Below are 41,668 nucleotides of genomic sequence, written 5' to 3' on the forward strand. Positions count from 1 at the left end.
CCTCAACATCCCGACCGGCATGCCGCTGGTCTACCGCCTCGACGAGTCGCTCAAGCCCACCGTCCCCGGCGGCGAGTACCTCGACCCCGAGGCCGCCAAGGCCGCCGCGGAGGCCGTCGCCAACCAGGGCAAGTGACCTACCTCAGGTAGTCACACCCGCCCGGGTTGGCACGCCAGGCGGGTGTGACCAACCCCGGCCGGTGTGACCAACCCAGGCTGATCTGCTCAGGCCGTATGCCGAGAAGGCCCGACCCCACGCGGGGTCGGGCCTTCTCGCCGTACAGGCGGCAATCAGTCGTCGTCGCCGGCGTCGATGCCCGGGAGCTCGACGCCGTCCTGCGCCCACTCGCCGGTGACGAGGTAGACGACGCGGCGGGAGACCGACACCGCGTGGTCGGCGAAGCGCTCGTAGTAGCGCCCGACGAGGGTCACGTCGACGGCGGCCTGGATGCCGGCGTCCCAGTGCCCGCCGAGGAGGTGCTCGAACACCTGGCGGTGCAGGGCGTCCATCTCGTCGTCCTGCGTCTCGAGGGCGACGGCGGCCGCGACGTCCTTGCCGGCGATGATCGAGCCGGCCTGCGCCACGATCTTGTCTGCGGCGTGGCCCATCTCGGTGATGGTTCCGCGCAGGGTGGCCGGGATCGCCGACTCGGGGTAGCGGAGCCGGGCGACCTTGGCGATGTGCCGGGCGAGGTCGCCCATGCGCTCGAGGTCGGCGCTCATGCGCATCGCCGTCACGACCATGCGCAGGTCGGTGGCGACGGGCTGCTGGCGGGCGAGCAGGTCGACCGCGGTGTCGTCCAGCTCACGACGCATCTGGTCGATGGCCTGGTCCGCCTCGATGACGGACTCGGCGAGCTCGAGGTCGGCGTCGAGGAGGGCGATGGTCGCCCGGCCCATCGCCGAGCCGGTGAGGCGGGACATCTCGACGAGCTTGTCCGAGATCTGGTCGAGCTCCTCGTGGAACGCGTCGCGCATGGATTCCTCTCACTGCGGTGCAGGGGCGTCGGCGCAGTCGCGGTCGGCTGCCCAACTAGATCGTAGGTGCAGGCGCGCACGGGTGTCCCAGGATCGCGCCTCGGCGAGCGTCCCAGGGCTGCGTTAACGAGCTGAGGACCACGGATGAACACTTGGCGATCACACCGTGTGATCACCGCGCCGGCGTGCGTGTCGGGGGTCGTCACGGCCATGCTGACCTGCGAGGCGTGCGTCGGCCGGTTCCGCTGCTGCGTATCCTCGTCGCGTGGATCCCGTGGTGACGTTCGGCGCTGTCGCGCTGGTCGGTGCCCTGACGGGGTCCGCCATGACCACAGGTTGGTCGGACCGTTTCCGCCGTCGTCACCGAGAGGGACAGGCTCCCGTGAGCACGAGCCCGGACACCGCCGAGCTGCAGCCGGGGGTCGAGGACGTCCTCGCGGTCCTGCGCTCGATCGGCATCGTCCTCGACGCCTCCGACGCGGTGGTCCGGTCGACGCAGGCCGCGGTGCAGCACGGGCTGGTCCGCGAGGGCGAGCTGGTCCATCGTGAGCTGGTCGCGCTCGCTCGTGAGGTGCGGCGCTCCGGGGACATCCATGAGACCGAGCTGGACCTCCCGCGGGGCCCGCTGGGCCGGGGCCGGATGGTCGCCCACGTCCGCGCCGCACGGCTCTCGAGCGGGCACGTCCTGCTGCTCGTCGACGACCGCACGCGCGCCAACCGGGTCGACGAGGTCCGCCGCGACTTCGTCGCCAACGTCTCGCACGAGCTCAAGACACCGGTGGGCGGCCTCGTGCTGCTGGCCGAGGCCGTGCAAGGTGCCGCGGACGACCCGGAGGCGGTGCACCGCTTCGCCGGCCGGATGAAGGTCGAGTCGGAGCGGCTGACCCGCCTCGTCAAGGAGATCGTCGACCTGTCCCGCCTGCAGGTGGCCGACACCCTGACCGAGCCGGCGCCCGTGGACGTGGCGGGGGCGGCCGCGGACGCCGCGGACCGGTGCCGCCTCGTGGCCGAGGGCAAGGGCATCGAGATCAGCGTGACCACGGGGGACCGGGCCATCGTCTACGGCGACCGCGAGCTGCTGACGACCGCGATCCGCAACCTCGTCGACAACGCCGTGGCCTACTCCGACGACGGTGCACCCGTGCGGGTCATCGTGGAGCGCCAGGGCGACGTGGTCGAGGTGGTGGTCAGCGACCTAGGGGCGGGCATCCCCCCGGACGAGCAGGACCGCGTCTTCGAGCGCTTCTACCGCGTGGACCCCGCGCGGTCACGATCGACCGGCGGCACGGGCCTCGGCCTGTCCATCGTCAAGCACGTCGTCGCCAACCATGGCGGCGAGGTGCGGCTGTGGAGCCAGACGGGGCAGGGGTCGACGTTCACCCTGTCCTTCCCCGCCGCCGCGCTGACCGACCTGGGCGAGCAGCAGCCGCGCCCCTAGCATCGAGCACGACCGGAGGTCTCCGGACGAGGAAAGGTAGTGAGCATGACCCGCATCCTGGTGGTCGAGGACGAGGAGTCCATCTCCGACCCGCTGTCCTACCTGCTGCGCAAGGAGGGCTACGACGTGGCGATCGCCGCGACCGGCCCCGAGGCGCTGGCGGAGTTCGAGCGGTCGAGCACCGACCTGGTGCTCCTCGACCTGATGCTGCCAGGCCTGTCCGGCGTCGACGTCTGCCGTTCGATCCGCCAGCGGTCGTCGGTCCCGATCATCATGCTCACCGCCAAGGACAGCGAGATCGACAAGGTCGTGGGCCTCGAGATCGGCGCCGACGACTACATCACCAAGCCCTACTCCAGCCGCGAGCTCCTCGCCCGGATCAAGGCGGTGCTGCGGCGGATGAGCGAGCCGGACGACCTCGTGCCGGCAACCCTCGAGGTCGGGCCGGTCCGCATGGACGTCGAGCGGCACACGGTGTCGGTCAACGGGGGTCCGACCGCCCTGCCGCTCAAGGAGTTCGAGCTGCTCGAGATGCTGCTGCGCAACGCCGGCCGGGTCCTCACCCGCATGCAGCTCATCGACCGCGTCTGGGGCAGCGACTACGTGGGGGACACCAAGACGCTGGACGTCCACGTCAAGCGGCTCCGCGCCAAGATCGAGCCGGACCCCGGCGCCCCGGTGCACATCGTGACGGTGCGTGGGCTGGGCTACAAGTTCGAGGTCTGATCCCCACCGACCCGCGCCCGGGAGCCTCCGGGGCGCGGGTCGGGTTCCGCGGGTGCTGGTCCGGCCGTATGCCGGTCCGTCAGCCCGCAGACGTGGTCGCGGTCTCGGACGGGGTCGCGGCGGGCGTGCTCGGCGTCGGCGCGGTGGCGCTCTCGCTGGTGCTCGGGGTGGTCGTGGCGCTGCCGGTCGCGGTGCCGGTGGGCGTCGCCGTGGCGCTGCCGGATCCGCTCGGCGCGGTCGGCGTCACGGTGGCGTAGTACCCGGTCGGCGGGAGCACGGGGACGAGGGGGTTCTGCATGCCGTTGGTGGCGGTGCCCACCTGGAGGTTGACCATGGCGCCGGGCTTGACCGGGACGCTGGGGACCGAGACCTTCTCGGACGCCAGGGAGACCGCCTGGCCGGGCTCCACGGTCGTGGTCACGGGGGAGCCGGACTCCCCGAGGGAGAAGGACACCTGAGCGGGCTGGTTGCCCTGGTTGACGACGAGGCCGTTCAGGGCACCGCCCTTGCCCTCGCCCGCGCTGACGACGAGCAGGTCGCGGACCTTGACCGGGCCGAGGTCGAGCTCGACGCCGTCGGCCGGGGCATAGCTGACGTCCGTCTGCTGCGGGGACATCGTGTTGCACGCGGTGAGGCCGACCGTGGCCAGGGCCGCGGTGCCGAGGGTCAGGGTGGCGCGGCGGACCCGGGCGGCACGAGCCATCGGGGTCGCGGGGCGGTGGGAGTCGTCACGGGTCACGGCGACACCATATCGCCTCGCGCCTCACCCGGCTCGGCCCACGCGCGCCACACCCGGCCCGGGCCACGCGCCCACCGCAGCGACGTCCAAGACCGGCGACGCGCGCGTAGCGCGTCGTTGACCATTCGTCAAGACCCTGTTGAACGATCCCACGTTGTGGTTCGTGGGCCCTGACCTGCACAAATGCCCGTCCTCGGGCTTTATCCGGGCTGATTTGCGTGATACGATGGCGGTCGCGAAAGGGGCTTGACTACATGGCGTTCAAGGTCGGAGAAACGGTCGTCTACCCGCATCACGGGGCGGCGCTCATCGAGGAGATCAACACCCGGACCATCAAGGGTGTCGACAAGATCTACCTGAAGCTGAAGGTGTCCCAGGGTGACCTGACCATCGAGGTCCCCGCCGAGAACTGCGACCTCGTCGGCGTGCGCGACGTGGTCGGCCAGGAGGGCCTGGACCACGTGTTCGAGGTCCTGCGGGCCACGTGCGCGGAGGAGCCGACCAACTGGTCCCGCCGCTACAAGGCCAACCTGGAGAAGCTCGCCTCGGGTGACGTCAACAAGGTCGCCGAGGTCGTGCGTGACCTGTGGCGCCGCGACAAGGACCGCGGCCTGTCCGCCGGCGAGAAGCGCATGCTGGCCAAGGCTCGTCAGATCCTGGTGTCCGAGCTCGCGCTCGCGGAGAAGACCGACGAGGAGAAGGCCGAGTCGATCCTCGACGAGGTCCTCGCTTCCTGAGGCGCTCCACCCCGCAACGTCCGGAGGCCCCCACCGCTGCCCGCGGTGGGGGCCTCGCCGCGTCTACAGTGACCTCGTGAGCGTCGCCGTCATCATCGTGGCCGCCGGGTCGGGCAGCCGACTCGGGGCCGACCTGCCCAAGGCCCTGGTCGAGATCGGCGGGCGCACCCTGCTGGAGCACAGCCTCCGCACCGCGCTGGAGGTGTCCGGCCTCGTGCAGGTCGTCGTCGTCGCGCCGGCGACCCACCTCGAGGCGGTCATCGAGCTGATCGACGGCATCCGCACGAGCAGTGCCGTGCACGTGGTCGCCGGGGGCGCGGACCGCACGGCCTCGGTGGCGGCCGGTCTCGCCGCCCTCGACGACGGCCTCGGCGACGAGCTCGACGACGCCGACGCGCAGGGGGACCTCGCCGAGCCGCAGGTCGTGCTCGTCCACGACGCCGCCCGCTGCTTCACCCCGCTGGACGTCTACGAGCGGGTGGTCGACGCGGTGCGTGACGGCTGGGTCGCCGTGGTGCCCGGGCTGCCCGTCGTCGACACGGTCAAGGTCGTCGACGAGCGCGGGGTCGTGCGCTCCACCCCGCCGCGCGAGCAGCTGCGCGCCGTGCAGACGCCCCAGGGCTTCGTGCGGGACGAGCTCGAGGCGGCCCACGCCAGCGGGATCTCCGCCACCGACGACGCCGCCCTGCTCGAGGCGCTCGGCCATCACGTCCTCGTCGTCGAGGGAGACCCCTTGTCGTTCAAGGTGACCACGCCCGCGGACCTGGACCGTGCGCACCGGCATACGGCCTCGCTGTCCACCACCCCCGACCTCGAACCGGAGACCGTCGTATGAACCCCGTCGTCCCCCGCGTGGGCATCGGCACCGACATCCATGCGTTCGCGGCGGCCGGGTCGGGGCGCGAGCTGTGGCTGGCCGGGCTGCTCTGGGAGGGGGAGGTCGGGCTCGAGGGGCACTCGGACGCCGACGTCGTCGCCCACGCGGCGTGCAACGCGCTCTTCTCGGCGGCGGGGCTCGGTGACCTCGGGCAGCACTTCGGGACCGGACGACCCGAGTGGTCGGGGGCGAGCGGGGTCACGCTGCTCACCGAGGCCTGCCGAATCGTGCGGGAGGCGGGGTTCGAGATCGGCAACGTCGCGGTCCAGGTCGTCGGCACCCGCCCCAAGGTCGGCCGGCGGCGGGCCGAGGCCGAGGCGCTGTTGAGCGAGGTGGTCGGCGCTCCGGTGTCGATCAGCGGCGCGACCACCGACGGGCTGGGGTTCCCCGGCCGCGAGGAGGGCGTGCTGGGCATCGCGACCGCCCTCGTCTACCTCAGGTAGGCACATCGGCCCGGCTTCGCACGGCAGGCGGATGTGGCCAACCCGGGCTGATCTCGCGCCCGCTGGCAGCCCGGGCCGCCGGGGTTGGGAGAGTCGCCTGCGGCGAGGACACTGGCCGTATGACGAACCCCGCCCGCCACCACGCAGGCCCGCGGCACGCGTGGGTCGCCGCCACGATCACCGCCGCCGTCGCGGCCGCGTCCGCCCTCGCCCCAGGGGCGTCGGCCCTCCCGTCAGCCGACCCACCGTCCGCGGTCCGGCCAGCCGGCAACCGATCGCCGCTCGCGGGCACCACGATCGTCGTCGACCCTGGTCACAACGGGGGCAACGGCCGCAACCCCAAGGCGCTCGCCCGCAAGGTCTACGCCGGCAACGGCCTGTGGAAGACCTGCAACACCGTCGGCACCCAGACCGCGGCCGGCTACCCCGAGCACGCGCAGGTGTGGGACACGGCCACCCGGCTCGCGACGGTGCTGCGGGCCCAGGGCGCGCGCGTGGTGCTGACCCGGGCCGACGATCGGGGCTTCGGGCCGTGCATCGACCGGCGGGCCGCCATCGGCAATCAGGCGCGGGCGACGCTGGTCGTGTCCATCCATGACGACGGCAACCTCTCGCCGCGGGCCAGGGGCTTCCACGTCATCCACTCGCCGCGCATGGCGGGCGGGCCGGCCGTGCAGCAGCGGTCCGAGCGGCTGGCCGTGGCGGTGCGGGACGCGTTCGCGGCCGGGACCGGGATGCCGCGCTCGACCTATGTCGGGCGGGGGACCGCACTCAGCCGGCGCACCGACATCGGGGGCCTCAACCTGTCGACCGTCCCCGCCGTGATGCTCGAGGCGGGCAACCTGCGCCACCCGCGGGACGCCCGCCTGCTGGGGTCAGCGGCCTTCCGGCAGCGCGAGGCCGTGGCGCTGGCCGCCGGCATACGGCGATATCTGGGGCGTTGACGGAATCGACCCGCCCTGGTCACATCCGCTGGGGTGCCCGTTGGCTGCCAACCCGGGCGGACGTGACTACCTCGGGCAGGTCCGCTGGAGGCGAGGCCCCACGCCTGCCGCCGGTAGCATGGGGCGGGTGAGTCTCCACATCTACGACACCGCCACGCGCGAGCTGCGCGAGTTCCAGCCACTGCACGAGGGCAAGGTCGGCATCTACATCTGTGGCCTCACCACCCAGGGCGCCCCCCACATCGGTCACGTGCGCTTCGCCGTCGCGTTCGACATCCTGCGGCGCTGGCTGACCGCCGGCCACGGCTACGACGTGACCCTGGTGCGCAACGTCACCGACATCGACGACAAGATCCTGCGCAAGTCCGCCGAGAACGGCGCCGAGTGGTGGGCCTGGTCCTATGACCACGAGCGCCAGACCTCCGAGGCCCTGGACCTGCTCGGCGTGCTGCCCGCGACCTACGAGCCGCGCGCGACCGGGCACGTCCCCGAGATGGTCACGCTGATGGACACCCTCGTCGACAAGGGCCACGCCTACGCGGCGCCCGACGGCAGCGGTGACGTCTACTTCGACGTGCGGTCCTTCCCGGCCTACGGCGCGCTGACCCGCCAGTCGATCGACGACATGGAGGCTGCCGAGGACGCCGACCCGCGCGGCAAGCGCGACCCGCGCGACTTCGCCCTGTGGAAGGGGTGGAAGGCCGGCGAGCCCGCCACGGCCAGCTGGCCGACGCCCTACGGCACGGGCCGCCCCGGCTGGCACCTCGAGTGCTCCGCGATGGCTCGCAAGTACCTCGGCGACGAGTTCGACATCCACGGCGGCGGCGTCGACCTGCGCTTCCCGCACCACGAGAACGAGCAGGCCCAGTCGCACGCGGCCGGGCTCGGGTTCGCGCGCTACTGGATGCACAACGCCTGGGTGACCGTCCAGGGCGAAAAGATGAGCAAGTCGCTCGGCAACTCTCTGATCGTCACCGAGATCGCCCGCCAGACCAGGCCGCTCGCGCTGCGCTACTACCTCGGGGCCGCGCACTACCGCTCCACCATCGAGTTCCACGAGGGCTCCCTGGCCGAGGCCGAGGCGGCGGTCGAGCGGATCGAGGGTTTCCTGCGTCGTGCGGTCGAGCACGGTATGCCGGACGCGCCCGCCGAGCCGTTCCCCGCCGAGTTCCGCGCGGCGATGGACGACGACCTCGGGGTCTCCGGGGCCCTGGCCGTCGTCCACGACACCGTCAGGGCGGGCAACACCGCGCTCGACGACGGCGACCGTGAGCTGGCCCGACGTCTCGCGGCGCAGGTCATGGCCATGACGGACGTGCTCGGCGTCAACCCCCTCGACCCGCACTGGGACGCGAGCGGTGGCGAGGGCGACGTGGCGCGCTCCGCCCTCGACGTCCTCGTCCAGGCGCAGCTCGACCGCCGTGCGGCGGCCCGCAAGGAGCGGGACTTCGCCACGGCCGACGCCATCCGTGACGACCTGACGGCCGCCGGGATCCTCGTCGAGGACTCGCCGTCCGGGGCGCGCTGGACCCTGGCCCGCCCCGCCGCCGCGGGCACCACCGGCCCCACCGGCAACACCGACACCAAGGACTGATCCCATGCCAGGCAACTCCCAGCGCCGCGGCGCGATGCGCAAGGGCGCCTCCCGCAAGGGCGCCTCCGTCGGCAGCGGCGGCCAGCGCCGCCGCTCGCTCGAGGGCAAGGGCCCCACGCCCAAGGCCGAGGAGCGTCCCAACCACAAGGCCTACAAGCAGGCGCAGCGTGCCGCCAAGGCCGGCGCCGCGGGTGCCGCGGGTGGTCGCCCGGGCACCGGTGGGGCCGGCGGCGGTCGCGGCGGTGCCGGTGGTCACGGCGGTCGCCGCAACCGCACCAGCACCGAGACCGTCGCGGGCCGCAACTCGGTCCTCGAGGCCCTGCGCGCGGACATCCCGGCGAGCACGGTCTACGTCGCGAGCCGCATCGACTCCGACGACCGCGTCCGCGAGGCCCTCAAGATCGCGACCGAGCGCAACATCCCCATCCTCGAGACGCCCCGCGGCGAGCTGGACCGGCTCACCGACGGAGCGGTGCACCAGGGGCTCGCGCTGCAGATCCCGCCCTACGACTACCGCCACCCCTCCGAGCTCGTCGACCCGCAGACGCCGGAGATCCCGCTCGTCGTGGCGCTCGACGGCATCACCGACCCCCGCAACCTGGGCGCCATCATCCGCTCGGTCGGGGCCTTCGGTGGCCACGGGGTGGTCGTCCCCGAGCGTCGCAGCGTCGGCATGACCGCCTCCGCGTGGAAGACCTCCGCCGGCGCCGCCTCCCGCGTCCCCGTCGCGCAGGCCACCAACCTCACGCGCACCCTGCAGGACTACCGCAAGCAGGGCTACTTCGTGATCGGGCTCGACATGGATGGGGACGTCGAGCTGCCGCAGCTGGACCTCGCCGACCAGCCGCTCGTCGTGGTCGTGGGCTCCGAGGGCAAGGGCCTGTCACGTCTCGTGGGCGAGACCTGCGACCAGATCGTGTCGATCCCGATGGCGTCCGGCAACGAGTCGCTCAATGCCGGGATCGCCTGCGGCGTCACGCTCTACGAGATCGCTCGCCAGCGCGCCGCCACCCGCTGACCTACCCCCGGCCGTCACAGCAGCCGGCCTTCGTCCCCCAGGCGGGTGTGACGAAGGCCGGCTGATCTGTGTGGTGCGACGTGCTGCGCCGTGGTGCGCGGCCGCTACGACTGGCGCGGCGGGACGGTCGTGACGCCGGTCCCGCACATCTTGTCGGCGAAGGTCTGGCGTCGCTCGTCCCACAGCGGCCACAGGTAGCCGAGGTAGAGCGGCAGGCTGTCGAGGTAGTGCGCCAGGTCTCGCACGAAGGCCATGCCCGTGCCGATCGGCTGGCCGGTGCGCTCGGAGACCAGCCAGGTCCCGGCGACCTTCTTGCCCCAGGACTGGCCGCGCCCGCCGCGCACCCAGCGGTTGTAGATCTGGATGACCAGCGCCAGCAGCCAGCCGACGCCCACCAGCACCAGGCCGGTCGTGATCATGCCCTGGTCGCCGCCGGTCGTCAGGATCTCACCGGTCGTGGGGTCGACGGTCGAGGTGCCCGACCCGCTGGCCATCACGCCGGCGCCGATCGTCATGAGGAGGGCGCCGGGCAGCGTCAGCAGTCCGTCGAGCACCGAGGCGAGCACACGCTTGCCCCAGGGCGCCAGCGCCGCCGTCGCCGTCGGACCCGAGCCCTGGCCGTATGCCGGGACCTGCCCGTATGCCGGGGCCTGCCCGTAGGAGTGGGACTCCCCATCGGCGGGGGCCTGCCCGTACGCCCCTGCCTGGCCGTAGGCCGAAGGCTCGGGCGTGGTGGCGCCGTACGGCGACGAGCCTGACGGCGTCGAGCCGGCGGGCGGTCCGGCATACGGGTTGTTGCTGTTGTCGGTCATGATCACTCCTCGTGATGGCTTCACGCGAAGCATAGGACCGGCAGGGCGCCCCTCGTGCGTGAATGCCCCCAGGTGATCACGATCTGTGACGAGTCAGTCGTCCAGGTGCGCGACGACCGGCATCTCCACCGTGTCGACGCCGACGACGGTCTCCTCGACCGGCTTGGTCGGCAGGATCGTCAGGATGTAGTCGGCCATCGCCTGCCCGATCGGCACGTCGTGGCCGTTGCGCTCGGAGAGGTACCACCGGTGCTCGAGCAGCTCGTGGAAGAGCTCGGCGGGCTCGAGCTTGCCGCGCAGGTCGGCGGGGATGGCGCGGGTGATCGGCAGGAAGATCTCGTTGAGCCAGCGCGTGGCGGTGATGGCCTCGTCCTCGCCCTGCACGTCCAGCGCCGCGCGATAGGCGTCGAGGTCGTTGAGCAGGCGGCGGGCCTGGTTCTCCTCGACGTCGAGACCCGTCAGGCGCAGGAGGCGGCGGCTGTGGTGACCGGCGTCGACGACCTTGGGCTGGATGCGCAGCGTGGTCCCGTCGATGTCGGTGGACATGGCCAGCTCGTCCACGTCGAAGCCGAGCTGGTTGAGCTGTCGGATCCGCTCGTCGACGCGCCACCGCTCGCCGACGTTGTAGGACTCGACGCCCGTCAGCTCGTGCCACAGCTGGGTGTAGCGGGCCATGATCTGGTTGGAGATCTCGACGGGGTCGTTGCCCTCGGGCAGCAGCCCGCCGGCCTCGAGGTCCATCAGCTCGCCGGCGATGTTGACCCGGGCGATGTCGAGGTCGTGGTCGCGCTGGCCGTCGGACAGCCGGTCGCGCAGCTCGCCCGTCTCCGCGTCGACGACGTACGCCGCGAAGGCCCCCGCGTCGCGCCGGAAGAGCGTGTTGGACAGCGACACGTCGCCCCACCAGAAGCCCTGCAGGTGCAGTCGCACGAGCAGCACGGCGAGGGCGTCGATGAGGCGGGTCGCGGTGTCGGGGCGCAGGGTCTGGCTGAACAGCGCCCGGAACGGCAGGGAGTACTGCAGGTGGTGGGTGATCAGGCAGGAGTCGAGGGGCTCGCCGTCGGCGCCCACCCGTCCGCTGACCACGCCGTAGGGGCGCACGCACGGGATCATCAGCCGGTTGAGCGCGCGGAGCATGTGGTACTCGCGGAAGGCGATCTCGTCCTTGATCTCCTTGATCGCGACCACACCCTCGGGGACGCGCACGAATCGCACGATGTGCCGGGAGATGCCGCGGGGGAGCGCAGCCAGCCTCTCCTCGGGCCAGTCCTCCAGAGGGGTGGACCAGGGCAGGTCCAGCAGGGCGGGGTCAGGGCGGACCGCGGTGATCTCGAGCGCCATCCCCCCATCGTGGCAGAACACCCGGTCCGGCGGCGGTTGCCACATCTTGGCGGGCGAGACGAGCCTCGCCGCGGCGCGACCGGGGGGGTCTAGGTTCAACGGCACACACCGCCGTATGCCGAGGAGGGCCACCGTGATTCGCATCCGTGAGGCAGCGTGCGCGTCTGCACCACCGGGGCCTACCGCCCCTTCACCTACAAGGACCCACGGACGGGTGCCTACAGCGGCATCGACGTGACCATGGCGCAGGACCTGGCCGCACGGCTCGGCGTCAAGGTCGAGTGGGTCCCGACGACGTGAAAGACGCTCATGCCGGACTTCACGGCTCGGTGCGACACCGGGATGGGTGGCATCTCGATCAGCACCGACCGGCTGCAGCAGGCCTTCTTCACCGAGCCGTTGCTGACCGAGGGCAAGACGCCGATCACGTTGTGCAGCAAGGTCGCCAACTACGACACCGTGGCGGAGATCAACAGGCCCGGCGTCCGGTCGATCACACCCATCGGCGGCACCAACGAGAAGTTCGCGGTCAAGCACTACCCGCAGGGGAGGATCATCCGGTGGAAGGACAACAACACGATCTTCGACGAGATCATCGCGGGCCGGGCCGACGTCATGACCACGGACGCCTCCGAGACGGTGTGGGTGGCGTCGACGCACCCGCAGCTGTGCGCGGCTGTGCGCGGTGCACCCCGACAAGCCCTTCGACTTCTCCCAGAAGGGCTATCTCCTGCCGCAGGGCGACGTCGTCTGGGAGGAGGTCGTGGACGGCTGGCTCGCGATCGCCAAGCGGGACGGGACCTACACAAAGGCCGCCCAGCCGTGGTTCAAGGACAAGCCCCTCACCCCGGCGCCCTGACCGTAGGGTCGACTGCCGCGAGCGGCGGCCGCCCCGCTGTGGGGTGACCGCCGCTCGCGCTGGGGATCCGCCTGGGTCGGTCACATCCGCCTGGCGTGCTAGCTCGGGTGGATGTGACTACCTGAGGTGGGTCAGTCGTTGAGGCGCAGGCCCGACTCGCTGTCGAACAGGTGGATGTGGTCCGCCTTGGGCGCGAAGAAGACCTGCTCGCCCTTCATCGGGGGGCGGCGGCCGTCGACGCGGGCGATGATCTGGCCCGAGCCGTGGGCGTCGTCGGTGGAGCCGTAGACGTAGGCATCCGCGCCGAGCTCCTCGACGACGTCGACGGTCACGGGCAGGCCCTCGTTGGACAGCTCGAGGTCCTCGGGACGGACGCCCATGATCACCTTGCGGCCGGCGTCGTTGAGCGCGTCGCGGGGGACCGGGGTGGTGTGCTGCCCGAGGCGGACCCCACCGTCGGCGACCGGGACCTCCATGATGTTCATGGCGGGGGAGCCGATGAAGCCGGCGACGAAGACGTTGTCCGGGTGGTCGTACATGCGGCGCGGGGAGTCGCACTGCTGCAGGATGCCGTCCTTGAGGACCGCGACGCGGTCGCCCATCGTCATGGCCTCGACCTGGTCGTGGGTGACGTAGACGGTGGTGACGCCGAGGCGACGCTGCAGCGAGGCGATCTGCGTGCGGGTCTGGACGCGCAGCTTGGCGTCCAGGTTGGACAGCGGCTCGTCCATGAGGAAGACCTGCGGGTTGCGGACGATGGCGCGGCCCATGGCCACGCGCTGACGCTGGCCACCGGACAGGGCCTTGGGCTTGCGCTCGAGGTACTGCTCGAGGTCGAGGATCTTGGCGGCCTCCTCGACGCGCTTGCGGATCTCACCCTTGTCGACGCCGGCGATCTTGAGCGCGAAGCCCATGTTGTCGGCGACGCTCATGTGGGGGTAGAGCGCGTAGTTCTGGAAGACCATCGCCACGTCGCGGTCCTTGGGGGAAAGGTTGGTGACGTCGCGGTCGCCGATCCAGATCTTGCCGCCGTTGACCTCCTCGAGGCCGGCGAGCATGCGCAGCGACGTGGACTTGCCGCATCCGGAGGGACCGACGAGGACGAGGAACTCGCCGTCCTCGATGTCGATGTTGAGCCGGTCCACGCTGGGCTTGTCGTTGCCCGGGTAGAGACGGGTTGCGTTGTCGAACTTGACCGTTGCCATGGTCTGCCTTCCTTCACCGGCAGGAACGTGCCGGACGATCCGTTGTAAAGGGGGTCCTGGAACCCGGCGGGCTCCAGGAGGCGATCCGGCGTTGCCGATGAGGTGGCGGACGTCGTTGTCGCTCGGGCCAGTATGCAACAGGTTGCAGCTCTGTCGACCTGCTCTGACCCTGATCTAGGGGGCTGCAACGGTTTAGGACCGTTCTAGACCCGGGTTCCCTGCAACTTCTTGCAAACCACCGGGCGATGCTGCAAGATCTTGCCAACGCGCACCTCGCGTGAGACCAACATCAAGGGAGATGACATGCACAAGCGTGCATTCGGGCCCGTCGCCGTCGTCGGTGCCTCAGCTCTGCTCATGACCGCCTGTGGCGGCGGTGGCGCCACCACGACCTCGTCCAGCACCACGCCTGCCGGTTCGGCCTCCGCCTCGTCCAGCGCTGGTGCCACGGCCGCCGCACCGACCACGATGAGCACCAAGGACGCGGCGCGCGACGCCAACGCCGACCTCGTGATCTGGTCCGACGCCGACCGCGCCCCCGCCGTCACCAAGTACGCGCAGGCCTTCGGCGAGGAGAACGGCGTGAAGGTCGCCGTCCAGATCGCCACCGACACCCGCCAGCAGTTCAAGGACGCCACCAAGGTGGGCAAGGGCCCGGACATCGTCGTGGGCGCCCACGACTGGGCCGGTGAGCTCGTGCAGAACGGCACCGTGAGCCCGATCCAGCTCGACCAGGCCACCCAGGACAAGTTCCTGCCGCAGGCCATGGCCGGCACCAAGTTCAACAACCAGATCTACGGCGTCCCCTACGCCATCGAGAACATCGGCCTGCTGCGCAACACCGCGCTCGCCCCCGACGCCCCCAAGACCATGGACGAGCTCGTCGCCAAGGGCCAGGAGCTGGTCAAGGCCGGCAAGGCGACGCAGCCGCTCATCCAGTTCGTGGGCAAGAAGGGCAACGCCTACTACTCCTACCCCTACCTCTCGGCCTTCGAGGGTGGTGGCATCTTCGCCAAGGGCGCCAACGGCGACTACGACCCCAAGCAGGTCCTGGTCAACAGCGCCGGCTCGGTCAAGGGCGGCGAGGTCCTCGCCAAGCTCGGCCAGCAGAAGGTCCTGTCGACCAACGTCGACGACACCAACATGGACCAGCTGTTCGGCACCGGCAAGGTGCCGTTCATGATCACCGGCCCCTGGTCGGTCCCCCCCGCCAAGAAGGCCGGCGTCAAGTACGCCATCTCGAACCTCCCGTCCCTCGAGGGCGGCAGCGCGATGAAGCCGTTCAGCGGGGTCCAGATGTTCTACGTCTCGGCCAAGGCCAAGAACGCGCAGATGGCGCAGGAGTTCGTCACCAACTACGTGCCGCGCAAGGACCTCCAGCTGGCGCTCTTCGAGGCCGGGCAGCGCCCGCCGGCCCTCAAGGAGGCCTACGACGAGGTCGCGGCGTCCAACCCGGACATCAAGGCGTGGTTCGAGGCGGGCAAGGACGGCGCTCCGATGCCCAACATCCCGGCCATGAACGCCGTGTGGGAGCCTTTCGGCCTCGCCACCGCCGACATCATCTCCGGCAAGGCCCAGCCCAAGGCTCGCCTGGACGCCGCTGCCAAGGAGATCACCACCAACATCGCCAAGGGCTGACCGAGCCCCGCATGACAGGTATGCCGGCTCGCGCCCTGCGGGCCGGCATGCCTGCACCACCCCCTTTACGACGACGTACTGGTTAGGACCCTCCTATGTCTCGGACCTCGGCCCCCGCGCTGGTCCTGAAGTGGGGTGGCATCGCGCTGGCGATGGCGCTCGTCTTCTGGATCGCGACGCGCATGTCGGCCCAGGGCATGTGGCTCGGCGTGAGCACGGTGGCCTTCGTCGGCCTGTGCATCCTCGCGGTCTACGCGACCCGCCGTGCCGTGCCCATGAAGTACCTGCTCCCCGGAATGCTCTGCCTGCTGGCGCTGCAGGTGTGGCCCATCATCTTCACGATCATGGTGTCCTTCACCAACTACGGTGACGGTCACCTCGGCACCAAGGACGAGGCGGTCAAGCAGATCGTCGCCAACTCCGTCCAGGTCGTGCCTGGCTCGACCCGCTACAAGGCCAGCGTGGCGGTCAAGGAGGGCACGGACCCCACGACGGGCGCCCTGTCCCTCCTGCTGACGGACCCGCAGGGCAAGAGCGTCGTCGGCGACGTGAACGGTCTGACGGACCTCGCCGACAGCGACGTCGAGAAGTCGGCGCTGGGCAAGATCACGAAGGCCAAGGGCTACACGGTCCTCACGGGCCGGCAGGCCAACGCGCGGTCCAAGGACCTCGGCCAGTTCGCCGTCCCCAGCAAGGACGGCAGCGGCATCAAGATGCAGGGTCTCTCGGCGGCGTACGAGGGCCGGGCGACCATCACCTACGACGCCGCCTCGGACACGCTGACGGACACCAAGAGCAAGCTGACCTACAAGCCCCAGGACAGCAAGTACGTCGCGACCGACGGCTCCGGCCAGTCCTTCTCCCAGGGCTGGCAGGAGAACGTCGGTACCAAGAACTACGCGACGATCTTCAGCGACTCCACTATGCGCTCCGGGTTCCTCAAGATGTTCGTCTGGAACATCATCTTCGCGGGCGGCACGGTCATCTCCACCTTCGTCCTCGGGATGCTGATCGCCCTGCTGTTCAACTCGCCCAACCTCAAGGGCAAGGCGGTCTACCGCACCCTGCTGATCCTCCCGTACGCCATCCCCGTGTTCGTGACCGCGCTCCTGTGGCGAGGCATGTTCAACCAGGACTACGGGCTCATCAACACCCTGACCGGCCTCAACATCGACTGGATCGGGGACGGGTTCTGGGCCAAGGTCGCCATCCTGATCACCAACCTGTGGCTGGGCTTCCCGTACATGTTCCTGCTGTGCACCGGTGCGCTGCAGTCGATCCCGAGCGACGTCAAGGAGGCCGCCAAGATCGACGGGGCAGGCTCCTTCCAGACCCTCACGCGGATCACCATGCCGCTGCTGATGGTGGCCGTGGGACCGCTGCTGATCGCGTCCTACGGCTTCAACTTCAACAACTTCACCCTCATCTACCTGCTCACCGAGGGCGGTCCCTTCGAGGGGGGCAGCGCGGGCATGGGCAGCACCGACCTGCTCGTGACGTACGCCTACCGCCTGGCCTTCTCGGGCGCGGCCCCCAACTACGGTCTCGCATCCGCCGTGGCCGTCGTGATCTTCGCGCTCGTGGCGATCCAGGCCCTGCCCGGGTTCCGCGCCACCAAGTCCCTGGAAGAGGTGCAGTGATGAGCCAGCTGAACCCCGGAACGAACAGCACGGCCGGCGTGGGAGACGTCCGCGGCCCGGTGGCGGCCACCCTCCCCCCGGAGGAGAAGCAGCAGCTCACCAAGCCGCGGGCAGGCGGGGCCGAGGGCGGGTCCCAGTGGTGGCGACACGTGCTCGGCATCATCGCCCTCGTCTGGGCGCTGTTCCCGATCCTGTTCCTCGTCTCCGCGGCCCTCAACCCGTCGGGCCAGCTGGCCTCGTCGGACCTGATCCCGCGACACTTCTCGTTGGAGAACTTCAAGTCCCTCGGCGCGGACCCGAGCCGTCCTTACTGGAGCTGGTTCAAGAACTCGGTGCTGATCTGCGGTGTCGGCGCGCTCCTGTGCACCTTCATCTCGGCGTGCGCGTCGTACGCCTTCTCGCGCATGCGCTTCCGCGGGCGTCGTGAGGGCATGCTCGGCCTGCTCCTGCTGCAGCTCTTTCCCGCGACGCTCGGGCTCGTGGCGATGTACATCACCTTCGCCAAGATCTCCGACGTCATGCCGGAGTTCGGGCTCAACACCTCGTGGGGCCTCATCCTGGCCTACCTCGGTGGGGCCATGGGCAACGTGTGGCTGCTCAAGGGCTACTTCGACACGGTGCCCAAGGAGATGGACGAGGCGGCGATCGTGGACGGCGCCAGCCACGCGCGGGTCTTCTTCACGATGATCCTGCGCCTGGCCATGCCGATCCTCGTGACGGTGTTCATGATCACCTTCGTCGGACTGTTCGGCGAGTTCATGCTCGCCAGCGTCTTCCTGACGGACGTCGACAACCAGACCCTGGCCGTCGGGCTCCGCGCCCTGTCCAAGGGACGTGACGCCAACGAGAAGTTCGGCTTCTTCGCCGCCGGCTCGCTGCTGTGCTCCCTTCCCGTGATGGCTCTGTACGCGCTGTTCCAGAAGCAGCTCGTCGGCGGCCTCACCCAGGGCTCGGTGAAGTGACCCGGGCCCTCACCGAGGACACCGTCGTGGTGGGGCTGCTCGACCAGCCCCACCACGACGGCTCACCGCTGTACGTGTCCACCCAGGCCCCGGCGCTCGGCCAGACGGTCCAGATCCGGCTGCGGGTGCCAGCGCCCGAGGACGCCTCGGACCGCGTCACGACGGTGCACGTCCGCACCACCCCCGACGGTGAGAGCCGCTACGTCGACGCTGTCGTGGTCCACGAGGACGAGCACGAGACGTGGTGGCAGGCCGAGGTGGTCGTCCACAACCCCGTGACGGGCTACCGCTTCCTGCTCTCCGGCGGACCCGCCGGCTACCAGTGGCTCAACGGCACGGGTCTGCACGACCGCGACGTCCCGGACGCCGCGGACTTCCGCCTGGTCGCGACCGACGCCCCGCCGCCCGAGTGGGCGCTCGACGCCGTCGTCTACCAGGTCTTTCCCGACCGCTTCGCTCGGTCCGCCGGGGCGGACGCGCGCCCCACGCCCGAGTGGGCCGTCCCCGCCCGCTGGGAGGAGCCGGTCACGCGGGACCGTCGCATCATCGGCGACCAGCTCTACGGTGGCGACCTGGACGGCATACGCGAGCATCTCGACCACCTCGAGCGCCTCGGCGTGGACGTGCTCTACCTGACCCCCTTCTTCCCCGGACGGTCCAACCACCGGTACGACGCCGACACCTTCCAGCACGTGGACCCGCTGCTGGGCGGCGACGACGCGCTGGCCCGGCTCACCCTCGAGGCCCACCGGCGCGGCCTGCGCGTCCTCGGGGACTTCACGACCAATCACACCGGCGCTCGGCACGAGTGGTTCGAGACCGCTGTGGCGCAGCCCGACTCGCCGGAGCGCTGGTTCTACCTGTGGGGCGACGACGGCGGCTACGTCTCCTGGCTGGGCGTCCCGTCGCTGCCCAAGCTCAACTACGACAGCGACGAGCTGTGGCGTCGCGTGCTCGTCGACCCCGACGGCGTCGTGCGGCGCTGGCTGGCGCAGCCCTACGCCCTGGACGGGTGGCGCGTCGACGTCGCCAACATGACCGGACGTCACGGCGCCCAGGACCACAACCACGCCGTGGCCCGCGAGATGCGCAGGGCCGTGGACGAGGCCGCGCCGGGGTCGCTCCTGGTCGGTGAGCACGTCCACGACTTCAGCACCGACATCCGTGGGGACGGGTGGCACGGTGCGATGAACTACGCGGGATTCACGCGGCCCGTGTGGACCTGGTTGCGGGACAAGGGATTCGCCCCCAAGTTCCTCGGATCTCCGCTCAGGGTGCCCCGGCTCGGGGGCGAGGCCGTCCGCGAGACGGTGGACGACTTCATGGCGCAGTCCCCCTGGACCGTGCGCGCCCACTCCTTCACCCTGCTCGGGAGCCACGACACCACTCGTGTCCGCACCCTCGTCGGCGAGGACGCCCGGCAGGTGGTCGCCGCGGCCGGGCTGCTGCTGACGATGCCGGGCATCCCGATGATCACCTACGGGGACGAGGTGGGCATGGAGGGTGACTCGGGCGAGGACGGACGCCGACCCATGCCGTGGGACGAGTCCTGCTGGGACACAGACATCTTCGAGGCCTATCAGGCACTGGTGCGCCTGCGGGTCGACCACGTGGCGCTGCGCCGAGGTGGTCTGCGGTGGGTCCACGCCGACGGCGACTCGCTGACCTTCCTGCGGGAGCACCCCGACCAGACGGCCCTGGTGCACGTGTCCAGGGGCGCCCACGCCCCCATCCGGCTCTCGACGCGTCACCTCCCCGGCGTCGAGGCGGCGGTCGCGGCATACGGCACCCGCCTGGGTCGCGAGGGTGGCACGATCACCCTCGCGGCGGACGGGCCGGGGGTGTCGGTGTGGGTCTGGCCCGGAGCTCCGGAGACGCCCTGGTGACGCGGGCCGTCACGACGCCGGCACCCACCCGACTGACCGTCCTCGAGGGAGACCACATGCGACCACCACGCCTGGTGGACATCGCCGCTCACGCCAAGGTGAGCGAGGCGACGGTCAGCCGTGTCCTCAACAACAAGCCCTACGTCGCGGAGTCGACGCGTCAGTCGGTGCTGACGGCGCTGGACGTGCTGGGCTACGAGCGGCCGCTGCAGCTGCGGCGCAAGACGGCCGGCCTCGTGGGCCTCATCGTCCCCGAGCTCGACAACCCGATCTTTCCCGTCCTCGCGCAGATCATCGAGACGGCGCTCGCGGTGCACGGCTACACCCCGGTGCTGTGCACCCAGACGCCCGGCGGCATGCACGAGGACGACTACACCGAGATGCTGCTCGACCGCGGCGTCGCCGGGATGATCGTGGCCAGTGGGCAGCACGCCGACACGACGACCAGCCCGGACCGCTACCAGCGGCTGCGCGACGCCGGGCTGCCGCTGGTGCTCGTCAACGGCTACTACCCGGGGATCGACGCGCCGTTCCTGTCCAACGACGACGTGGCGTCCATGGAGCTCTCGCTCACCCACCTGATCCAGCTGGGGCACACCGAGATCGGTCTCGCCGTCGGTCCCGAGCGCTACGTCCCGGTGATCCGCAAGATCGAGGGCTACCGCGCGGTGATGGCGAGGCAGCTGGGCCGCACCGACGTCGACTCCCTCATCGAGGCCACGTTGTTCAGCGTCGAGGGCGGTGCGTCTGCCGCGACCCGACTGATCGGCAAGGGGTGCACGGCGATCGTGTGCGGGTCGGACCTGATGGCGCTCGGGGCGATCCGCGCGGCGCGGGCCCGCGGGCTGCGGGTCCCCGAGGACGTCTCCGTGATCGGCTACGACGACTCGGCGCTGATGGCCTTCACCAACCCTCCGCTCACCACCGTGCACCAGGCGGTCGTGACGATGGGGGAGGCCGCGGTGCGCTCGCTGCTCGACGAGATCGCCGGCAACCCCGTGCCGCGCACCGAGTACCTCTTCCAGCCGGAGCTGGTCGTCCGCGCCTCGACGGCCCCGGCCGCGCGCCGCCCCCCTGCAGGTCCCGCTCCTGCAGGATCGTGAGTGTCTCCTCCACGATTCTTGGAGGAAACCCTCACGATCTGGGGCCTTGGGGAGCTTGGGGGAGGGGCTCAGGCCGTATGACGGGCCCGCGCCTCGACCAACGCCTCCAGGACCTCGGCGGCCTCCTGCGGTGACGCCACGCGGTGCCGGGCCACGGTGTCGCCCTCGCCGACCTTGAGGGTCAGGTCGGCGTCGCCGAGCCGGGCGAAGGCCCGCTCGTCGGTCACGTCGTCGCCGGCGTAGTAGACCGCGTCCGCTCCGCACCACGCCGCGAGATCGACCAGGGCAGAGCCCTTGTCGCTGTCCACGACCGAGAGCTCGACCACGCACTTGCCGGGCATGACGTGGGCCTTGGAGTGCTGGGACGCCATGGCCACGGTGTCGGCGGTGGCCGAGTCGGCCACCGACTGCTCGACGCCGCGCGTGTGCAGGACCACCGCGGCGGGCTTGCGCTCGATGCGGGTGCCCGGGTGGGCCTCGACGATCGCCGTCAGCGCCGCGTCGAGCGCCCGCAGGGCCATGGTCTGGGCGTCGCTGAGCGCATGGACGCCGGCCTCGGGGCGCGAGGTCTGGGCGCCGTGGCTCCCGACCAGCACCACGCGCTCGTCGTCCGGGAGGTCAACCAGGCCGGTCAGGGCGCCGAGGGTCTCGAGGTCCCGTCCGGAGACGGCGGCCACCGTGGTTCTCGGCATACGAGCCAAGGCGCGCAGCGCCTCCACCGTGCCGGGTAGGGGGCGGGCCGCCATGGGGTCCTCGACGAGCGGCGACAGGACGCCGTCGAAGTCCGTCGCCACGACGATCGTTGCGCGAGAGGCGAGCTCGTCGATCGCTGACTGCAGCTGTGCGTCCATCGTCAGCGCCCGTCCTTGCCGTCACGGCCGTTGCCGTCGCGCTCGTCGCGCTCGTCCCGCTCGTCGCGCTCGTCCCGCTCGGACCGACGCTCCGCCTCGCGCGCGGCCTGGGCGCCACGGGCGTCCTCCTCGCGCTGGGCCCGCTCCTCCTGCTCGCGCCGCTGCGCCTGCTCGGTCTGCGGCCCGTGCCGTGACGGCTTGTGCGGGGCGGCCTCGAGGGCGTCGAGGAAGGCAGAGGCCCAGTGCTGCACGTCGTTGCGGCGGACCCGGCGACGCAGGGCCTTCATGCGGCGCGAGCGCTCCTGGGGGGAGGAGTTGATGGCGTCCATGATCGTGCGCTTGAGGCCGATGACGTCGTGCGGGTTGACCATGAAGGCCTCGCGCAGCTCCTCCGCGGCGCCCGTGAACTCCGAGAGCAGCAGCGCCCCGCCGTTGTCGTGGCGGCACGAGATGTATTCCTTGGCAACGAGGTTCATGCCGTCGCGCAGCGGCGTCACGACCATCACGTCCGCGGCGAGGAAGAGTGCGGCGAGCTCCTCGCGGCCGTAGCCCTGGTGGAGGTACTCCATGGCGGGGGAGCCGATCGCGGAGTAGTTGCCGTTGATGCGCCCCACCGCGCCCTCGACGTGCTCCCGCAGGTCGATGTAGGCGTCGATGCGCTCGCGGCTCGGCGTCGCGATCTGGATGAAGGTCGTGTCGGCGCCGTCGAGCGAGCCGTCCTTGAGGAGCTCCTCGTAGGCCTTGAGCCGGTGCCGGATGCCCTTGGTGTAGTCGAGCCGGTCGATGCCGAGCAGGAGCGCGCTCGGGTTGCCGAGCGACTCGCGAATCTCCTTGGCACGCTTCTTGATCTCGGGGCGGCGGGACAGCTCGTCCATGCTCGAGAAGTCCACCGAGATCGGCACCGCGGCGGCGCGCACGTCGTGCCCGCCGGTCGCCTTGCCGACGTGGATGACGTCACCCTTGACCGTCATACCGAGGTAGCGACGGCAGGCGCGCAGGAAGTTCTCGGCGTCCCCGGGGCGCTGGAAGCCGAGGAAGTCCGCGCCGAGCAGACCCTCGAGGATCCCCTGGCGCCAGGGGAGCTGGCCGAACAGCTCGACCGGCGGGAAGGGGATGTGGTCGAACCAGCCGATCCGCAGGTCCGGTCGCAGCTGACGCAGGAAGGCCGGCACGAGCTGCAGCTGGTAGTCGTGCACCCAGACCGTCGCGCCCTCCTCGGCGACCTCGGCGAGGGTCTTGGCGAACCGCTCGTTGACCTCGCGGTACTGATGCCACCACTTGCGGTGGAACTGGGCGGGGACGATCACGTCGTGATAGATCGGCCACAGCGTGTCGTTGCTGAATCCTTCGTAGTAGCCCTGGATCTCGTCCTCGGACAGGGGCACGGGATGCAGCCGCATGCCCGCCTCGTCAAAGGGCTCCGGCGCCTCGCCGGGCTCGCCGGCCCACCCCACCCAGACACCGTCGCGCCCGCTCATGACGGACTCCATGGCCGTCACGAGGCCGCCGGGGCTGCGGTGCCACTCGACCTGCCCGTCCTCGCCGACGACGCGGTCCACGGGGAGGCGGTTGGCTGCGATCACGAAGTCGTACCGTGCGGCGGTGTCCGCCATGGTGCGATCAGCTCCTCTGGTGTCGCCCGGGTCGTCGTGGTGCGCCTGGGCATCCTGGCGTGCGGGCCGGGTGTCGTATGACGGGCCGACGGGCACGCCGGTCCTGCACCTACCCGGCGCAGTGCCACTCTAGGCGGGGGTCCCTCTGGCGCGCGCGGGGGCAGGGGCCTAGGGTCTCGACATGAAGATCTCCGACGTGGTCAAGTCCAAGGGCTCCGACGTCGTCACCATGCGACCGGACGCCACCGTCGGCGAGCTGCTCACGCTCCTCGCCGACCACAACATCGGCGCGGTCGTCGTCAGCGACGACGGCACGAGCGTCTCCGGCATCGTCAGCGAGCGCGACGTGGTGCGGCACCTGGGCCGGTCCGGGGCCGGGGTCCTGCAGGAGCCGGTCTCCACGATCATGACCGTCGAGGTGCACACCTGCTCCTTCGGCGACGAGATCGAGGACCTCGCCGGGTCGATGACCGAGCGCCGCATCCGCCACGTCCCCGTCATCGAGGACGGCCGGCTCGCGGCGATCGTCACCATCGGCGACGTGGTCAAGCACCGGATCAGCCAGCTGCAGGACGAGCGCGACCACCTGGTCGGCTACATCAACCAGTAGCAGCCAGTAGTAGCCGGATCGTCACCCCGGGCGGCGGGTGGTCTCAGCGACGGTTCACCACGAGCACGTACCGTGGAGGGCATGAGCACGTCGTCGACCACGCCGCCCGCCGGGCTGCCCGCGGCCTACGACACCCTCGGTCCCTATCGCCTGGCCGGCCTGCTGGGGGAGGGCGGCATGGGTGTCGTCTATCTCGGCCTGGACCGCGCGGGCCGGGCCGTCGCCATCAAGGCCCTGCGCCCGCACATCGCCGGTGACCCCGACGCGCGGGCCCGGTTGGCGCGCGAGGTCACGACGCTGGAGCGGGTGCAGCACCCCCGCGTGGCTGCGGTGCTCGACGCCGATCCCGAGGGGGCGCGGCCCTACATCGTGACGCGCTACGCGCCCGGGCCGCCGCTCGACGACTACGTCACCGCTCACGGACCGTTCCGTGGCGAGGCCCTGCTGCGCCTGGCGCGCGGGCTGCACGAGGCGCTCGGCGCCATCCACGCCGCCGGTGTGGTCCACCGCGACCTCAAGCCCGGCAACGTGCTGGTCGTCGACGACGACCCGGTGGTCATCGACTTCGGCATCGCGCACGTCGCGGACGACGTGCGGCTCACCAGCACCGGGCTCGTCATGGGGACCCCCGGCTATCTCTCCCCGGAGGTGCTCGAGGGCGCGCCGGTCACCGAGGCCACGGACTGGTGGGGCTGGGCGTCCACCCTCGCGTATGCCGCCACCGGCGCCCCGCCGTTCGGGCGAGGCCGGGTCGACGTCATCCTCGACCGCGTGCGGTCCGGGCAGCACGACCTCACGGGGGTCGACGAGCGGATGCGACCGCTGCTGGCCGCGGCGCTCGCGCCCGACCCCGCCCACCGGCCGTCGGCAGGCACGGTGCTGGCTGCCCTGGAGCAGCTCGCGCACGGGGAGGCCCCGCACCTGGCGACCGGCCCGAGCGGCCGCACCGAGGTGCTCCCCGCCGTGACCCAGACCATCGCGCCGCCCACCGAGTCCCTCGCTGCCCGAACGGAGCTCGCGGGACAGCAGCCACCGCGCCAGGGGTCGACGCGCGTGATGCCGGCCGTCCCGCTGGGTGGTGCCGCCGGCGGTGCGGCAGGGCTCGCCGCGGGTCTGGCAGGCGAGGGGCAGGCGGGTCGGCCTCTCGCCGGAGCGTCGCCCTACGCACCGATCCGTCGCACGCCGCGGATGGCGCCGCCGGCCTCGGCACCGCCGAGCCTGGCGCCGTCGCGTCCTGCTGCCTCGGTCCACCCCGCGGGCCAGCCCGTCGCCCAGACCTTCCCTCCCGCTGCTGCGACGACCCCGCCTGGCGCCGGGGGATCGGCATACGGCCTGGAGCCCCGTCAGGACCAGCGGCCGCCGGTGCCGGTGGGAGACCCGCGCGTCGGCAAGCCGGCCCGCACGGCCCAGCTGATCGGCCTCACCGGAGCCGTCGCGGCGCTGGCTACGACCTGGCCGATGATCGCCGTGGGGCTGGCGCTGGTGTGGTCGGTGCTGGCGCGCACGGTCGACCGTTCGGTCACCGCGACCGTGCTGCGGCGCCACGAGGCGGGCGGGGCGCGCGGGACCGACGTCGCGGTGGCGGTCGCCCGCAGCCCCTTCCAGCTGCTGGCCGCCGCCGTGAGTACGCTCGCCACCGGGCTGCTCGGGATCCTCGTGACCGTGGCCGTGATGTTCGCGGTGTCGTTGGGCAGCTCGCTCGTCGGTGTCCCGCAGGCGCCGACCGGGGCCGTGCCGCTGGCGGTCGGAGCCCTCGTGGGGTGCTGGTCCTGCTGGTGGGGCGCGGGCGGGGTGTCGCTGCGACGCGGCTCGCGCATGCTCATGCGAGGCCTCACCCCGGGGCAGCTCACCCGGGAGATCGTGACGGCGCTGCTCGTGGCCGCCGTGCTCGGGCTGGGGCTGTGGGCGCTCCTGCGGCACGGCGTGCCGGTGTGGTGGCCGCTGCAGGGCGACCCGCTGACCGGCCGCACGGTGGACTGGCAGTTCTGAGGTCCGAGCCGGCGCCGCGCGGGTGATAACACCCCTGGTCGGCGTCCAGGTGGGGTGGAGACGTCGTCGTCCCGATCCACCAGGTGGGGGGTAAACACGCCGAGACGGGGGCCTGGGTTTGGGATCGCCGGCGCGACGTGCCTATGGTCGACGAGCGCCGTAGGCCGACGTCCGCAGGACCCGGTCGAGGTGTGTCGCGGGGGCCATCCCCCGTCTCGGGGCACAACTGTATAGACCCGAATTCACATGTAGGACATGCCCGCTGCGCCGAGCAGCACCCGACGGGCATCGTCGCCGGACACCATCCATCGTCCGGGTCCTGGGGTGCTGGTGGAGGACCCACTCACGAGCTGCGAGAGCAGCGTGTGCCGACCTGCGCGAGCAGGTCTTGGGGTGAAGCCGCTACTGCGGCCGGACACCTGACCGTCCGAACCCGACAGCTCACTTCACAGGCGTCGTCAGGAAAGGATCTCTGTGCGCTACGCACCTCGTCACGCCATCTCCTCGACCCGTCGCACCGCCCGCTGGGCCACGACGGGCCTCGCCACCGCTGCCCTCACCGTCGGCGGCGGCATCGCCACCGCCGGCAACGCTCAGGCCGCAGACGGCGTCTGGGACCGCGTCGCTGCCTGCGAGTCCGGCGGCAACTGGTCCATCAACACCGGCAACGGCTACCAGGGTGGGCTGCAGTTCAAGGGCAGCACCTGGCGCGCCTACGGCGGCTCCGGCTCGGCCGCCTCGGCCTCCAAGGCCGAGCAGATCCGGGTCGCCAAGCGCGTCCTGGCCGCTCAGGGCCCCGGCGCCTGGCCCGTCTGCTCCCGCAAGGCGGGTCTGACCCGCAGCGGCGGCGGCGCCGACAGCAGCAGCCCGGCCACGACCTCGCGCGCCTCGCGCTCCACCGAGCGCAAGGTCGTGTCCTCCTCGGAGCCGCGCAGCACCAAGCGCTCCACCTCCAAGAAGGTCGTCGAGCAGGCCGCGCCGAAGCGCGCGACCACCAAGCGCTCGACCACCAAGGCCACCTCGCAGGGCTCGGCCTCGTCCTACCCCGGCGCCAGCGCGTTCGTGCTGGGTCACAAGGATCCCGCGGTGACCCTGCTGGGCAAGCGCCTGCAGGCTCACGGCTTCGGCAGCTTCTACAAGGTCGGCGCCGGCCCGACGTTCACCCAGGTGGACAAGGCGGCGGTCGCGGCCTTCCAGAAGTCCCTGGGCTGGAGCGGCTCCGACGTGAGCGGCTACCCCGGTCCGGTCACCTGGGCCAAGCTCATGGCCCCGGCCAGCTGACGCGAGCCTCAGGCACGCATCACCTCACGTGTGGGGGTCGACCCGATCGGGTCGACCCCCACACGCTTGTGCGCGTCCGAACATGTGGTTTCCGACGCGAACTGACACGCTCACGACGTAGATGTGACGCATCCCACAAAGACGCACCGTACGTAACGGAAACAAGGGGACATCCGGGACCAGAGCGGACATTAACGGGGGCGATTGGTCACTGTGAGCGACCACCACCGAAGCCTGAGTCGAACCTGTGGTTTGTCTCGAACGTATAACGGGCCCTAGAGTCCTCCTTGACGTCGCCGCCGCCCCTCCGGGCCCGGCGGCTTGTCGCGGAGAGAACCTCTCCGTCTCGGGCACAACTACATACCCCCGAAATTCAGCAGCGCATGCCCCCTACGCCGAGCGTCATCCAGAGGGCAACCCCGTCGGACACACCAGCTCCGAGCGCAGGATGACAGTGGAGGACCCAATTCGACCCGCCTCGCGGGTCTTGGGGTGAAGCCGCAGCAGCGGCCGGGCACCTGACCGCCCGAACCCGACAGCTCACTTCACAGGCGTCGTCAGGAGAGGAACTCCCCCCATGCGTTACACCCCCCGTCATTCCGGCGTGCCCAAGCGCGTCAAGCGCATCGCCACCGTCGGCCTCACCACGGCCGCCCTCGCGATGGGTGGCGGCATCGCCGCCGCCGGCTCCGCCAACGCCGCCTCCGTCGGCACCTGGGACAAGGTTGCCGCCTGCGAGTCCGGCGGTCGCTGGAACATCGCCACGGGCAACGGCTACTACGGTGGCCTGCAGTTCTCCCGCTCCACCTGGCTCGGCTACGGCGGTGGCGCCTACGCCCCGACCGCCAACCGCGCCTCCAAGGCCCAGCAGATCGCCATCGCCGAGCGCGTCCTCGCCGGCCAGGGCCCGGGCGCCTGGCCCGTCTGCTCCCGTCGCGCCGGCCTGACCCGCGGCGGCGCCGCTCCGGCCTCCCGCTCCACGGTCCGCAAGGTCGTCAAGAAGAAGCGCGTCGTCAAGAAGAAGCGCTACGTCGCCAAGAAGCGTTACGTGCTCAAGAAGCGCTACACCCGCTCGGGCAAGCGCTACTACGTGCGCGTCTACGTCCGCCGCTGATCGCGGGGCGTCGCGCACGCCCTGCCCCAGCCCGTGACATCGAGGGCCGGCATATCTCCGAGGGGGATGCCGGCCCTCCGTCATGCCCGGACGCACGTGCTGCGCTGACGCCTCACCTGTCTCGTGCTGCAGGGCGAGACGCCCTCGCCGACGGTTGCACCTGCGCTGGTGCCTCGCCTGTCTCGTGCTGCAGGGCGAGACGCCCTCGCTGCGGGGTGCGAGTGCGGCGTTCGGGACGTCGTTTAGGGCACGTCGGGCGACCCGACTAGGATCTGACGGCAGGTATGACGGAGCCCGCCGCGCGACGGAGCCGCCGCCATCCCGCTGGAGTGGCGCAATCGGTAGCGCACCTGTCTTGTAAACAGGTGGTTGAGGGTTCGAGTCCCTTCTCCAGCTCTCTGACCAGCGACAACGCGTCACAGTACCTCTCCCGTGATGGTCAAGCCATTCCTTTCGTCACTCTTTTCGCGACCGCGCCCGAGTCTTGGGTCCACCATCTCCAGGGCCTGGACGACACGGGGGTCCGCCAGCCGTCGACCCAGGTAGACGTCCTGGGTCATGGACACGCGGGAGTGCCCGAGCTGGTCGGCGATGAGCCGGGCCGACAGCCCGGAGCCGTCGAGGACCGAGGCCGTGGTCTTGCGCCAGGAGTGCGAGGTCATCCACTCCAACCCCGCCTCCCTCCGAGCAGCGGCGAACCACCGAGTGACATTCCGGGGGTCGCGGAAGGTACCGTCGATCGTGCCGAAGACTGGCTCGTCCGGCCCGACGCCGACCGCCGCACGCTCCCCGAGCATCCGCACGCACCACACCGGCAGCACCAGCGGCCGGTCCCCGGCCTGTGTCTTGGTCGGCTTGCGGACCAGACCCCGCCCCTTGACGCGGATGATCGTGGACGTGATGTGCGCCGTCCCGGCATCGAGGTCGACCTCCCGCCACACAAGAGCCAGCGCCTCACCGATCCGCACACCCGTCGCCAGCATGAACGCCGAGAGCTGCGGGAGCTCGTGTCGCACCGCAGCTTCGTCGTTGGCGAGGGTCAGGAACCAGCGGGCGCGTTCCTCGTCGGTGAGCGCTCGGGGCGCGTGCTTGGGCCGCGCGCTCAGACGCCGGACCTCGCGGGCCGGATTCGCGGGGACCGCGCCCTCACGAACGGCACGACCCATCGCGCCGGACACGATGGCACGGGCCGTGCGCGCAGTCGCCGGACCCACCTTCCGATGAAGCCCCACCACGAACCGGTCCACCACGGGCACCGTCACCTGCGCCAGACGGAGCCTGCCCAGGGCAGGGGAGACGTGCTTGGTCCACGTGTGGCGGTAGTGATCCAAGGTCGACGGCGACCGCTCGCCCATCGCCACCAGCTCGGCGAGGTCGTCCAGCCACGTCGTCACTGCGGTGTCGAAGGTGTCCTGCGATGTCAGGGCGTTCTGACCCTGCGACGCTGCCTCCCTCAAGGCATCGTCAAGCGCCTGACGTGCAGCTTTGCGCGTCGAGGCCGACCGCTGGATGACACGCGCGCGGCCATCGAAGCCCCGGAATTTGGCGCGGCACCGCCACAGAGTCCCCGGCTCGCCCACCTCCCGCGTGGTGGTGACATCACCCCACGTGCCCGGTTCCAGGGAACGCCTTGGCATCTCAGGCCGCCGTCTTCACGTCGAGCCACGCCATGATGTCGCTCTCTCGATAGCGCAGGTGCCTGCCGATCTTCAACGGGGCAGGGCCATGCCCCTTCCAGTTCCAGTCGTACAAGGTCTGCAGGGGGATGCAGAGGTACTCGGCAAGCTGCCTGGGGGTCCACAGGGGGTCGAGACGGTGACACATGACGTTTCCTTTCAATGGGTGGTGGTGGTCTTGCGTCGGGCGACGCGCCATAGGTCGTACTCGCGGGCTCGTGCTGCGGCGGCGGTGGCGAGGGCGGCGTCTCCGGGGCGGGGCCAGCCGGTCCCGGCGTAGACCCACGAGCCGATGACCAACGTGGTTTCGTCCTCGTCGTCGGCGAGCAGTCGGCGTTCGAGGTCTCGGGTGTCCAGGGGCCGGCCTTCACGCTGGGCCTGTGCGGTGAGGCGTTGGAAGCGTTGCCGCGCCCGCCGCAGCCGACCCAAGGTGACGCTGTAGCGGCGGGACTTGGTGGAGAAGTGGCCGCGGAAGCCGAGCATGTGGGCCCGCTGCCCCAGCAGCGCATAAGGGTCACGCCCGTGCCCGTCGACCTGCACGACGCTGGGTTGGCCGGCGCGGCGGTGCTCGGCGCGGGTGACCGCGATGGCGTGCAGCTCGTCGCAGGTCTGCCGCATGCGGGCGAGTTGGGGGCGCGAGTGGAGGTTGTCGCCTTTGACGTTGGTGACGTCTTTGGTGGCGTACTTGGCGAGGTAGCCTGCGACCTGCTCGGCTGATAGCTCGTCGGATGAGCGTAGGTCAGCCGGGCCGTTGGTGATGGTCCGCACGTCGACCTGGGCACCCCACGCCAGGACACGCGGGGTGTCGGTCTCCCAGGCGGGCGGGGCGGTCACGGTGACGGTCGGGATCACGTCACGCACGACCGCCGCGAGGTCATCGCCCGTCAGGGGCGGGGTGCTGCCGGGGCCGTCCGGCCCGTCCAGGCGGATCATGGCGTGGAAGTGCACCAGGCCGCGGGCTTGGTATTCGGCGACCTTGGCGAACTGGACCGCCGCCACCTCTCGCAACCGGGACCGGGGCACCCCGAGGCGATCCGCGAGGGCACGGCGTAGGTAGGTGGTGGTGCGGGACCACAGGGCGGGGGCGTGCCACTGCCACACCACCGCCGAGGTCCAGTCGTAGCACTCCGAGCAGAGGGGCGCGCCGACGGTCGGGTCGTCCTCGTCATGCACGCGCTGGCAGGCGAGGCGCACCCCGTGCGGGCAGGTCTCGACGCGGTCCGACGAGCGGGGCCGGCACCGCTTCCCCTTCTCCCGCACCCCGTGCACCAGCCCGAAGGACGGCGCGGTGAGCGTCACGAACAGCAACGGCGACTGAGCCACGCTTGCGGGGATGGTCTTGCCGCCGACGACTCCTGCGCGGACGAGTTCGAAGGTGTCCCGGGCGTAGACCCGGCTGCAGGCGGGGCAGACGTGGGCCCGGCGGTTGCCGCACGGCACCAACAGCTCACCCAACGGCGCATCCGCCGAGGAGAAGGACGAGACGACCTCACCCGTAGCCGCATCGACGGTGGCTGAGGAGCCGGTCAGCCGGATGGGGCGGGCGCAGTTCCCGACCGACACCAGCGCGTCGCTGAGGGCGTGGTGGGTGCCGTCGAGGAACCGGGACAGGATCGAGGCCTGTACGTCGGGGGTGCTGGGCAGCTCCAGCGGTGCACCCTCCCCGTAACCGGGGAACGAGTGCGCCCCCAGGTCGTAGCGGGTGGGTGCGCCATTGTGGCTGTCCAGCAGGGTCACGCCGCACCACCCAGCACACCGAGACCGCCGAGGTTCAGGGTGCCTTGGAGGGCCACGAGGCCGTGGCGGCGGGTGCGAGCGGGCACCCACGCGGGTGCGGCGGGTGCGGGTGCGGCGTGGGGGTCGCGGTCCTGCCCGGCCCACCAGCCGCCGGTCACGTCCAGGTCATCGACGGCTGCGAGGCAGTCGAGCAGGACCGGGCAGGAGTCGCAGACGGTGCGCATGGTCTCCGCGTCCCACGCGGACAGGTTGGTGGTGTCGGTGAGCCAGGGCAGCTCGGGACGAGCCGCGCACGCCGCACCGCGCATCCAGGTCGTGTCGTGGGTGGTCATGCCGCGTCCCCCGACTCCGGGTCGGTTGTGGGGTCGGTGGTGGGGTTGAGGGGGATGACTTCGCCGACGAGGTCGGCCCCGAGCGCGGGCGCGTCCTGCAACCCGAGGCCGGCGGTGACGCGGGACCGGTACTTCTCGTATGTCGTGTAGTGCATCCGCACGCGCCGCAGGGAAGTGCCGGGGGCTTCGGTGAGGGCGACGCCGGGGTGGAACTCGCGCACGGCGGCGGTCTGGGCCCGGTCGAGGCCGTCGTGCAGCATGGCGACCGCGTCCGCGTTGTCCACACGGTGAGTGACCCTGAGGCCGAGGTTCATGCGGTCGTCGGTCTTGATCGCGTCGGCGCTCATCCGCTGCGCCAGCACCAGGACGAGCACCCCGACCTTCGCGCCCTCCTTCACCAAGCGGCCTACGGCGGCCTCGATCCGGGGCGCGAGCCGGTCGCCAGGCTTGGCGCCGCGTTCGGCGTCCAGGGCCCGTGCGGCGGCCAGGAGGCCGGGGTACTCCTCCAACACCACCCACACCACCGGCACGGCCGGGGCGAAGTGATCCAGCTTGTCCAGGTGGGCCGCGAGCAGGTCCCGCACCCGCTCGTCCATCAGCGCGACCAGGTCACGCAGCACGGTGACGGCCCGGTCGAGGTCGACGGGTCGGGTGCCGGTCGCGATGTAGGGGGAGCCCCGGCCACCGGTGAAGGGGTCGAGCAGGATGCCGGACGGGTCCACCCCGGCCACGACCACATCCGGGCGGTGCGCCAACGCGGCGAGGAGCGTGTAGCACGTCGAGGACTTCCCCGACCGGGTGGCGCCTTGGATCGCGGCGTGTGGCGTCGCGTAGGGGTCGAGGGTGAAGTCTTGCCCGTGCTCGTCCACCCCCAACACCACGGGCCCTGTGTGCGGGCGGCGGGCGGGGTCGGGCGAGGTGCGTTCGGCGGTCAGCGGGTCACGCCGCAGCACATCCAGGACGACCCACCCGGGACGCTGCCCGGCACGCGCGGTCACGCTGTGCGCGGTGAACGTCGACGCCAAAGCCGGGCATGCCTTCGACACGTCCGCGACGGTCTGCCCGGGGCCCAAGCGGACGGTGAGCCGGTCCACGGTCCCGACCCGACGATGACGCGCCAAACCCGGCGCGTGGACCTCGTCGCCGACCCGCTTGGTGAGGCTGGCGGCGTCGCACGCGGTCTGCCAGCGAGGCCGGTACACGGTGACCCGGTACCACTGACCCACCACGACCGTACGCAGGCGGCTGAGCGATCCCGGCCGCTTCCACGCGACGAGCCCGAGCACGACCAGGGGCACGAGAAGGACGAGCACAGCGGGGACCCAGGCGTGCTGGCACCAGGGCCACACGTCCGCGAGCACCCAGGCCAGCGCGCCCGCGAGCAGGGGCGCACGCCAAGCAGCCACGGTTAGGCCGGTGGCGATGTCCAGGCACCCGAACACGAACGCCCCCGCCACACCCCACGTGGGCTCACGGTCTTCCGGGCGGGCGACCACGACCCGGGTAGCGCCCGGGGGGCGGGTGGTGGCCGTCGTGGTGGTGGTGATCATGCCGGGCCCGCCTTGCCATCTTCACCAGACCGACGCCCCGCAGTGGCCGTGGTGCCGGGCTTGGCTAGCCCGTCCGCCTTCAACGACCACGAGATACGGGCGCGGCCGTTGCCGGTGTCCTCGATCCACGGCAGAGCCGTCAGCCCCACGAACTCCACCGGCGTGAACGGAAACGGCGTCTCGTTCACCGGCGGGACCGGCTGATGAGCAGCGGCGATCTTCACCGTCACCGCCTTGTCCTTCTTCCCCGCCTCCGGATCAGGGTCGATCACCTGCACCTGCCACAACGGCAGACCCGTGTCCTTGTCCACCTGCTGAGGACGGCTGCCGTCCGGGCGAGCCGGAGCGTTGAAGTCACCCACCGGCTCCACCGGCCCCGCCAGGAACGCCCCAGCCGGGAACACCCCCGCGTGTCCGAACGCAATCCGCTTATGAATCGCCATGTCTGGTCCTCTCATCAGAACTGGCTTGAGCCAGTTAGTGAGGCCATTCAAGTGGCTTGAGCCAGTCGTGTCAAGCGGTGGCTTACGCCAGTTACTAGAATCGGGGCATGACGAGCCAAGGAACCCCGACCACCGAGCCGGCCAGCCGCCGCGTAGCAACGGTCCTGCGCGCCCAGATCGACACCGGAGAACTCGCACCCGGGGACAAGCTGCCGTCCGAGCGCGCACTGGCCGAGACCCACGCCGTCGCCCGCAACACCGCCCGCGAAGCCGTCCGCCTCCTCGCAGAGCAAGGACTGGTCACCGCCGAGCACGGCCGAGGCGTGTTCGTGCGCGCCAAGCCCCGACTCATGCGCTTCGGCCAGCACCGCTACGCGCGCACCCTGCGCGAGAACACCGGCCTATCCCCGTACCGGGCCGAGGTCGAGGCCCAGGGCCGCACCCCCCGCGTGGAGTGCACCAGCATCACCCGCGAGCTGGCCCCGCAGCTCGTGGCCGAGCGGCTAGGACTCGACCCCGACGCGAACACGGTCGTGCGCCGCGAGAACCACTACTACGCCGACGACGAACCCATGCAGATCGGCGTCACCTACGTCCCCTGGGACATCGTGGACGGCACCCCCCTCGCGGACTCCACCCACCTAGGCAAGGGGTCGCTCTACGCACGCTTCGAGGAAAAGGGCCACCCCATCACGACCATTCGCGAGGAGATCTCCGCACGGATGCCCACCCCCGAGGAGGTCACCACGCTGCGCATCCCGGACGGCGTGCCCGTCCTCGACGTGCTGCACACCGGCTACGACGACCAAGGCCGGCCCTTCGAAGTCACCGAGTTCGTCATGCGCGCCGACTACAACGGCCTCGACTACCGCATGCCCGTGGAGGACTGACCCATGACCACCAAACCCGAAGCGATCATCCGCCCCCGCCGCGACGACGACCTCGACGAACTCGCCCGCATCCTCGTCCAAGTCCACGAGCTCGACGGCTACCCCGTCGAAGGCGTCGCCGACCCCCACGCCTGGCTCACCCTCACCAACCCCCTCGGCGCCTGGGTCGCCGAACTCAACGGCAAACCCGTCGGCCACGTCGCCCTCACCGAACCCGGTTCTCACGATGATGCGCCCCGCATGTGGTCAGAGCAGACCGGCACCCCCACCGAGCGAACGGCCGTCCTCGGGCGCCTGTTCATCTCACCCCGAGCGCGCGGCCTGCGACTGGGGCGACGGCTCGTGGGGACGGCCATGGATGCGGCGACCTTGGCTAACCGCGTTGCGGTTCTCGACGTGATGTGCAAGGACCGTGCCGCTATCCGCACCTACCAAGCCATGGGCTGGAAACGGCTGGGGGCAGTGGATCACCAGTATGGAGAAGACCGTTCGGAGCCAGCGGAGGCATATGCAGTGGATGTCCGCATCCCATCCGAACAACTAGGCGACCTCCAGGCGTCGGCCCCGGAGCGTTGGTCCCTTTAGGTCTGGGCGGTGCTACGGCGGGCACTCCCGCCGGGTTGACCCGGTGACCACGACGACGTAGCATAGGCGCCGTAAGCAGGAGGTCTACACAAAATCGGTGTCGTCAGTTCGAGACTGAGGCCTTCACAGAAAGTGGGAGACCCGGGTTCGAGTCCCGGCCCAAGTGTTGCTTGGTGTAGCTCAATAGGCATAGAGCCCCCTTTTAAACTTCACCTCCAGGCGCCGCCCGTCCACACACCCAGCGAACGGGCGGCTTTTTCGAGTTCCGCGTTGCTGAGACCTATCGCCGCGTAGTTCTCCCGGACGTAGCCACTGGCCGATCGGCGCCACTGACTGGAGTTTCGAGTCTTCGTCGTTGCGGATGCAAAGTCCTCCATTGCGAGGCGGGCCCAAGATTCTAAAGGCAAGGCCGAAATAAGGGCTTTATTGATGGAACGACCCAGTGCCTTGGTGTTCGCGAAAGCCGTAAATATATGCTTGGCGGTTAGGATTAGTTGCCCATCTGGGCCAATAATGTCAGAGGGCGTATCCCCGCCGTTTAGGCGCGACCAGCTTTCCGTGGCGGTCTCTCCCATTCGGGAGAGGGCATCGCTCAGCCCCTCGTCGGAACGCCCCTGATTGTGAATTATGCAATTGCGCGTTTGGCGTAACACGTGAAAGATTTGCAGGTCACTCGCCGGCTCTGGCGTGCCAGCTGTCGCGAAGAACACGCTGTGCATGTTCCATGCCTTAATGGGTTTTCCATTGTTTGCGAGCGCGACACCCTCATTCTTTATGTAATCTAGTTGATCCGTGAGGAACGCCTCATGTGTAGCAAGCGCGTAAGGTATCGCCACAGAGGCGAGGTGGGAGTCCGCGTTCCCCAGGAAATGACGGGCTTCGTCGTTGGGGAGGTTAAAACGCTCTATATGTGGGACGGCGGGAAATAGCTGACCCAGGGTAAGCGGAGCGCCGCTGGTGAGCTGTAGAGTGTGGGCGGCAAGTCGCGAACCGGCAAGCAAGGCCATCATTGCATTGTTGACCTCTACCCGCTTCGAGACGTAATCTCTATACGCGGGAAAACGAATCTCAGGCATACCTATTTCCTACCACCAGGGAGCGGGCTGTGCATGTCGAAACGCGGCCCCCGAACCACATTGACCACCCGCGCCGGCCTCTGGCAAGTTGCCAAGAACTAGTTGTCCGGCGAAGACTCCCATCCGCAGGCATGCTGACTCCGCTCCGGCCGCAGTCACTCTGGACTAGTCAGGATTAACTCGCGTCACTAGACCTCCGGAGAACCAATCAACAAGGATCACCGCCAAGTCAACCGCAACCCTCGCCTCGTCTTCTGACACCTCGGTTCCCTCTACCTCCGCCCCCCCATGGCGATCAAGCTGCCCGGTCCAAAGTACCTGGAGCATACCGACGACCACGTGACCAGGAGGAGCATATTCAGGGGCTCGCTTCATGGGCAAGGACCAGCCAGGCTGGCCACGCATGTCCCTAATTACCGTGCCCAGAGTAGCCCTCCCATTATTCGGCGAGACTACGGGTATGCACGCGTCCTCCACCGCCTTTATAGCCAGCGAGTAGGCACCGCTGAAGTCCCTGTCAAGGCCGTACAGCTTCTCCCAAGCCTCGGCAAGGCGAGTACCTCCCCGCTCGGATCGATCCATGATCGCATCCGCCGCCGCCTGCACGCTTTCGGGAACACGGCGCAAAAGCCCCGGCTTCTGCGCCCGGCGACCGACCCTGTATGCAGACCCACTGCGCTCCAGAATCGCCTGCAATTCATCTGCTCCACCGTTCTTACCGAAGGCAAGCAAATAATCCGCGATCTGGAGCGCACAGTCGGCTGCCCGCAGTACCATCATGGCCTCGCGCCTCTGGTGTTCTGAGCTCTCGCCATCCCAAACTTTCATACGCAAGTCTGGTGCTGCTATGTGGAGCCTTTGGCACATTTGTTCGAAGATCTCAATATCCAGTCCGGGCCTTCTCGTCCCATAGCTATCCGTGAACATCCTGGATATCGCGACCTTCACCCAGTTCCAGAGAGCAGCCTCCATCCACGGCGGCACGCCATCGTGCAACGCGTCGTAGCGAGCCACCTCTTCAGGTGACTCGACACCGAGAGGGCGCCACACTTCCTCGCTCATAGCCCTCATTGTGGCACCGCAGGCGGCGTAACCCCACCGCTTCCGCGCGTCCTCGCCCGAATCAGACAGCCGCACGTCATCCCATACGCGCGGGGACTCGGGGGAGCAGTGAAGGTGGCGTTCAAACGTGTCGTGCCTCGGCGTGGTTGAGAGTTTCTGTACTGGTTCAAGGCGCGCCTCCGGCGCGCGGGGCCGGGCGCCCACGGCGCCCGAGCGCTGCGCTGCGGCCTCCGGCCGTTCTCGCGCTCGGACGCCGCAAACTCCCCAGGCCCCCAAGCACACAGAAGGGGCGCCCAGACCGAAGCCCAGACGCCCCACGACCACCGAAGGTCTACCCTCAACACATGGACCGCACGCCGACCAAGAACGGCGGCCGCGCCGTGATCGCCCTCGTCGCCGTCGTCGTGCTTGTCATGGTCGCGAACGCCGTCACGGTACGCAGCACCAGTACGCGCATCTGGTTGGTCATCGCCGTCGACGTCTTCGCCGTCTTCCTCTTCCTCGTGAACAAGCGCCGCCAGAAGTAGCCGACAAGACGCCGAGGCGCCCACCCAGGTCCACCGGGCTCGCAGGCCGGACTCGTGAACCCGACGCGATCTGGGCCGACGAACCGCAGCACGGCCAGGATGAGGAGGAAGGCGCGGACCACGACGGGGAGGACACCGAGGGGGCTCCGCCCCCGGGCCCCCGGCCTCTCCTCTGAGATAGGGGACAGGGTCACCAGGGGCATCCCATCGCCTCGGCCCCTACGGGCTATCGCGCCCACCACGGGACGGCAAGCCCGAGCTGTACCCGGGATCGAGGTACGTGCTCCCGCACATGCGAAGAGCCGGCCATCCAGGCAGGGGCTTGCCACCCCGAGGCAGGCACGATCACGGCTGACGCGCCGACCCGACGAGATACCCCACAGGGGGAGCCGCATGGGACAGGCGCCCCGATCCCGAACCGCCAGGCCCGGACGAGTGAGCCGGCCAGCACGAGCGCGGTCACCTCTTTCCTCACGCTTTTCGCGTCGAACCTGCCGTGACTGGCCCTGGCCGACAACGAGACCCCGGGCACATCGCAGCAGGTCGCGGAGTATCCGGCCTAACCAAGCACACGCCCCCGAACCACGCGGAACACCAACAGGTGGTTGAGGGTTCGAGTCCCTTCTCCAGCTCTTGACCAGGAGAAGACCTACCTCCAGGTCGCCTTCGTGCGCGCTCGGTGCAGGGCGCTTTCGGCTTGGGTGCCGCAGGGAACAGGGACCGGGACGCGGACTCCGGGCGGACTTCGACATACGGGACGCTCCGAGAGGTGGGGCTGGCCAGCTCCCCCCGTCGCACCCGATGACCCCCACGCTGCTGCTGCCCCGCCCCCGCGCCGTGATGCAGCATAATGAGTAAGCGGATGCAGTTTGCTGTGGATGGGAGAGGCCCTTGTGCAGGACGTCATTGCCACGGTCGAGTCGCTGATGGGATCTAGAGACCTCTTGCCCGACTACCGGCTGCCGGACCGGCTCAGGCTCTCGGCCGCGGCATGAACCCTGTGCACCAAGGGTGGTTCGCGCGCAACACGTCATCAACGCAGGACTGGCCGCTGGCGCGACTGCTGTCGCTGAAGGAGTCGACGACGATCGCTGTGGTCATCCCGGCGCGGGACGAGCAGCAGACGGTTGGTCAGGTCGTGGGTGAGATTGCCAACGACCTGTCTGGCCTCGTGGATGAGCTCCTGGTCCTCGATTCGCTGTCCTCCGACCGGACCGCCAGCGTGGCCCGCGCCGCAGGCGCCACGGTGTGGTCAGTCGAAGACATCAGGCCCGATCTGGGGGTGAGGGCCGGCAAGGGCGAAGCCCTCTGGAAGTCGCAGTTCGTGACGTCGTCCGAGATCGTCGTCTTCATCGACGCAGACCTGACTGGCTGGGGCACGCACTTCGTCTCCGCCCTCCTCGGCCCGTTGCTCTCGGACCCGGACTCGTTGCTGGTGAAGGGGTTCTACGATCGAATCCTCGACATGGGCGATGGGATCTCGTCAGAAGGGGGTCGGGTGACGGAGCTGGTGGCGCGCCCCTGGCTGGCGCTGAACCGACCCTCCTTGTCGTGCGTCGTTCAGCCCTTGGCCGGTGAGTGGGCCACCCGGCGATCGCACCTCGCCTCCCTGTCGATCCCCTACGGGTATGGCGTGGAGCTTGCGACCCTCCTCGATACCGAGTCGCGACACGGGGTGAATGCCATCGCGCAGGTAGACCTCGGGCATCGGGCGCACTCCCACCAGAACCTGCACGACCTTGGTGCTATGGCCACCGAGATCCTGGCCGTAGCGGATCGCCGCCGTCGCCTGCAACAGCCCGACGAGATCGTTCTGCCGCGACTTGGGCGTGATCGCACGTGGACCGAGCGTCGAGTCGTCACGGCTGAGAGACCGCCCTTCGAGACGTTGGAGGCGGGTCCCCGGGTCGAGAAGGCCCGTCGATAGCCGCGTGAACTGAATCGCGGTGCCTGGACACTGAAACTGGATGCCGCGTCTGAGACGTACGACGGTCGACTCCGCCCCTCAGCTCACCCAGGCATCAGGCATGACGGAGAGGAGCCTCAGAACCACGTCCGAGACGCCCCTTTGATGTCATGCCTCGTGCCGCACCCTCCGCATTGTGAGTCAGGGCCGATTGACAGCGCGCCTAGGGTGACCGCCGTGACGAATGTCAAGGGACAGTAGGAACTGCCCGGGGGCGGATATGAAACCTGCCCGCTGACGGCCACGAGAACCGCCAGGTGGTGGCCATGGGATCTGCCCAGGGGGCTGTGGCCACCACCGACCAGGGCAGTCAGCTCAACGGGCTCACCCCTTGGCCGGCGAGTGCTTGAGTAAGTCGCACACTGTCTCCGCTGGTCTGGCAGACGTGGGCGTGGTGCAGCAGCCGGTCGACGGTCGCGGTGGCCAGCGTCTTGGGCATCAGTTCGTCGAATCCGGACGGGTGCAGGTTCGAACTGATCGCGACGGAGCGTTTCTCGTATGCGGCGTCGACGAGTCGGTAGAGCCCTTCGGCGGCATCGGCGGCATCGGCGGCGACGGGCAGCAGGCCGATGTCATCGACCACCACGAGGTCTGCACGCAGGACCCGGGCGATCGCCTTCGACACGGTGTCGTCGGCACGGTGGCGGCGCAGCAGGACCCCGAGGTCTTCCAGGGTGAACCAGGCGACGTTGAGTCCCTGTTCGACGGCCTGCTGCCCGAGCGCCTCCAGCAGGAACGTCTTCCCGGTCCCTGACGGCCCGCACACCACGAGGTTCTCTCGCCGGTGGACCCATTCCAAGGTCCGCATGGCCTGCTGGGTCGGGGCCGGGATCGAGGAGATCTCGGGCTGCCACGCATTGAAGGTCTTCCCGGTCGGGAACCCCGCGGCCGCCCGCCTGGTGGCCAGGGCGGAGCGTTCTCTGCCAGCGACCTCCTCAGCGAACAGCGCCTTGAGAACCTCAGCCGGTTCCCACCGCTGGGCCTTCGCGGTCGCGACGACCTCGGGGCGTGACGACGGATGTGCGGCAGCCGCAGCTTGCGCAGCAGCTCCTCCAACTCGACCGGTAACGGCGGCGCGGTGCTGATGGGGCTCCTGGTCGTCATCGGGCCACCTCGCCGTCGCTGTCCGCGGTGGATCGCTGGCCGAGCCGTGCCCACGCGGCGGTGCCCTGGGTCAGCGAGGACTCCTCGCTGGCACGGTGCTCACCGGTGCCGGGCTGCCGGGCGTGGTGGTCCAGGATCGAACAGAGGTCTGCTTCGGCGAACCGGCCATGGACCGCGGCGTGTCCCAGCGCCCAGTCGAACTCGACGGGGTCGAACAGCTTGGCCAGGCTGAGCGCCTCGGTCATCTTGACCCGCATCCGCGGCGTGCCCGCGGCGGCGGCCTCGACCAACCACAGACGGGCTGAACCGCCCCGGGTTTGGT

39 protein-coding genes, 1 tRNA gene, 2 pseudogenes and 2 riboswitches are annotated in these 41,668 nt (G+C 70.1%); of the genes and pseudogenes, 25 read left to right on the plus strand and 17 right to left on the minus strand.

The window, feature by feature from the left end:
- A pseudogene (locus tag B4E97_RS02790) lies at positions 1-136 on the plus strand (phosphoglyceromutase); the annotation flags it as partial.
- Positions 137-291: 155 nt separating this feature from the next.
- On the opposite strand, the gene phoU reads toward B4E97_RS02790, so the two are convergent.
- Positions 292-978 (minus strand): phosphate signaling complex protein PhoU, encoded by a 687-nt coding sequence (gene phoU / locus B4E97_RS02795; RefSeq protein ID WP_019286966.1) that lies wholly within the window; start codon positions 976-978, stop codon positions 292-294.
- A 382-nt stretch (positions 979-1,360) separates the two neighbouring features.
- Here phoU and B4E97_RS02800 point away from each other — a divergent pair, with 382 nt between their 5' ends.
- Both B4E97_RS02800 and B4E97_RS02805 read left to right on the plus strand, forming a co-directional pair.
- Entirely contained in the window at positions 1,361-2,416 is a 1,056-nt protein-coding gene (locus B4E97_RS02800; RefSeq protein WP_286958641.1) for a sensor histidine kinase, read from the plus strand.
- Between the two features lie 45 nt (positions 2,417-2,461).
- A complete protein-coding gene (locus B4E97_RS02805; RefSeq protein WP_029211032.1) occupies positions 2,462-3,142 on the plus strand; it encodes a response regulator transcription factor in 681 nt (226 codons plus the stop codon).
- A gap of 79 nt (positions 3,143-3,221) precedes the next feature.
- On the opposite strand, the gene B4E97_RS02810 is transcribed toward B4E97_RS02805, so the two are convergent.
- On the minus strand, positions 3,222-3,881 hold the full coding sequence (locus B4E97_RS02810; protein WP_286958642.1) for a hypothetical protein: 660 nt from the start codon (positions 3,879-3,881) through the stop codon (positions 3,222-3,224).
- Between the two features lie 254 nt (positions 3,882-4,135).
- On the opposite strand from B4E97_RS02810, the gene B4E97_RS02815 reads away from it, so the two are divergent.
- The 6 genes from B4E97_RS02815 (at position 4,136) to rlmB (ending at position 9,494) form a co-directional block, all read left to right on the plus strand.
- Positions 4,136-4,618 carry a CarD family transcriptional regulator gene (locus tag B4E97_RS02815; RefSeq protein ID WP_019286970.1) on the plus strand — a complete coding sequence of 161 codons (483 nt, stop codon included), beginning with the start codon at positions 4,136-4,138 and terminating at the stop codon, positions 4,616-4,618.
- A gap of 76 nt (positions 4,619-4,694) precedes the next feature.
- On the plus strand, positions 4,695-5,453 hold the full coding sequence (ispD, locus tag B4E97_RS02820) for a 2-C-methyl-D-erythritol 4-phosphate cytidylyltransferase (RefSeq protein WP_286958643.1): 759 nt from the start codon (positions 4,695-4,697) through the stop codon (positions 5,451-5,453).
- On the plus strand, positions 5,450-5,938 hold the full coding sequence (gene ispF, locus B4E97_RS02825; protein WP_286958644.1) for a 2-C-methyl-D-erythritol 2,4-cyclodiphosphate synthase: 489 nt from the start codon (positions 5,450-5,452) through the stop codon (positions 5,936-5,938). The genes ispD and ispF overlap by 4 nt, the downstream gene beginning before the upstream one ends.
- Positions 5,939-6,057: 119 nt before the next feature.
- Positions 6,058-6,882 (plus strand): N-acetylmuramoyl-L-alanine amidase, encoded by an 825-nt coding sequence (locus B4E97_RS02830; protein ID WP_286956980.1) that lies wholly within the window; start codon positions 6,058-6,060, stop codon positions 6,880-6,882.
- 127 nt (positions 6,883-7,009) lie between these two features.
- Entirely contained in the window at positions 7,010-8,476 is a 1,467-nt protein-coding gene (gene cysS, locus B4E97_RS02835; RefSeq protein WP_050993281.1) for a cysteine--tRNA ligase, read from the plus strand.
- Between the two features lie 4 nt (positions 8,477-8,480).
- On the plus strand, positions 8,481-9,494 hold the full coding sequence (rlmB, locus tag B4E97_RS02840) for a 23S rRNA (guanosine(2251)-2'-O)-methyltransferase RlmB (protein ID WP_286958646.1): 1,014 nt from the start codon (positions 8,481-8,483) through the stop codon (positions 9,492-9,494).
- Positions 9,495-9,598: 104 nt separating this feature from the next.
- On the opposite strand, the gene B4E97_RS02845 is transcribed toward rlmB, so the two are convergent.
- Both B4E97_RS02845 and B4E97_RS02850 read right to left on the minus strand, forming a co-directional pair.
- Positions 9,599-10,306: an RDD family protein gene (locus tag B4E97_RS02845; protein ID WP_239261408.1), complete on the minus strand. Its 708-nt coding sequence runs from the start codon at positions 10,304-10,306 to the stop codon at positions 9,599-9,601.
- Positions 10,307-10,399: 93 nt separating this feature from the next.
- The gene (locus B4E97_RS02850; RefSeq protein ID WP_239261410.1) at positions 10,400-11,647 is read right to left on the minus strand and encodes a DUF4032 domain-containing protein; all 1,248 of its coding nucleotides are present in this window, start codon (positions 11,645-11,647) and stop codon (positions 10,400-10,402) included.
- 156 nt (positions 11,648-11,803) lie between these two features.
- On the opposite strand from B4E97_RS02850, the gene B4E97_RS19090 reads away from it, so the two are divergent.
- Both B4E97_RS19090 and B4E97_RS02860 read left to right on the plus strand, forming a co-directional pair.
- The gene (locus B4E97_RS19090) at positions 11,804-11,947 is read left to right on the plus strand and encodes a transporter substrate-binding domain-containing protein (protein ID WP_376783704.1); all 144 of its coding nucleotides are present in this window, start codon (positions 11,804-11,806) and stop codon (positions 11,945-11,947) included.
- A 385-nt stretch (positions 11,948-12,332) separates the two neighbouring features.
- Entirely contained in the window at positions 12,333-12,506 is a 174-nt protein-coding gene (locus B4E97_RS02860) for a hypothetical protein (RefSeq protein WP_240483952.1), read from the plus strand.
- Positions 12,507-12,637: 131 nt separating this feature from the next.
- Here the strand turns inward: B4E97_RS02860 and B4E97_RS02865 are convergent, their stop codons facing one another.
- A complete protein-coding gene (locus tag B4E97_RS02865; protein ID WP_029211023.1) occupies positions 12,638-13,711 on the minus strand; it encodes an ABC transporter ATP-binding protein in 1,074 nt (357 codons plus the stop codon).
- A 303-nt stretch (positions 13,712-14,014) separates the two neighbouring features.
- Between B4E97_RS02865 and B4E97_RS02870 the strand changes: the two genes are divergently transcribed.
- The 5 genes from B4E97_RS02870 (at position 14,015) to B4E97_RS02890 (ending at position 20,940) form a co-directional block, all read left to right on the plus strand.
- Complete coding sequence (locus tag B4E97_RS02870) at positions 14,015-15,349, plus strand: sugar ABC transporter substrate-binding protein (RefSeq protein ID WP_286956961.1); 1,335 nt, start codon at positions 14,015-14,017, stop codon at positions 15,347-15,349.
- Positions 15,350-15,444: 95 nt separating this feature from the next.
- A complete protein-coding gene (locus tag B4E97_RS02875; protein WP_029211021.1) occupies positions 15,445-16,989 on the plus strand; it encodes an ABC transporter permease subunit in 1,545 nt (514 codons plus the stop codon).
- Positions 16,989-17,951 (plus strand): sugar ABC transporter permease, encoded by a 963-nt coding sequence (locus B4E97_RS02880; RefSeq protein WP_286956951.1) that lies wholly within the window; start codon positions 16,989-16,991, stop codon positions 17,949-17,951. The genes B4E97_RS02875 and B4E97_RS02880 overlap by 1 nt, the downstream gene beginning before the upstream one ends.
- Positions 17,948-19,837: a glycoside hydrolase family 13 protein gene (locus B4E97_RS02885; protein WP_286956943.1), complete on the plus strand. Its 1,890-nt coding sequence runs from the start codon at positions 17,948-17,950 to the stop codon at positions 19,835-19,837. The genes B4E97_RS02880 and B4E97_RS02885 overlap by 4 nt, the downstream gene beginning before the upstream one ends.
- Positions 19,838-19,893: 56 nt before the next feature.
- Positions 19,894-20,940, plus strand: a complete 1,047-nt coding sequence (locus B4E97_RS02890) for a LacI family DNA-binding transcriptional regulator (protein WP_286956938.1) — start codon at positions 19,894-19,896, stop codon at positions 20,938-20,940.
- 68 nt (positions 20,941-21,008) lie between these two features.
- On the opposite strand, the gene otsB is transcribed toward B4E97_RS02890, so the two are convergent.
- Positions 21,009-21,791 carry a trehalose-phosphatase gene (gene otsB / locus B4E97_RS02895; RefSeq protein ID WP_239261423.1) on the minus strand — a complete coding sequence of 261 codons (783 nt, stop codon included), beginning with the start codon at positions 21,789-21,791 and terminating at the stop codon, positions 21,009-21,011.
- A 2-nt stretch (positions 21,792-21,793) separates the two neighbouring features.
- A complete protein-coding gene (locus B4E97_RS02900; RefSeq protein ID WP_286956924.1) occupies positions 21,794-23,404 on the minus strand; it encodes an alpha,alpha-trehalose-phosphate synthase (UDP-forming) in 1,611 nt (536 codons plus the stop codon).
- Between the two features lie 181 nt (positions 23,405-23,585).
- On the opposite strand from B4E97_RS02900, the gene B4E97_RS02905 reads away from it, so the two are divergent.
- The 5 genes from B4E97_RS02905 to B4E97_RS02925 all read left to right on the plus strand — a co-directional run bounded on the left by B4E97_RS02905 (position 23,586) and on the right by B4E97_RS02925 (position 28,794).
- Positions 23,586-24,014 (plus strand): CBS domain-containing protein, encoded by a 429-nt coding sequence (locus B4E97_RS02905; protein ID WP_029211015.1) that lies wholly within the window; start codon positions 23,586-23,588, stop codon positions 24,012-24,014.
- Between the two features lie 81 nt (positions 24,015-24,095).
- Positions 24,096-26,003 (plus strand): serine/threonine-protein kinase, encoded by a 1,908-nt coding sequence (locus B4E97_RS02910; protein WP_156911209.1) that lies wholly within the window; start codon positions 24,096-24,098, stop codon positions 26,001-26,003.
- Between the two features lie 282 nt (positions 26,004-26,285).
- Positions 26,286-26,473: riboswitch (cyclic di-AMP (ydaO/yuaA leader) on the plus strand.
- 4 nt (positions 26,474-26,477) lie between these two features.
- Positions 26,478-27,284, plus strand: a complete 807-nt coding sequence (locus B4E97_RS02915; protein ID WP_029211013.1) for a transglycosylase family protein — start codon at positions 26,478-26,480, stop codon at positions 27,282-27,284.
- Positions 27,285-27,709: 425 nt separating this feature from the next.
- Positions 27,710-27,853: riboswitch (cyclic di-AMP (ydaO/yuaA leader) on the plus strand.
- Positions 27,854-27,861: 8 nt separating this feature from the next.
- Positions 27,862-28,398 (plus strand): transglycosylase family protein, encoded by a 537-nt coding sequence (locus B4E97_RS02920; RefSeq protein WP_286956902.1) that lies wholly within the window; start codon positions 27,862-27,864, stop codon positions 28,396-28,398.
- 323 nt (positions 28,399-28,721) lie between these two features.
- A tRNA-Thr gene (locus B4E97_RS02925) sits at positions 28,722-28,794 on the plus strand.
- A 20-nt stretch (positions 28,795-28,814) separates the two neighbouring features.
- Here B4E97_RS02925 and B4E97_RS02930 read toward each other — a convergent pair.
- The 6 genes from B4E97_RS02930 to B4E97_RS02955 are packed head-to-tail and all read right to left on the minus strand — an operon-like array spanning position 28,815 to position 34,136.
- On the minus strand, positions 28,815-29,978 hold the full coding sequence (locus B4E97_RS02930; RefSeq protein ID WP_286958648.1) for a site-specific integrase: 1,164 nt from the start codon (positions 29,976-29,978) through the stop codon (positions 28,815-28,817).
- 58 nt (positions 29,979-30,036) lie between these two features.
- Positions 30,037-30,222, minus strand: a complete 186-nt coding sequence (locus B4E97_RS02935) for a helix-turn-helix transcriptional regulator (protein ID WP_286958649.1) — start codon at positions 30,220-30,222, stop codon at positions 30,037-30,039.
- Between the two features lie 11 nt (positions 30,223-30,233).
- On the minus strand, positions 30,234-31,811 hold the full coding sequence (locus tag B4E97_RS02940) for a replication initiator (protein WP_286958650.1): 1,578 nt from the start codon (positions 31,809-31,811) through the stop codon (positions 30,234-30,236).
- Entirely contained in the window at positions 31,808-32,143 is a 336-nt protein-coding gene (locus B4E97_RS02945) for a hypothetical protein (RefSeq protein ID WP_286958652.1), read from the minus strand. The genes B4E97_RS02940 and B4E97_RS02945 overlap by 4 nt, the downstream gene beginning before the upstream one ends.
- Positions 32,140-33,693, minus strand: coding sequence for an FtsK/SpoIIIE domain-containing protein (locus B4E97_RS02950; RefSeq protein WP_286958653.1), 1,554 nt, complete (start codon positions 33,691-33,693; stop codon positions 32,140-32,142). Before B4E97_RS02950 ends, B4E97_RS02945 begins: the two co-directional genes overlap by 4 nt.
- Complete coding sequence (locus tag B4E97_RS02955) at positions 33,690-34,136, minus strand: plasmid replication, integration and excision activator (protein ID WP_286958654.1); 447 nt, start codon at positions 34,134-34,136, stop codon at positions 33,690-33,692. Before B4E97_RS02955 ends, B4E97_RS02950 begins: the two co-directional genes overlap by 4 nt.
- 107 nt (positions 34,137-34,243) lie before the next feature.
- Here B4E97_RS02955 and B4E97_RS02960 point away from each other — a divergent pair, with 107 nt between their 5' ends.
- Together B4E97_RS02960 and B4E97_RS02965 are read left to right on the plus strand one after the other, a co-directional pair.
- Positions 34,244-35,026 (plus strand): GntR family transcriptional regulator, encoded by a 783-nt coding sequence (locus B4E97_RS02960; protein WP_286958655.1) that lies wholly within the window; start codon positions 34,244-34,246, stop codon positions 35,024-35,026.
- Between the two features lie 3 nt (positions 35,027-35,029).
- Positions 35,030-35,611 (plus strand): GNAT family N-acetyltransferase, encoded by a 582-nt coding sequence (locus B4E97_RS02965; RefSeq protein ID WP_286958656.1) that lies wholly within the window; start codon positions 35,030-35,032, stop codon positions 35,609-35,611.
- Positions 35,612-35,820: 209 nt separating this feature from the next.
- Here B4E97_RS02965 and B4E97_RS02970 read toward each other — a convergent pair whose 3' ends face one another.
- Positions 35,821-36,687 carry a hypothetical protein gene (locus tag B4E97_RS02970; protein WP_286958658.1) on the minus strand — a complete coding sequence of 289 codons (867 nt, stop codon included), beginning with the start codon at positions 36,685-36,687 and terminating at the stop codon, positions 35,821-35,823.
- 165 nt (positions 36,688-36,852) lie between these two features.
- On the minus strand, positions 36,853-37,749 hold the full coding sequence (locus B4E97_RS02975; RefSeq protein ID WP_286958659.1) for a hypothetical protein: 897 nt from the start codon (positions 37,747-37,749) through the stop codon (positions 36,853-36,855).
- A gap of 344 nt (positions 37,750-38,093) precedes the next feature.
- On the opposite strand from B4E97_RS02975, the gene B4E97_RS02980 reads away from it, so the two are divergent.
- Positions 38,094-38,276, plus strand: a complete 183-nt coding sequence (locus tag B4E97_RS02980; RefSeq protein ID WP_286958660.1) for a hypothetical protein — start codon at positions 38,094-38,096, stop codon at positions 38,274-38,276.
- A 991-nt stretch (positions 38,277-39,267) separates the two neighbouring features.
- Positions 39,268-40,203: a glucosyl-3-phosphoglycerate synthase gene (locus B4E97_RS02985; protein ID WP_286958662.1), complete on the plus strand. Its 936-nt coding sequence runs from the start codon at positions 39,268-39,270 to the stop codon at positions 40,201-40,203.
- A gap of 349 nt (positions 40,204-40,552) precedes the next feature.
- Here B4E97_RS02985 and B4E97_RS02990 read toward each other — a convergent pair whose 3' ends face one another.
- Positions 40,553-41,188, minus strand: coding sequence for an ATP-binding protein (locus tag B4E97_RS02990; protein ID WP_286957073.1), 636 nt, complete (start codon positions 41,186-41,188; stop codon positions 40,553-40,555).
- A 154-nt stretch (positions 41,189-41,342) separates the two neighbouring features.
- A pseudogene (locus B4E97_RS02995) lies at positions 41,343-41,668 on the minus strand (IS21 family transposase); the annotation flags it as partial.

The sequence above is a fragment of the Arsenicicoccus sp. UBA7492 genome, from assembly GCF_002479615.1.
GTDB lineage: Bacteria > Actinomycetota > Actinomycetes > Actinomycetales > Dermatophilaceae > Arsenicicoccus > Arsenicicoccus bolidensis.

Excerpts from the sequence above, each read along its gene's own strand:
- phoU (WP_019286966.1), bottom strand. The coding sequence starts at position 978 with ATGCGCGACGCGTTCCACGAGGAGCTCGACCAGATCTCGGACAAGCTC.
- B4E97_RS02805 (WP_029211032.1), top strand. The coding sequence starts at position 2,462 with ATGACCCGCATCCTGGTGGTCGAGGACGAGGAGTCCATCTCCGACCCG.
- B4E97_RS02815 (WP_019286970.1), top strand. The coding sequence starts at position 4,136 with ATGGCGTTCAAGGTCGGAGAAACGGTCGTCTACCCGCATCACGGGGCG.
- ispF (WP_286958644.1), top strand. The coding sequence starts at position 5,450 with ATGAACCCCGTCGTCCCCCGCGTGGGCATCGGCACCGACATCCATGCG.
- B4E97_RS02830 (WP_286956980.1), top strand. The coding sequence starts at position 6,058 with ATGACGAACCCCGCCCGCCACCACGCAGGCCCGCGGCACGCGTGGGTC.
- rlmB (WP_286958646.1), top strand. The coding sequence starts at position 8,481 with ATGCCAGGCAACTCCCAGCGCCGCGGCGCGATGCGCAAGGGCGCCTCC.
- B4E97_RS02845 (WP_239261408.1), bottom strand. The coding sequence starts at position 10,306 with ATGACCGACAACAGCAACAACCCGTATGCCGGACCGCCCGCCGGCTCG.
- B4E97_RS02850 (WP_239261410.1), bottom strand. The coding sequence starts at position 11,647 with ATGGCGCTCGAGATCACCGCGGTCCGCCCTGACCCCGCCCTGCTGGAC.
- B4E97_RS02865 (WP_029211023.1), bottom strand. The coding sequence starts at position 13,711 with ATGGCAACGGTCAAGTTCGACAACGCAACCCGTCTCTACCCGGGCAAC.
- B4E97_RS02870 (WP_286956961.1), top strand. The coding sequence starts at position 14,015 with ATGCACAAGCGTGCATTCGGGCCCGTCGCCGTCGTCGGTGCCTCAGCT.
- B4E97_RS02875 (WP_029211021.1), top strand. The coding sequence starts at position 15,445 with ATGTCTCGGACCTCGGCCCCCGCGCTGGTCCTGAAGTGGGGTGGCATC.
- B4E97_RS02880 (WP_286956951.1), top strand. The coding sequence starts at position 16,989 with ATGAGCCAGCTGAACCCCGGAACGAACAGCACGGCCGGCGTGGGAGAC.
- B4E97_RS02890 (WP_286956938.1), top strand. The coding sequence starts at position 19,894 with ATGCGACCACCACGCCTGGTGGACATCGCCGCTCACGCCAAGGTGAGC.
- otsB (WP_239261423.1), bottom strand. The coding sequence starts at position 21,791 with ATGGACGCACAGCTGCAGTCAGCGATCGACGAGCTCGCCTCTCGCGCA.
- B4E97_RS02900 (WP_286956924.1), bottom strand. The coding sequence starts at position 23,404 with ATGGCGGACACCGCCGCACGGTACGACTTCGTGATCGCAGCCAACCGC.
- B4E97_RS02905 (WP_029211015.1), top strand. The coding sequence starts at position 23,586 with ATGAAGATCTCCGACGTGGTCAAGTCCAAGGGCTCCGACGTCGTCACC.
- B4E97_RS02910 (WP_156911209.1), top strand. The coding sequence starts at position 24,096 with ATGAGCACGTCGTCGACCACGCCGCCCGCCGGGCTGCCCGCGGCCTAC.
- B4E97_RS02920 (WP_286956902.1), top strand. The coding sequence starts at position 27,862 with ATGCGTTACACCCCCCGTCATTCCGGCGTGCCCAAGCGCGTCAAGCGC.
- B4E97_RS02935 (WP_286958649.1), bottom strand. The coding sequence starts at position 30,222 with ATGTGTCACCGTCTCGACCCCCTGTGGACCCCCAGGCAGCTTGCCGAG.
- B4E97_RS02945 (WP_286958652.1), bottom strand. The coding sequence starts at position 32,143 with ATGACCACCCACGACACGACCTGGATGCGCGGTGCGGCGTGCGCGGCT.
- B4E97_RS02950 (WP_286958653.1), bottom strand. The coding sequence starts at position 33,693 with ATGATCACCACCACCACGACGGCCACCACCCGCCCCCCGGGCGCTACC.
- B4E97_RS02955 (WP_286958654.1), bottom strand. The coding sequence starts at position 34,136 with ATGGCGATTCATAAGCGGATTGCGTTCGGACACGCGGGGGTGTTCCCG.
- B4E97_RS02960 (WP_286958655.1), top strand. The coding sequence starts at position 34,244 with ATGACGAGCCAAGGAACCCCGACCACCGAGCCGGCCAGCCGCCGCGTA.
- B4E97_RS02965 (WP_286958656.1), top strand. The coding sequence starts at position 35,030 with ATGACCACCAAACCCGAAGCGATCATCCGCCCCCGCCGCGACGACGAC.
- B4E97_RS02970 (WP_286958658.1), bottom strand. The coding sequence starts at position 36,687 with ATGCCTGAGATTCGTTTTCCCGCGTATAGAGATTACGTCTCGAAGCGG.
- B4E97_RS02975 (WP_286958659.1), bottom strand. The coding sequence starts at position 37,749 with ATGAGCGAGGAAGTGTGGCGCCCTCTCGGTGTCGAGTCACCTGAAGAG.
- B4E97_RS02980 (WP_286958660.1), top strand. The coding sequence starts at position 38,094 with ATGGACCGCACGCCGACCAAGAACGGCGGCCGCGCCGTGATCGCCCTC.
- B4E97_RS02985 (WP_286958662.1), top strand. The coding sequence starts at position 39,268 with ATGAACCCTGTGCACCAAGGGTGGTTCGCGCGCAACACGTCATCAACG.